Consider the following 57,671-nt stretch of genomic DNA (forward strand, 5'->3'; position numbering starts at 1 on the left):
CGGTAGTGTTCGGCCTCCTGGGCAATGCCTTTCACGCTGGTTTTCATGCGGATTTCGGCACCGGCCCATTCGCATTCGGTCAGCAGCATGGTGACTATGTCTTTTGCGCTGTCCTTGCAGAACAACTGGCCGGCTGCTTTCTCTTCGTGTTCTATGCCGTGACGCTCCACAAGATCCAGAAAATGCTGCGGGGTATAGCGTTTTAGCGCTGAGATGCAGAAACGTGGGTTGTCTGATAGAAAGTTGGCAGGCGTGCTGTTGAGATTGATGAAATTACAGCGCCCGCCACCGGACATGAGAATTTTTTTACCGGGTTTGTTGGCGTGATCGAGTACCAGCACCTTGCGACCACGATAGCCTGCTGTGGCTGCGCACATCAGGCCTGCGGCGCCGGCACCGATAATGATCACATCGTACTGGTTGCTGGAGCTTGCCGTCATTGCTGCCTGCCGGTTGGTTTATGTGGTGCGCAGTATACCAGCCTCAGGACAAGGTTACGGTTCAATCCATGTGAACAGTTCCTTCCATATAGAACGCGGCTTGCCCCGCGATAGCGACACGATCGCCCTTCAATTCACAGCGTAAAAAACCGCCACGAGCTGAGAGTTGCCTTGCCTCGAGAATGGTTTTGCCGAGCTTTTCTGCCCAGTAGGGCACCAGCACACTGTGAATCGAGCCGGTTACCGGGTCTTCATCAAGCCCCGCGCCGGGGGCGAAGTAACGGCTAACAAAGTCGGCAGTCTCGCCAGGTGCGGTGATGATCAAACCCAGATTGTCGAGTTCTTTTAGCATACGCATATCCGGTTGCGCTGCTTTCACGGCGGTCTCATTTTCCAGAACGACCATGTAGTTGGAGTCGCCGGGAACGTAGAAGGCAGTCGCGGGTGCGCCTTCAAGGGCGCCACTTATATTCGCCGGTGTTTCTCGCTCCTCGACAGGAAGGTTGGGAAAATCCAGAACCAGCCAGTCGTCCGGAGCTTTGTGGATACCCAGTGGACCGCTTTTGGAGTGAAAACGAATGTGCTCCGCAGGCCAATTCAACTTATTGAAAATAACCCAGGCGCTGGCCAGAGTGGCATGCCCGCAAAGAGGCACCTCGATACGGGGAGTGAACCAACGTATGTGAAAGTCCGAGTCATCGGCGCCGGGTTCGTGCACAAAAAACGCCGTCTCCGACAGGTTGTTCTCGGCGGCCAGTGCCTGAAGTGTCTCATCCGGAAGCCATGCTTTCAGTGGCATGACAGCGGCCGGATTACCCTTGAAAAGCTCGCTGGTAAAAGCGTCTATCTGATAGATGGGATAACTCATGTTCTGTTCTCCGGGAGCAAACGCTTAGCGTAGTGGTGGGCTTTGTAGCTGGCAAACTGTGCCAGCTCACGCTCACTGTATAAGTGCAGCTCGGGTAGCAGGTTATGGTGTGTAACTACCCAGTGCTTGTCTTCGATTTCAGACAAGTTCGAGTCCTGCTTGCGGCTGAACGGCGGCAACCCCTGGAGCGAGCGTATCTACCAGGCAATCGCCAGGCTTGGCGCGCTTGTCCATGAGGAGCAAGTCAACAAGATTGGTGTATAGTCTTTGCTTAATAGTACGTTAGTGTAATTTCTCGAAACGGCCCAATTTAATACTATCCCGACTAGACGAAAGTACAGTAACTCCAGCGATTTTTCCGAATAGGCCACAAGAATAACAGGCCTGCACAGAGGACCACCCAATGACCTCAATCTTCGATCAGGGCCTTGCCCCCGTTGATGCTAACTACGCCGTTCAATCCCCGATTGATTTTATTGAGCGTACCGCCAGTGTTTACCCCGAGTATCCCTCCATCATTCACGGGGCCATCCGATACAACTGGTCTCAGACTTATGATCGCTCACGGCGCTTGGCTTCGGCCTTGAAAGGTCGTGGCATTGGCCAAGGCGATACGGTAGCCGCCATGTTGCCCAATATTCCGGCCATGGTGGAGTGTCATTTCGGTGTGCCCATGATTGGCGCAGTCTTGAATGCATTGAATATACGCCTGGATGCAGAAGCCATTGCCTTCATGCTTGAGCACGGTGAGTCCAAGGCTGTGATCGCAGATCGTGAATTCGGTGCGGTGATTCGCGATGCTGTCAGCCGTATGGAAAACAAGCCGCTGATCATCGATGTGGACGACCCGGAATACGGCGAGGGTGTTCAGGTCAGCGACCTGGACTACGAAGCATTTCTGAAAGAAGGTGATCCGCAGTTTCAGTGGAGCTTCCCGGAAAGTGAGTGGGATGCCATATCGCTGAACTACACTTCCGGAACCACCGGCAACCCCAAAGGCGTGGTGTATCACCATCGCGGCGCTTATATCAACGCGCTGGGTAACCAGGCAGTGTGGTCGATGGGCATGCACCCTGTGTATCTGTGGACGTTGCCGATGTTCCACTGCAATGGCTGGTGCTTCCCCTGGACGATTACCGCCATGGCGGGCACCCACGTGTGTCTGCGCCGGGTAGACCCGGTAAAGATCCTTCAGCTGATCAAAGAACACCAGGTTACCCACATGTGTGGTGCGCCCATTGTGCTGAACGCACTGCTGAATGTGCCGCCTGAGGCCAAAGCAGGTATTGACCACGAAGTCCGCTCCATGACCGCGGGTGCGGCGCCTCCGGCTCAGGTGATTGGTGCCGTCGAGGAAATGGGCATTAAGGTGACTCACGTATACGGCCTGACGGAGGTCTATGGCCCGGTAACGGTTTGCGCGTGGAAGTCCGAATGGGACGAGTTGCCGCTGCATGACCGTGCGAAGATTAAAGCCCGCCAGGGCGTGCGTTACCATACGCTTGCCGGCACCATGGTGGGTGACATCAACACAATGGAAGCGGTTCCCAAAGATGGTAAAACCATCGGCGAGATCTTCCTGCGTGGTAATACAGTTATGAAAGGCTACCTGAAGAATCCGAAAGCCACTGAGGAGGCGTTCCGCGGCGGCTGGTTCCACACTGGTGATTTGGCTGTGTGGCACGAGGATGGCTACATGGAAATCAAAGATCGCCTGAAGGACATCATTATTTCCGGTGGCGAGAACATTTCCACCATTGAGGTTGAGGATGTGCTCTACCGGCATCCAGCCGTTCTGGAGGCTGCGGTGGTGGCGCGACCGGATGAAAAGTGGGGCGAAACGCCCTGTGCCTTTGTAACGCTGAAGCCAGAAGCGGGGGATGTGAGCGAAGAAGATATTATCAATTTCTGTCGCGGACACCTGGCGCGTTTCAAGGTGCCCAAGACCGTTGTTTTCTCTGAATTGCCCAAGACATCGACAGGCAAGATCCAGAAGTTTGTGCTCAGAGATCAGGCCAAAGCTCTGGAGTAACTTGCTGACAGAATGTCATTTCGTGACAATCTGTCCGATTGTGGTGTCAGGCCTCTTCCTTTATTTGGGAATTCAGGTTTAAACTGCCTGAAGTGATGAGTTTTTGTCCGATTGGGACGGCTGATCACACCATAATAAAAAAGGAGGCAGTCATGACTCTCAGCTCCACTCCCGAGGGGGTGTCCGTTCAGCCACGGCACCTGCACTTTGATGTCAGCGAAGATCTGAAAACGCTCTGGCACGGCGATGATGCGTTCCGGACAGCGTTCTTCAATGCGTTATCGCTTCAGTTCCCGGACGGTGAACAGCAGTTTATAAACGCGGTGCGGCTCTACCAGGGCAAGATTGAAGACCCGAAACTGAAAGCCGAGATTCGCGGCTTTATCGGCCAGGAAGCTTTGCACAGTCGTGAACATAAAGCCTACAACGAGGCCTTGAAAGCACGGGGTTATGACATCGTCGGGCTGGATCGCCGTTTTCGCAAGCACATGGAGTGGGTTGGAAAGCTGTCGCCCAGCCGGCAACTGGCGGGCACTTGCGGCGCCGAGCATTACACTGCAGTGCTGGCCAATGCCATTCTGAGCAACCCCGAATGGCTGGCTGGTGCCAAGCCTGTCATGGCAGAGCTCTGGCGCTGGCATGCTATCGAAGAAACCGAGCACAAATCGGTGGCGTTTGATGTTTACCGGGAGTGCGTTGGTAACGAGCGCCTGCGACGGATTATTTTTCTGTTTGTGACCTGGAACTTCTTCAAGTACACCTTCCTGAATACCTGCAGCCTGCTGAAAACTGACGGTAGGCTCTGGAGCCTTCGCACCTGGATGGGCGGGCTCAGCTTCTTGTGGGGTAAGCCCGGCATTCTGCGGAAGTGTCTGCCTGGGTTTCTGGCGTATTTTCGAAAGGACTTCCACCCCTGGCATCAGGACAACAGGGCGCTGCTGGAAAAAAATCTCCGGGAACTGGAGGCTGGCAGCCTGACCTGAACAGAAACTCAGGCTCAGCCCGAGGCGATCGAACTGGCCCGTGCGCAGCGAACCCAACGTAATTCTGGCAAACTTGCCTAGGCAGCCTCCATGTTAGCCTCGTCGTATCGCGTATAATTCCAATCGTTTTGCATCATATCGACAGGGCCGCCAATATCATGACCAGAGACAAGATCGATCCAGGCAGTCAACTGCTTGAACTGCATGTGAAGCATGAGGTTGCTTCGCTGAAAGGCGCAAAGCTTCGCAAGTTCCTTAAGCAGGAGGTCAGTGAGATTCTTGATCTCGCAGGTGAAGTCACACTGAACCGCATCGCCTCGGAAAACCAGGTGATGGATATCATTCAGCGTGTCGTTGTGAATATGGAACTGGACGCGGGAGTTCCGGAGCTGGCGGGTGAAATGGCCACTGAAGTGCTGAATGCACCGGTTCAGGAAAAGACAGCACTGGGAGACATTATCACCCGGGAGCAGGCCACCGGCTTCGTGGAAGAAATGCTTGAGTTGAGGCAGCAGCGCGAGCGGGTGATCAGTGAAATTATGGCGCACCCGGTCTATCAGGAACTGGTCTCAAATATGGTGTATCAGGGGGTAGTCAATTACCTCTATGAAGACAACCTGATTACAAAGTCGGTACCCGGTGTCGGTTCCATGATGAAGTTTGGCAAGCGTATGGCGAACAAGGCGGTACCCGGGCTGGACGAAACGTTTGAGCGCCGGCTAAAAGCCTGGCTTTCAGACAGCCTGCCAGGGCTGATTAACCGCAGTGAGCTGTTCCTGCAAAAGGCACTCTCCGATGATGAGGTGAGGGATACGGTTATGGCGGCCTGGGTTGCCATGGAGGACCGAACGCTTGCGGATTTGCATGAAGGGCTGGGCGACGTTCAGCTGCAGGAGTTTGTGGTGCTGGGCTATGAGTTCTGGCTGCAGTTCCGGAAAACTGCCTACTTTGAGGGTTGTACCCGGGCCGTGGTTGCGCACCTGTTCGTAAAATATGGCGATCGGCCGCTCACCGACCTGCTCGGCGACGTTGGGGTTACCCGTGAGGTAATCATGACAGAGGTAGACGCCTGGGCTATTCCGGTTATAGACGTGCTTCGGGAAGAGGGTTATGTTGAGGCGCTTGTGCGTCGGCGACTGTCAGCTTTCTACAGCTCCGCAGCGGCACGCAAAATTCTTGAGCAGGAGTCATAGCCTTCAGTCTTCTGCATTAAAAGATACGGAGGTCTGTTTGTTTACTGATCTGTTTTGGGCCTACCTGATTGCAATAAGTTTGCTGACCGTAACGCCGGGTGTGGATACACTTCTGGTTATGCGCAACGCCGGTCGCGGGGGCTTTCGGGATGGCTGTGTGACCAGCGCAGGTATTTGCAGTGGCCTGTTTATTCACGCCACTCTCTCGGCTCTGGGCATCTCCCTCCTTTTGCTAGAAACGGCTTGGGCATTCTCCGCGCTGAAGTGGGCCGGGGCCTGTTATCTGATCTGGCTTGGTCTTGGTTCGCTGAGGCAGGCTATAAATCGCGGGCCCGCTCTCAGCCCGGAATCGCCTTCGGTTGCGCGCCGCTGTGTTCCTTTAACGGTGTCGTTTCGTGAAGGCCTGCTCTCCAATGTGCTCAATCCGAAAACTGCTCTGTTTTATATGGCTCTGTTGCCTCAGTTTGTGGACCCTTCAGGGAGTGCTTTCCTGCAGTCGCTGATGCTGGCCGGCGTGCATTTTCTACTGGCGATGTTCTGGCAGTGCGGGTTGGCGTGGATGGTTGTGCGTTTCCGGGGCGTAGGTGTTGGTGTTCGGGTTAAGCGGCTGCTCAATGGGCTGACCGGAGGGTTCTTTATTGCAATGGGAGCCAAGCTCGCAGTCAATTGACCGGGGAGTCAGGGAGCATACAAATAAAAAGGGAAGCCGGTGTCGGCTTCCCTTTTTTTGATTCAGACGGTAGCGCTCAACCGCGCTGGACTCACTTCTCTAGATATTGAAGCTTGTTGGGCTTACCATCCCACTCTTCGGCTTCCGGTAGTGGATCTTTCTTCTCGGTGATGTTGGGCCACTTGCCCGCCAGATCGGCGTTGAGTTCTACAAACTGGGCCTGATCTGCAGGGAGTTCGTCTTCCGAGAAAATCGCTTCGGCCGGGCACTCTGGCTCACACAGCGCACAGTCGATACACTCGTCCGGATCGATTACCAGAAAGTTGGGCCCTTCGTAGAAGCAGTCTACCGGGCACACTTCCACGCAGTCTGTGTATTTGCACTTGATGCAGTTATCGGTAACGATAAACGCCATAATCAGATCCCTGGTCCAGTGGTCAATCTCATCCGGAGCTGGTTGTCAGCTCCATGGTTATATTTGATGGGCGATATTGTAGGGAGCAGCCCGCACAGCCGCAAGCGTTAGGCTGCTATAACCTTATTACCCAGATCAACTTCTCATCAGTTTTTCAGCAATTCCTTCAGTTCGTAAAGCCGGTTCATTGCTTCTCTGGGTGATAATCCGTCCAGATCAAGATCCTGCAGAGCTTCTTCCACGGCGCTGGGCTCTGCGTTTGCAAACATATCACCTTGGTAGACAGTCTGGCTGGCCGCCGGAGGTCTATGGCCAGCCTCAGCCACCGTGGGCTTGGTCGCTGCGGGCACTGCGCTACCTTCCAGCAGTTTTAGCTGTGCTTTAGCGTTGCCGATCACGCTCTGGGGTACGCCGGCCAGTTTGGCCACCTGCAGACCGTAGCTCTGGCTGGCCGGGCCTTCGTGCACGTTGTGCAGGAACACAATGCTGTCGTCGTGCTCGGTTGCGGTCAGGTGCACGTTGACCGCGTGCTCAAGGTCGTCCGCCAGTTGCGTGAGCTCAAAATAGTGCGTGGCAAACAGGGTATAGCAGCGAATCTCTTTTGCCAGATGCTCTGCCGTGGCCCAGGCGAGGGACAAACCATCGAACGTGCTGGTGCCGCGGCCCACTTCGTCCATCAGAACCAGGCTGAACTCGGTGGCGTTGTGCAGAATGTTGGCGGTCTCGGTCATTTCCACCATGAAGGTAGAGCGCCCACCGGCAATGTCATCTGACGAGCCCATGCGAGTGAAAATTCGATCCACCGGCCCCAGTACCGCGCGGTTGGCTGGCACGAAGCTTCCGGTGTAGGCCAACAGGGCAATAAGAGCTGCCTGGCGCATATAAGTGGACTTGCCGCCCATGTTCGGGCCAGTAATAACCAGCATCCGACGCTGGGTATCCATCAGCAGGTTGTTGGGCACGAAAGGTTCATCAAGAAGCTGCTCGACGACCGGGTGCCGGCCATCTTCAATTTCGAACCCCGGAGAATCACGGAACTCTGGTGCGGCAAAGCGCAACGTGGTGGCACGCTCGGCAAAGTTGCTGATGACATCCAGCTCTGCCAACGCCTGAGCGGCATCCTGCAACGGCGCGAGCTGTTCCGCCACGGTTTCCAGTACTTCATCGTAAAGCGCTTTCTCTCTGGCCAAGGCCCGGCTTTTGGCGCTCAGGGCCTTGTCTTCGAATACTTTCAGTTCCGGTGTGATAAACCGCTCTGCATTTTTCAGGGTCTGGCGGCGAATGTAATCCACCGGTGCCTGAGCGGACTGAGCACGGCTGATTTCAATGTAGTAGCCGTGCACCCGGTTGTAGCCCACTTTCAAGGTGCTGATGCCGGTGCGCTCACGTTCCCGGGTTTCCACGTCCAGCAGGTATTGGCCGGCGTTTTCACTGATGTTACGCAGTTCGTCCAGCTCTTCGTCGAAGCCCTCGCGGATTACGCCGCCTTCCCGGATCACAACCGGGGGGTTATCGATAACCGCGCGCTCCAGAATGTCTGCCAGTTCGGGGTATTCGCCAATCACCGTGGCCAGCTTGACAATGTGGTGGGAGTTAACCGGCTTCAGTGTTTCCTGCAGCTCCGGCAGGGCCAGAAAGGCATCTCGCAGACGAGCCAGATCTCTGGGGCGGGCCGAACGCAGTGCCACACGTGCCAGCACACGCTCAATGTCGCCCACGGCTTTGAGCAGGTTGTGTACTGGCTCGTAATAGAAGCCCTCAAGCAGTGCGGATACCGCTTGCTGTCGCAGCTGTACCACGTTCACGTCCCGCAGTGGCCGGTTCAGCCAGCGTCTTAGCTCCCGGCCGCCCATGGATGTTGCGGTTCTGTCCATCACCCAGGCTAGAGTGTGCTGGTGACCACCCATGAGGTTGACGTCAATTTCCAGGTTCCGACGACTGGTAGCGTCCAGAATGACCGCTTCGTCCCGGCGCTCCCGGGTCAGCTTGCGGATGTGGGGCAGGGCGGTACGCTGGGTTTCTTTTGCATACTGCAACAGGCAGCCGGCTGCACAAATAGCCAGGCTGAGATCTTCACAGCCAAAACCGGTGAGGTCGCGAACCTGTAGTTGCTGAGTAATGACACGGAGGGCTGTATCGGATTCAAACAGCCAGGGCCCCTGACGGCGAACGCCGGTAAGGCCTGCAAGCACCTCTTGAAACGGGAAGTCCTCACTGATGAGTATCTCCGCGGGGCGCAAGCGCTGAAGCTCTCCCTGCAGGGCTTCCAGGTTGTCCAGTTCTGAAACCACAAATCGACCGCTGGAGATGTCCAGTGATGCAAAGCCGAACTGCTCGCGGTGATGGAATATGGCGGCCAGCAGGTTGTCGCGGCGATCTTCCAGATAGGCGTCATCACTCAAGGTTCCGGGGGTAACGATTCTGACCACTTGGCGATCAACCGGCCCCTTGCTGGTTGCCGGGTCACCGATTTGTTCACAGATGGCGATGGATTGACCTGCTCTGACCAGCCGTGCAATGTACCCTTCGGATGCATGAAACGGTATGCCCGCCATGGGAATCGGGTTGCCGCCGGACTGGCCCCGGGCAGTGAGCGTTATGTCCATCAGCTCTGCCGCTTTTTTGGCGTCGTCATAGAACAGCTCGTAAAAATCACCCATGCGGTAGAACACCAGCTCATCCGGGTGCTGACCCTTGATTTTGAGGTATTGCTGCATCATCGGGGTGTGCTTGGATAATCCGCTGGAGGGCGCTTCATTACTGGTTTTCTGCATACTTCCTCAATCGCTTGGGGCAACGGTGGGGCAAACTGCACCTTTTATTTCTAACTCCTGCCAGATGAAATCCGACTCGTTTTCAGACTCCGAATCCATCCAGCAGGCATAGGTGTGTCGAGTGGGGTGAGTGTATCAGTTAGGTCTTGGGCACCTCCACGCCTTCCATTTCGGAGACCCAGAACCCCGCGCCATCAAAACCACTGCAAAAATTCCTGACCCTGGCCTGCTGAGGCGCGCTGTAACTTGAGCTAAGAACCGGGTAAACCGGCCCTCAGCCCAAAACGGGGTCTCAGGGTCTTAATGGAGCTTCAGGCCGTGCTCCAGATCATAATATTAACTTGGAGACCTGATCGGAAGGGACACTAACCAAGCCGTTAGTGTCAACAACCTGAATCGAAAAGTTCCAATCGCCTGAACCAAGCTCATTAAACTCGTAACTGGTGGCATCGCCGTCCAGCTGAACCTGATAAGTCAAGTCAGAGGGGTTCTGGCCGTAATTGACAAGGTAATGATCAATCGCGCTGAGCGACAGGGAGCTGCCATCGGTTCTCATCAAAGGAGCTGTCCAGGTCAGCGTAGCCAGCATAGCCGGGTCGGAGTCAGCCAGGCTTGTTTCCAGAGTTCTTGGGTCCAGATCTTTCTGATAGGCCTCAAAGTTGGTGACGTTGCCGGAATTCAGGATGTCATCGCCGTCTTGCACCCAGACATTGGTGCCATAGTTGAGCTCCCAGGTATTCGGTAAGCCGTCCTGGTCAGTATCCGTGGCATTGGACTCACTGGGATCAGGCACCCGGAATACGCTTCCGTAATCCACTAAAGCGCCGGTGGACGCCTCAACCACGATCAGTTGAGCGACTGCGTCTCCGCCCTTTTCATAATACTCCATGGCAACCGGTACCGACTCTCCCGGGGCCAGTGCGACCTCATGGGAATAGCTGGCGGCGGACTGATTCAGCCAGACGTCAATGACAGCCTGGCCAGCCAGAAAGAGCCGAACCCCGTCGTCGGTGCGCGTAGTGAAGCGATATACAACTTGGCCTTCGGCGTGGGGAGCAGTAAATTCGCCAACCCAGCGAGCGCTGAATTCATTCGATGGCAGATCGTCGGACGGTGAACCACCACCCCAGTCAAAATCAATCTTGGATTCGTTTCTAACGGCGACCAGCTGATTAAAATTTATGCCGCGAAAATACTGACCTACAAAGCCGGCAAGGTACTGTTGACTATCCTCGGGTACAGGCGTTTCGCTTGCTGAGTTCAGATCAGTGCCGGCTTGGTATTCTTTCAAGTTGCTATAACCGTCGCCATCCTTGTCCTGCTGGTCGTCCGCGCTATCGAGTGGGTCTAAGGAGCCGCTAACTTCAACGCCATCGGGAATGCCGTCGCCGTCGGTGTCAGCGTTGTTTTCCGTCGTACCCAGAAAGAATTCGTCATATGCGGTAAGAAGATCGCCGTCCGGATCGCTTTGAGCATCAGCAGGGTCTTTGGGATCGAGGCCATTGACCACTTCCCAGTTGTCATAAACACCGTCACCGTCCTCGTCCTGAGGCGGGAAGGATGAGTTGAAGCCGATGTTGGCACCGGCGTCCAGGAATCCAGCCCTGTAGCCCAGGTGGTAAGCTTCCTGAATGGACATGCCGGGCTCGGCTGCCGCCGGCGACCAAGAGTGCAATGCGCTTGAGGGCACAACGCTCCGGGCAAAGCCGGGACCTTCCCAGGCTACGGTAAAATGATCATTTCCGCCGCCCTCCTTGAAGCGGATCTCGAAATAATAGCGCTGGCCACTCTCAAGTGTTCTTAAATCGGAGCTCTGGGAGCTGTACTTATTAAATTCACCGACTTTGGTCCATCCGGGGACGCTGGCAACCAGTTCGCCGTTATCCGAACGTTCCGATGAACTTAAAAATAGCAGGGTTTCGTCGTCGCCGGTGATGTAAAAACGGTAATCACCATCCAAAGGTGGCTCAATATAACCTCTGACCAGAGCGCCGAAGTTATCGCCCCGGTTTCTGGGTGAGTCGAGACTGGTTATTTCAAGCACTTCGTGGGGGTTGTGGGGGTAATCCGGGTGTGCAGTGAGGTCGCTTACCTTGGTGCCTGAGATGTCATCCCAGTACAGGACGTCAACCAAGCCTGGTTGACTTTCACTTAACGCAAGGCCTGGAGTGATGCTCAGTGTTACAAGGATGCCTACAGCAATACTTCGAGTAATGGACATAGTAAAAATTAATTCCTGATAAACACTCCTATCCCTGGTGAGTATATGTATAGTTATTCAGCGAAATAATGGATCTGAATTATTAAGTTAAAGCACAAAAAGTCTTATGTGCTCTTGAGTGATTATTTAATTCGGGCCAAGTCTACAGTGTTGTTAATAAAAATAATGCATTGTGTTTGCAGGCTTCAGGTCTGATATTTTAAAATATTTAACTATGTTAAACAGGAGTTTAATAGGAGTTCAGGTCGGGTTTCAAAAGGTTTTATGGTGCCTTTAATTTGTAAATTATTATTGTGATTTATTGCAGATAGTTTAATCAGAGGTGTATTTGGTAATTAATGTAGCGTTTGGTGGGTTTATACTATGAAATCTGTATAAGATTTGTAGTTTTAATAATAAGAATTAATCGTGACTCCAATTGTAAATTCCGCCAGAAAGGCTGGCATTAGCCATCGCACCCATGAATACGACCATGGCTCGATGAGTGAGTCCTTCGGTCTGGAAACTCTGTAAAAGGCCCGAAAGGTGCCTTTTACAGAATTGAATTAAAGAGAACAGTGACTGTCGAGATGAGACCCCAAAACCCACCGGAGAAACAGTAAAGGTTGCCCATGGCAACAGGGCGTTAATCCTTAATTTTTATGCTCATAATAACTAAGTATTACTTTATAAAATGTCTGTTTAATGTTTCTATCTGACAATTTAAAAAGTGAGCCTCGCTGGTTATAATCAGGTTGTTTAATCGCTAAACCATTTTCCTGCAGTGCTATCTGGACTTGGACTTGGATCTTGAGTTTGCTCGTTATCTGTATCGGAGTATAAGCAAAAGAACCGGGAGCGTTGATCACCATCAGTTCGGATTAGAAGTGATAATCCCAGGTCAAATAATCTTTCAATATTTTCTGGTTGTTTTATTGATTCGTTTGCCAGTTGCGAGAGATTATTCATGATCTTGCCTCGTGACGTAAGGAATAATCTGGCATGCCCTTGTATGGAGGTTTCCATGGCATTGACGAGTCCGGATAATCTTGCTTTGAATGAAGCTACGGATTGTAAGAAAATAACGCCCGTGATGAAACGAAGGAGAACATTATGCCTGCCAGTGACCGCGAACTCGAACAAGCAGGAAGCCGGTTGGCCGAGCAGCTGTTGGCAGCGAACCTTACTCTGGTCACTGCCGAAAGCTGCACCGGCGGCTGGGTTGCCAAGGTACTGACCGATAAGGCGGGCTCTTCCGCTTATGTGGTGGGCGGCCTGGTGACATACAGCAACGACGCCAAACAGAAGCTGCTGGGAGTTTCTGATGTGTCCCTGGATAAGTATGGCGCCGTCAGCGAGCCGGTTGTCCGGGAGATGGTCGCAGGTGCACTGGCGACAACCGGAGCCGGTGTTGCGGTGGCTGTCAGCGGTGTAGCAGGACCTGGAGGCGGCAGTGAAGAAAAGCCCGTTGGAACTGTCTGGTTCGCCTGGGGTAGCAGTGTTGAAGCCACAGAGGCAGTAGTTCAGTATTTCAGCGGCGATCGCGATCAAGTGCGACGACAGGCCGTTTTCTTTGCGCTGCAAGGTGTTAGCGGGTTTTTGGGACAAGCGTGAATACTTTCACAATAACAGGGGTTGGTCTCGTCCTCGGGGTATGTTTTAATACTGTTCAAATATACAGGGAATTCACTGTTACCGCTGTACAGGTTCCCGCTTAACTATACCTCCCCCGGCTTGCCAGATCCTGCCGGGGGCGAAGGCAACAGAGGGTTTGCACTGATGGAAGACAACCGCAAAAAAGCATTGAGCGCAGCGCTGGGCCAGATTGAGCGCCAGTTTGGTAAAGGCGCAGTAATGAAAATGGGCGACCAGCCCCGCGAAGCCATGCCTGCGGTTTCCACCGGCTCTCTTGGCCTGGACGTTGCGCTGGGTATAGGCGGTCTGCCTTACGGACGGGTTGTTGAAGTTTACGGACCTGAAAGCTCCGGTAAAACAACACTGACTCTCCAGGTTATCGGGGAAGCACAGAAAGCGGGTAAAACTTGTGCTTTCATCGATGCCGAACACGCCCTGGATCCTATCTACGCAGAAAAAATCGGTGTTAACGTAGACGAACTTCTGGTTTCCCAGCCGGATACCGGGGAGCAGGCTCTGGAGATTGTCGACATGCTCGTGCGCTCCAACGCGGTAGACGTCATCGTTGTGGACTCCGTTGCCGCCCTGACACCGAAAGCTGAAATTGAAGGCGAAATGGGTGACAGTCACGTCGGCTTGCAGGCCCGCCTGATGTCCCAGGCTCTGCGTAAGCTCACGGGTAATGTGAAGCACTCCAACTGCCTGCTGGTCTTTATCAACCAGATCCGTATGAAGATCGGCGTGATGTTCGGCAGCCCCGAAACCACCACTGGTGGTAACGCCCTGAAATTCTACGCATCTGTACGCCTTGATATCCGCCGCATCGGCGCTGTGAAAGAAGGCGATGAAGTTGTTGGTAATGAAACCCGTGTCAAGGTCGTCAAGAACAAGGTAGCTCCGCCTTTCCGGCAGGCCGAGTTCCAGATTCTTTACGGCAAGGGCATTTACCAAATGGCTGAAGTGCTCGATATGGGCGTTAAAGAAGGCTTTGTGGACAAATCCGGAGCCTGGTATGCCTACAACGGCGATAAAATTGGCCAGGGTAAGGCCAATGCCTGCAAGTTCCTTGAAGAAAATATGGAAATTGCCAAGGAGATCGAAGCCAAGGTGCGTGACAGGCTGATGCCGAAGCCGGTTTCCAAGAAAGATGCTGCGGCAGCCGCTGAAGCGGCGGAAGAAGCGAGTAGTGAACTGCTTTAACACATCCCGGGAGGTGCGTTATGGATCGCAAAAAGAAATTGCTTGTTGTTTCCCATGCGCCTTCCCCGAACACCCTCACCCTGCGCAATGCAGTTGCTCAGGGTGCAGGCCATGAAGACATTGAAAACGTTGAAGTAACCGTGCTGGCACCATTTGATGCCGGCCCGGATGATGTTCTCGCCTGTGATGCCATTATCCTTGGCACCACCGAAAATCTCGGTTACATGAGCGGCGCTCTCAAAGATTTCTTTGATCGTAGCTACTACCCCTGCCTGGAGAAAACCCAGGGCCTGCCGTTCGGCTATTATATTCGTGCGGGTCACGACGGCACAGGAACACAGCGCGCTATCGAAAGCATCACCACCGGGCTGCGCTGGAAAGCCGTTCAGGAGCCACTGATCTGCCGTGGTGAATACCGGGATGAGTTCGAAGAGCAGTGTCGTGAACTGGGGATGTATGTTGCAGCCAGCTTGGATGCCGGGCTGTTCTGAGAGGTATGTCAGTTGGCGAAACGGTTATAAAAACCTTCGATACGTGATAGGGCATTGTCCACAGCCCTGGAATACCCTTTTTTGTTGAGGCAATAGCTGAACTGTACGCTTACCCTGTAGCCAGTCTGAAAGGGATGGCATTCTATAACCCGGGCACAAACTCTCGACTCACTGATGTATTTGCCTTCAAAATCCATAAGCAGGCGCGTGCCCGGTTCTAGCGGCCGTGGGCACAGCACCGCCATGCCGTAGCGGTTCAGGTCAAGGCAGGTGACCGGGGCCGGGTTTTTGCCGATCATAAGACTAAAGAACAATGGTCGGAAGAGTAAGTGTAGTTCTGCGATAAAGATCAGGATAATGAAGGGCGATAAAAACGTGAATCTGATTACAAAGCGACGCTTCCCGGGACGTTTACGACAATTCTTTTCCCTGAACGCGACAGACTGGTCTGCAGAACCTACAATGACCGGCCAATGAGTCAACCGTTACAGGACCCAACCTTGAAGTCACTGTCCCTGCACCAGCTTTACAAAGCCTGTGTTCTGAAAGATCTGCCGTTCAAATCCACCAGACAGCTGGAGCCTCTTGCTGAAATCGTAGGCCAGAACCGGGCCCAGGAAGCGGTGCGCTTTGCTCTGGCCATGCCCCATGGCGGTTATAACGTGTATGCCGTGGGCCGGAACGGTCTGGGTAAGCGCACAATGATGTTGCGCTACCTTGAACATCATCTGGATACCAAACAGCAAAGCCACGACTGGTGCTATGTCGCCGATTTTGAAGAGCCTCGGGTTCCCAAGCTGCTTCAGTTGCCAGCAGGCAAAGGTGTGCGGCTGAAGCAGGACATGGAAAAACTCATGAGCCGGCTGGTAAAGGTTATCCCGCAGACCTTCGACAGTGACAGCTTTCTGGAGCGCTCTGAGAAGCTCAAAGAGGAGTACGCGAAGAAGCAGGAAGACGAGCTTGAGAAAGTAGCTGCGCAGGCGCGCCGGAAAAAAGTCAGCCTCACTATTACAACGCCCGGTGGATACCGACTGGTGGCGATGAACGGTGATCAGCCCCATACCGCAGAGACGTTCAAGGCGCTGACAGACGTGCAGCGAGACAAGTTCGAGGATTCAGTCAACAAACTTGAGAAAAAACTCCGCCAGGCGCTGCGTAAGTTGGCTGACTGGGAGCAGGATTACGCCGATAAACAGCAAGCGTTGAACAGGGAAGCTCTGGAGGGTATCTCTGGCCATCAGATTGACGAGCTGATTGAAAACTACAAGAGCCTTCCGGATGTGGTTGCCTACTTTGAGGCTGTGCGGGCGGATCTGGTCGAGAATCTGGAGATCTTTCTCGAAGACAACGAAGAGCAGGCAGCCATTGCCTATGCGGCGCTGGATAAAAAGATGCCGCGCCGTTATCTCGTTAATGTGCTGGTGCATCAGAAAACCAACGAAGTTCCGATGGTGGTGGAAGACAACCCGACTTACCACAATCTGTTCGGGTACGTTGAGAATGTTACCTACAAGGGCACCGTGTTCACGGACTTTTCTCTGATTCGTTCGGGCAGCCTGCATCGGGCCAACGGAGGTTATCTGTTGATGGATGCCATCAAGATGCTCGAGCAGCCCTTTGTCTGGGACGGGCTGAAGAGGGCCCTGCGAGCCCGGTCCATTCAGATCAACTCCCTTGAGCGTGAACTTACCCTTTCGGGCACGATCTCGATTGAACCCCAAGGTGTGCCGCTGGATGTAAAACTCGTGCTTTTCGGCGATCGTGAAACCTGGATGTTGTTGCAGGACTACGACCCCGAGTTTGCGGAGCTGTTTCGGGTAACAGCGGACTTTGAGAATGAAATGTACCGCTCGGACGGCAGCCAGGTGACGTATGCGAAGTTTATTGCCAGCGTGGTAAAAGAAAAGAACCTTCTGCATTGCACAAACAAGGCGGTGGCACGGATCATAGAATACAGTGCACGTATGGCAGAGCATCAGGATCGACTTTCGTTGCACGCCGCAAATATCGCTAACCTGCTTCGGGAGTCAGATTTCTGGGCACGTCAGGCCGACGCTAAACTGATTCAGGATGTTCATGTAGAGCGGGCTTTGGAGAGCGCCAAATACCGCAGCAGTCGGATTCGTGATCAGTTCTATGATTCCATTCGCGACGGCTCCACGCTGGTATCAACCCAGGGCGCGATTGTCGGGCAGGTAAACGCGCTGTCTGTGCTGTCTACCGGCGGGTTCGAGTTCGGGCTGTCCAACCGTGTAACCGCCACCTGCTATTATGGGGATGGTGGGATCATGGATATTGAGCGGGACGTAAAGCTGGGCGGCAATATTCACTCCAAAGGCGTGATGATTCTCAGCTCCTGGCTGGCTTCCCATTTTGCCGTGACCGATCCGATGCACCTGTCTGCCAGCCTTACGTTTGAGCAGAATTATGGCGAGGTGGATGGTGATAGCGCTTCGCTGGCAGAGCTCTGTGCTCTGATATCCTCGCTGTCGGGTGTTCCGGTGCGTCAGGATTTGGCGATTACCGGCTCTGTTAATCAGTTTGGTGAGGTGCAGCCTATCGGTGGAGTTAATGAGAAAGTTGAGGGTTTCTTTGCTACCTGCCAGCTTAAGGGTGGGCTAACAGGCACCCAGGGCGCGATCGTACCTGCGAATAATGTGCAGAACCTCATGCTGGACAGCGAAGTGGTTCAGGCGGTTCGTGAAAGCCGGTTTGCCGTCTACGCTATTTCGAATGTTGAGGAAGCCGTTACTTTGCTGCTGGACAAGCCTGCCGGGAAGGTGGACAGCAAAGGCAACTATCCGAAACAGAGCGTTTTTGGCATTATCCAGCAGAGGCTTGAGAAAATGCGCGAGCACGAACGCCAGGAGCACGCCCGGGACGATCAGAAAGATCCGTCAATTCACTGAGCGGCTATCACAATAAAACAGACAGGAGAGAACACGCCCATGACTGATACTCAGCAGACTGTATACGTGGTAGAGGACGACGAAGCCGTCCGTGACTCACTGGAGCTGTTGCTGAAATCCGATGGCAAGCCGGTCAAAACCTATGAGAACGCGGCGGTGTTCCTGAAGGACTACTCCGAAAAGATGGCCGGGTGCATTGTGCTGGATATCCGCATGCCGGGTATGGACGGTATGGAGTTGCAGAAGAAGCTGAACGACAAACACTCCATTCTGCCAATCATTTTTGTGACCGGGCATGGCGATGTGCCCATGGCGGTCGATGCCATGAAAGAAGGCGCTGTAGACTTTATCCAGAAGCCCTACCGTGAAGAGGCACTGCTTGAGAAAATCGAAGCTGCGCTGGAGCAGGATCTGGAACAGCGCAAGACGCTTGGTGAGAAACAGGAGATTATTCGCCGGATCAAGAGCCTGACCCCTCGGGAACACGAAATCATGGATCGAATGATAGAAGGTCAAGCCAACAAGGTGATCGCTATTGAGCTGGAAATCAGTCAGCGCACAGTAGAGATTCACCGCTCCCGGGTAATGCACAAGATGGGCACCCATTCACTGGCACATCTGGTTCGTATGGTGCTGTCCGTAAAGAACCTTATCGACGCGCGGTAATACCGCCGGCATTATGCGGTTATGTTTTTGACCGGCCTTTTACTATATGACCGAAGTTGTCAGCGAAAATTCAGAGGTTACGGTTCTGCTTGTGGATGATAATCCACAGAACCTGAAAGTTCTCTATGAGACTTTGAAAGACAAAGGCTACCGGCTGCTGATTGCCAATGAGGGCGAAAAAGCACTGGATCTTGCTCAACGCCACCAGCCTGAAGTGGTTCTACTCGATATCATGATGCCTGAAATGGATGGTTATGAGGTCTGCCAGCGCCTCAAGGCCGATCCTGAAACGGCTGACTGTGCCGTGGTATTTCTCTCAGCCCTGGATGACTTGCAAGCCAAGGTAAAAGGCTTTTCTCTCGGTGGCGCAGACTATATCTCCAAGCCGTTCCAATCTCAGGAAGTCATTGCCAGGGTCAAGACCCACGCCCGTGTTATACGGCTAGAGCGTGAGCTGCAGGCTCGCAACCGAGAGCTTCAGGGTGACCAGACCCGCATCCTCAATTCCATCAGTGAAGGCATATATGGCCTTGATGAACACGGCACAATTGAGTTTGCCAACCCTGCCGCTGGTGTCATCATGCGGTGTCCAGCAGAGGACCTTGTAGGTCGTAATTTTTTTGCAGTTCATTTCTCAACGGCAGCTGAATGCCCGGCCAGCCTCCCGGTTCACTCTACCTGCAGTCAGGGTATCGCGGAGAATCAACGCGATATCCGGATGCTGCGCACGGATGAAACCGGGTTTTCTGCTGAATATCGCTCCACGCCCAAACACGATGGCGAGGAATTGCATGGGGCGGTTGTTGTATTCCGTGATATTACCGCTGAACTGGAGAGCGAGAGGGCACTTGATGAGGCGAGGGAGCTGGTTCAGGAGCAGCGCGACCAGCTGGCCCACACTTCCCGGTTAACCACCATGGGTGAGATGGCTGCCGGTGTGGCTCATGAGGTAAACCAGCCGTTGACGGCAATTACGAACTACGCTCGGGTTGCCCAGCGTGTTATGTCCAAAGAGAGCCCGAACCTGAGCTTGCTGCAGGAAACCCTCGACAAGATTGAGGCTCAGTCCCACCGCGCCAGCGAGATTATCCGCAGAATCCGACGATTTATGAAAAAGCCGGCAACCGGCAAGGAAGTGCTGTCCCTATCCGCATTACTGGAAGATACACGCCAGTTTGCAGAAGTAGACATGCGTAATAACGATGGCGCAATCGAGCTTGTTGTACCAGCCGACTTACCGGATATCCTGGCCGATCCGATTCAGGTGCAGCAGGTTGCCCTTAACCTGATACGAAACGCGCTTGAGGCCACGCGCAGTGCAGAGTCTGCATTGCCAGTGGAAGTGAGCGCGAGAGTGACGGGTGAAGGTTGTGTCCGGGTTGAGGTTCGCGACCATGGCGTCGGGCTTGCGGAAGATGCAGAAGAAAAGCTGTTTTTGCCTTTCTACACCACTAAAGATGAGGGTATGGGCATTGGCCTACCTACCTGTCGTTCCCTGATTCAGGCCCAGGGAGGTGATATAGGTTTTGAGCGCCCCGAAGATGGCGGCGCCCTTTTCTATTTTACGCTGCCTGTGGCTGGCGCAGCGGCATCATCTTGCCCGGCAGGCGCTGGGAGTTCTTCTGGCGCCGTTTAGATCCATTCGATGCGCCCACTGAGGTGCGGTGCATCGCCTCTTGCGTTCAGCAGTTGATAATCCCACCCGTTTTTTCCTGTCTGCCAGTTCAAAAGCGCGGTGCCCGGTAAAAACAGAGGTTTCTTGAACTGGCAACTCACTTTCACCGGGCCTGATTGCCACCCATCTTGTTCCTCCAAAATGGCCAGAGCGTGTGCTTTGCTCCACATGCCGTGCGCTATTGCCCTTGGAAAACCAAAAAACCTGGCGCTCAGAGCGTGCATGTGAATCGGGTTGCTGTCGCCGGAAATTTTCGCGTACTGCCGCCCGATGGATTCCGGCGCTTCGATCTCTGTTGTATTCGAATAATGCTCCAAAGGCGGTGGAGCCGATTTTGTGGCCGGATCCACGTGCTTTTCGGGTTGTCGGAAGAGCATGGTACTGGTCTCCTCCCATACCACTGTGCCTGCAGAACTGGCGTTCGTAATCAAGCCGAACTCTATGCCGCGGCTGGTGCGTTCCTGATGACCCAGGCAGACGTCCAGCTTCAGAGTTTCGCCCACCCCAATTGGCCTGTGTTGGGTTATGGTATTGCGCAGGTGCACCAGCCCCAGGAGTGGTAATGGAAAAGCCTTTTCGGTCAGCAGCTTGAGATGAAGCGGGAACGCAAGAATGTGGGGCCAGGTAATAGGTATATGATTACTCGGTCGGAATCCGCAGGCGCGTTCATATTGGCTCAGGTCATCGCTAGCGGTGTGAGCACAAAGCAGTTCAGCGGAGAGCCGTGGAAGTGTAATGGCTGCATCAGATATGCTTTTTTTCGGCAGAAGAGCCCTGCCGTAGAGTGGAAGCAGCGTCGGCGGGGTATCTCGATAAACAAGCGTGTCTGGCATGATTGTTCTCCCTGATAATCGATGTATTCATGGATAGAATATGAAGGATTGACCAGAGATGACGAATGCAGGTGCCCGCTGTGTCTGGGTTCTGGTGCAACTGTGAGTCTGTGGCCTGATATGCTCTAATATAAGACGATAGTATATGACAGTCTTTGAGCAAGCCTCGCAAAAACACAGCTCGCAGGGCTGGGTGACAAGCCTGCTGGCAGTCTGGCAAACCCGTCCAGGCGAAGCATTGACTTGGGGTGTTCTGGCGGGTGTCTGCCGGGCCAAAGTAGTATCCAATAAATACAAAGCGGGACTTTATGCAGGAACTACGTGACGCGGGCGTTATGTTGCGCCTCATTTACGAGGCGATGAAAGCGAAGGGTATTGACACCGATCTCATTTTTAGCCGGCTGGGTGTCAACGCGGATTATGTTTACACAGAACAGCTCCGCACTCCCCACAGTGCGCAGACGTTTTTCTGGCAGGCTGTAGAGGACGTCTCCGGAGACCCTGATATCGGGCTGCATCTTGGGCAGCTTCTTCCAGTCTGCAAAGGGCAGGTTCTGGAATACCTGTTTCTCAGCAGCTCCAACTTCGGCGAAGGTCTGCGGCGGGCACAGAATTACCAGCGCCTGCTCAGCGATGCGGCGAATACAGATTTTTTCATTGAAGGCGATAATGCCTGCATGGTGCTGGATGCTGCTTCGGATGATATCCGGCGCCTGCGACATTTTAATGAGTGTTTTGTGCTGGGTCTGATAACGTTTTTTCGTTCGATTACTGAAGGTCAGTTTCACCCTTCACGAATCGAGTTTGAGCATGAGCGTAACGAAGGGCGCGAGCACGTTAAGGAAGTGCTGGACTGCGACGTAATATTCGGTGCTGAAGAAAACCGGTTGTATTTTCCCGTCAGCCTGCTTTCTCATGCCTCGCCTCACGCAGAACCGGAACTTCTGGACCTGCACGAGCGTTTTGCCAGCGAACAGGTTGCCCGTCTGGAGAAAAAGGATATTGTCGGGCAGGTAGAGCGGATTATCGCCGAGTTGCTTGATAGCGGTGACGTCACGCTGGATGCTGTGGCTACGCGGCTAGGTATAAAGCCCCGCACCCTGCGTACCCGGCTTACCGAGGCAGAAACCAGTTTTAATCAGGTGCTTGCGGATTTCCGCTATCGTCTCGCGCGGCAGCTGCTGGCGACGACGGATGAGTCTGTTGATGAGATTGTTTATCTGACTGGATTCTCGGAGCCAAGCACTTTCTATCGGGCTTTTAAGCGCTGGTCTGGAAAGACGCCGATAGAGTACCGGAAAACAGCGCAAGGTAAAGATGCGATGGTTGATGCCATGTAAAATGCTGTTTTCCGGATTTTTTCAGGAAATGCGTTGACATCATCAGGCACCTCTTTATAATGCGCTCTCGTTGTTACCGAGCAATCAGGCCCATGATTGCAAAGCCTTTTAAAGCAATCGGTTGCAACTTTGCGGAGCGGTAGTTCAGTTGGTTAGAATACCGGCCTGTCACGCCGGGGGTCGCGGGTTCGAGTCCCGTCCGCTCCGCCACTTTCAAAAAGCCGTTAGCTATTATTTAGCTAACGGCTTTTTTCGTTTCAGTTTCCAGTAAACTGCGACGCCCCTCTTTTAAAACGAGCACCTTCAGTTCGGCTGAAACCATGGATCCTGAATGCTTTCACTTGGCCATGGTTCGAAATTGTTTCCGGTGCTCTCCAGGACTGAGTTCAAACCAGCGGCGATAGGCTTTGTGTAGTGCTGCGGGGTTGGAAAAACCGAGAAGCCAGGCTATTTCGGATAATGACGTTTCAGTTTCCCGGATATAATCCCTTGCCAGCTGTTTTCTGGTGTCATCCATCAGTTCACGAAACCCGGTTTTCTCGGCGGAAAGCTGTCGCTGCAAGGTCCACGGCGTAATGCCCAGCTTCGAGGCAATCGTCTCAAGGCTTGGGGTTTCTCCTCTAAACAGAGGCGTGAGCAGGCCTCTTACCCGGTCTCCCGTTGTCCAGCCCCGCTGAATTTCCTGCATTTCCGTGTCACAAATCTGCACCAGCTTTTCGTGCATGGCTTGTTGCGCCTGTATTGTTCCCTGGTTCCATATGTCCTGTCTGACGGTCACGCTGTTCGTGGCTGCTCCGAATTGAACCGGGCAGCGAAACCAGGCCTCAAACAGTTCGTCCATGCCGATGGATGGATATTCTATGGTTACTCTTTCCAGCACATCCCATTGCCCGGTAACCGTGCGTAAAAACTGTGTCCATGCTCCGAGGACCGAGTCCACAACGAAATAATTAAAGGGGTTGTAGGGGCGGATGGAGTAGAACTGCAGCCTCCTTTTTTCCGGCTCTGCCTTTGGGATTCCACGACTATTTCGGCTGGTCAGCAAAGAATAGCGGATAAGTGTTTGTAAGGCGGCGCCGGCGGTGCCGGCTGATTCGCCCGCAAGTCCTGCAATACCAGCGTCAATAGGCCGGGACAAGGCCCCCGTGCGCAACCCAAGGGCAGTATTGCCGCAGGCTTCGATGGCAGCGTGGCCCAGCCTCATGAAGCGTGGAATGCTGATTCGGGCGGCAGGCGACGTGAGCGTCTGCTCGCTGAGTTGAAAGCGATGTGTCAGATCCTGCACGTTTACGCCCTCCGCTTCAGCGGCCCGGAGCAGTACGCAGACATAGAGAGCGCTGATGTCGCCGAGAGGATTGCGATTAGGGAAGGACTGAAGATCGGATGGATCCATGGCGGTTCGCTTCGGGTCTGTTGCCTGGGGATAATAGAATGTAATTCAGGGATATTGTTGAAGGCAACCCGCATCGGTAATTTAGGCATCATCAAAAGAAGTGGGGCGGTTAAGACCCCGCCAATGATCATTATGAGGAGCTCAGTTATGACCACCAACGCGACACCAGGCCTTGCCAAATATCCGCATTTGCTTGAGCCACTTGATCTGGGTTTCACCAAGCTGCGTAATCGAACGCTGATGGGGTCCATGCATACCGGGCTGGAAGAGGCAAAAAATGGCTTTGAGCGGCTGGCTGAGTTTTACGCTGAGCGCGCCCGGGGCGGCGTTGGCCTGATTGTCACAGGTGGTATTGGGCCCAACCCGGAAGGCGGCGTTTTTCAGGGCGCGGCCAAAATGACCAATGACGAAGAAGTGGAAAAGCACAAAGTCATCACCAGTGCCGTGCACAAAGCTGACGGCAAGATCTGTATGCAGATTCTTCATGCTGGTCGCTATGCCTATTCTCCAGCGCTGGTCGCACCCTCTGCTATTCAGGCACCCATCAATCCGTTCAAGCCCAAAGAGCTGGATGAAGCCGGCATTGAAAAGCAGATAGAAGATTACGCGGCATGTGCGCAGCTTGCTCAAAAGGCCGGTTATGACGGCGTCGAGATCATGGGTTCTGAAGGCTACTTCATTAACCAGTTTATTGTTGCTCACACCAACCACCGCACAGATCAGTGGGGCGGCAGCTATGAGAATCGCATCCGTCTGCCAATCGAAATTGTGCGTCGCGTTCGGGAGCGGGTCGGAGAAAACTTCATTCTGATTTACCGCCTTTCTATGCTTGATCTTATTGAGGACGGCAGTACCTGGGAAGAAGTGGTGCACCTGGCCAAGAAAATTGAAAAAGCAGGTGCCACCATTATCAATACCGGTATCGGCTGGCATGAAGCACGTGTGCCCACCATTGCAACCTCTGTTCCCCGTGGTGCTTTCACCAAGGTAACCGCGCGCCTCAAAGGTGAAGTCAGCATTCCATTGGTCACCACAAACCGGATCAACATGCCGGGTGTTGCCGAAAAGATTCTCGCGGAAGGTGATGCGGATATGGTGTCCATGGCTCGCCCATTCCTGGCGGATGCGGATCTGGTGCTGAAAGCCGCTGAAGATCGGGCCGAAGAGATCAACACCTGCATCGGTTGTAATCAGGCGTGCCTGGATCACACCTTTGGTGGCAAGCTGACTTCGTGCCTGGTAAACCCGCGCGCCTGCCACGAAACCGAGCTCACCTATGTAAAAACCACATCGCCCAAGTCAATTGCTGTCGTGGGTGCCGGGCCTGCAGGGATGGCTTTTGCATCGGTTGCGGCAGAGCGAGGTCATAAAGTGACGCTGTTTGATTCGGGCAAAGAGATCGGTGGCCAGTTCAACATCGCCAAACTGATCCCGGGCAAAGAGGAGTTTTACGAAACTTTGCGCTACTACCGTGTGATGCTGGACAAGCACGGCGTAGATGTGAGGCTCGAAACCCGCGTGAGTGTCGACGACCTGAAAGCCGGCAGCTTCGATGAAGTTGTGCTGGCAACCGGCGTTGCGCCCCGGATACCGGATATTGATGGTATTGATCACCCGAAAGTGATCGGCTATCTCGACGCTCTGCTGGAGCGCAAGCCCGTGGGTCAGAAGGTTGCGGTTGTGGGTGCCGGTGGTATCGGTTTTGATGTGTCCGAATTCATCGTGCATAAGGGCACCTCTGCAGCACTGGATACTGATCACTTCATGCGAGAGTGGGGTGTGGATCTTACTGTTGAGCACCGAGGTGGTATTCAGGGCGTTAAGGCGGAAGTCCCCGAACCTGCCCGCGAAGTTTACCTGCTGCAGCGGAAGGCCTCGAAAGTTGGCAAAAACCTGGGCAAAACCACCGGGTGGATTCACCGGACGTCACTCAAAAACCGCAAAGTCCAGATGATGCCCGGTGTGACCTACCGCAAAATTGACGATGAGGGGCTGCACATCACGGTTACGCCCAAGGGCGCGGAGCAGGGCGAGGATCGGGTACTGCCGGTAGACACCATCATTCTCTGTGCGGGTCAGGAACCATTGCGTGAACTGCAAAGCGGCCTTGAAGCGGCCGGATTGCCCGTGCACCTGATTGGTGGGTCGGATGTGGCAGCAGAACTGGACGCGAAGCGCGCTATTGATCAGGGTAGCCGACTTGCCGCCAGTATCTAACCAAAGAGGCTGATCACAAAACGTTGCAGTTTTTCTCTTTGCACCGGAAACTCTCTGGCTAGACTATAAACTTTGAGTCTGCCAGAGCGTTTTTGGATTTTAGGGAGTCTGCAATGGTTTCTGCCGGCCAGGCAACGGACGATTATTCGGCGGTATTCTTTATCGAAGGCAACGAGGTGGCTCGCCAGATGCGTGCCAGCGAGTTTGGAGCCTTCCTTGATGGATATGTCGGCTTGTCGGATCTAGCTGAAACCGATGTAAAGGCTGTATTGGTGGATCTGAGCAGCGATCTTCTGGTGCGTGCTCTTGTATTTTTCCGTATCTGGTTTGATGAGGAAGGCAGAGCCGACAGCGGCTGGAACGTTCCCATTGAAGAGCTTGCTGCCGTCGGTGCCAAAGGCCCGAATATGGGTGGTGGAGCTATTCGTCTTGTGTGTCGCAGCCAATGCCCGAATCCCCAGTACGCCTCCGAGTTATGGGATCCGGATATGACGCCGGGCAATAACCATTTCCAAGTGATCCGCAAAGCCGTTAACGCGAATACCCTCAAGTTTCGTCGTGTTCAGCCTGAAGAAGAGGAAAACATCCCTGTGCTTCGTTCGGGGGAGGACGATTCCGCTTTAGCTGAAGAGTCTCGTACCGGTGCAGATCGTGCGCGTCTGGCACAGCTGATCCGCGAGCAGCGCCTGCGTATCAAGACTCTGCAAAGCGTCAACCGGGATATGCTTTCCGAAGTGCAGCGTGAACACCGGCTTGAGATGAACGCCCAGCGCAACGAGATCGCTGATATCAGTCAGAGGTACGAGCGCCAGCGCCTCAGCAACGAACAGCTGAAACACCGCCTGGCTGAGCGTAATCAGCAGTATCTGACCATGCAGGAGCAGATGGCTTCCGGTGGCGCAGGAAAAGATCGTGATGATGCCAATGTGAATGCTGAACTGGTATTGCTCAGGGAGCAGCTCGATCGTAAACGGCGCGAACTGGAGCTCAGGGATGAGAAAATTGGCGTCCTCGAGCAAGAAGCATATGAAATCCGGCACCGTGAGCCGCCTGAAAACTCGGTTATGAGTTATCTCAAGGGGCATTCTGTTTTCCTTGTGGCCTATCACCCGGGGGTTGGTCACCTGACCCTGCCTTACGATGATATCGAAGCCTACTTCCGTAACCCCACCGCCTATGCGTCAGAACGCCTTGGTATGAACGAGCCTTCGTACCTTCAATGGCTTGAACACTATGAGAATCCGGTGTGTCAGCACTCTGCCGAGAACGGAGACCTTTGTGGCGAACCTCTATTGCGGGTAAGCCAGCCGGGAGAATTCCGGCCTGGTCTTGATGACCGCTGCGAGAACCATCAGCCCTGAAAAAAGCGGCCTTTTCAGAGGCTCCGAAGAACTTTTTTCAGTATCGGGGTGACTTTCGTTAAACTGTAAGTCAGATTGATACGGGCGTCGGCGGGCTTGTCCGCTCTCGTCGTATTCCGACACCACAGGAAGCTTCATGGATCAGTTCAGGAACATAGGCGTTATCGGCCGGATGGGCAGCGTTAAAGTGGTTGAATCACTGCGCCAGCTCAAACAATACCTGGTCGCTAACCATTACCACGTTATCCTTGAGGAAGACACGGCCAGTATGTTGCCTGGCCATGGCTTGCAGGTTGCCAGCAAGAAATTGCTCGGCGAGATTTGTGATCTGGTTATTGTGGTAGGGGGCGACGGAAGCTTATTGGGCGCGGCCCGGGAACTGGCGAAATCAAAGATTCCGCTGCTCGGGGTAAACCGTGGGCGGCTAGGGTTCCTTACGGATATTTCTCCCTCAGACCTGGAGGAGCGCCTGGGCAAGGTGCTTGAGGGCGAATATATTGAAGAAACCCGCTTTCTGCTAGACGGGAACGTCGAACGCAATGGGCGGCCACTTGGTTTTGGTACCGCCCTGAACGACGTGGTGCTGCACCCGGGCAAGTCGACTCGAATGATCGGTTTTGATTTGTATATCGACGGCCACTTTGTATATAGCCAGCGTTCAGATGGATTGATTGTTTCTACGCCTACGGGCTCAACGGCCTACTCGCTTTCAGCGGGAGGGCCGATTATGCATCCGAAGCTGGATGCCATTGTACTGGTACCCATGTTCCCTCACATGCTTAGTAGTCGGCCGATTGTCGTTGATGGCAAGAGCGAGATAAAGCTGGTTATCGGGGAAACCAACGAGACCTATCCGCAGATCAGTTTCGATGGTCAGATGAACATTGCCTGTGCCCCGGGTGATATCATTCGCATTGCTAAGAAGCCCTTCAAAATTCGCCTGATTCATCCCAAGGATCATAATTTCTATGCCACCTGCCGCGATAAACTTGGCTGGGCAAGCGAAATAGCAGCGGGTTGATCATGGCTGGAAACAAACCTACCGCAAGCCGCGGTTATGACATTATTGGCGATATTCACGGTTGTGCGAACACGCTTGCGCGACTGCTTGAGCAGATGGGTTACAACAAAGTTAACGGGGTGTACCAACACCGCCGCCGTCAGGCCGTCTTTATTGGGGATATCATTGATCGCGGCCCGAGAATCCGGGAAGCCCTTCACCTCGTAAGGAATATGGTGGAGCGGGGTTCTGCGAGAATCGTAATGGGTAATCATGAGTACAACGCCCTTGGCTATTGCACTCGGGCCCGGGCGGGCAGCGGCAAAACATGGCTGCGTGAGCACAATTCCCGTCACGACCGACTGATCCGGGAAACCCTTGATCAGTTTGAAGCCCACCCATATGAATGGAATGACTTTCTTGAGTGGTTTTATACAATTCCACTGTTCATTGAGGAAGATGATTTTCGGGCGGTACACGCGTGCTGGGACAGTGAGCTCATTGAGAAATTCAAACAGTTGCAGGGCGGCGCCTTCATCGACGAAGACTTCCTTCACGCATCTGCTGCAATCGACTCTTTCGCAGGGCAGGTCATGGATACGCTGTTGCGGGGCACAGATTTGCGCCTTCCTCAGGGTATGAAAATCACCGGGCGTGATGGCTACGTTCGAGAGTTTTTCCGCACCAAATTCTGGGCGGATGACCCGAGCACCTATGCGGATGTTGTGTTTCAGCCCGATCCATTACCCGCAGAGGTGGCCAGCAGGGTTTTGGCTGAGCACGAACGTAAACAACTTATCAGCTATCCGTTGGACGCGCCTCCGGTGTTCGTTGGTCATTACTGGATGGAGAGCGAGCCGGCTCCGTTGAAATCCAACGTCGCCTGCATTGATTTCAGTGCAGTGAAATACGGCAGGTTGGTGGCCTACCGGATGGATGGTGAACGAGAGCTTTCCCGCGACAAGTTTGTCTGGGTTAATGTGGCTCGGGATCATCGCGATTCCCCGGATTATCCCACCAGTGAAGACAGCGTCGCCCGCTAGTGCGACTGTGTGAACGTCAGTTTGAACGCCCCACAAGGCAAGGTAGATTGTGTACCGAGTAAAGCAGTTGGATACCAGTGTAGATCTTGGCGGGTTCAGCCAGTGGCTGAAAGGCCAGGGAGTTCCTCATCGGATCAGTGAGGAGGGCGGTTTCCAGGTGCTATGGCTGGAAAACCCGGACCACGCAGAGCCTGTTCTGGAGGCTTTGGATCGATTTCTTGCCGAGCCGGAAGTTCGACAGGCGGTAGAGCATCATAATCGCTCGCCGGTGTTTGTAGCAGGGCGCTGGCAACCATCCCCGCGACACGCGCCTCTGGTATTGGCTATCATTGTGCTCGGTGTGTTGATGGCGTGGTTCACCGGTCTGGGCAGTAATCAGTTCACCGCCACTCTGATGTTTGTTGACCCCCGGGCTTATGACTGGGGCAGCATGGCAGAGCGCCTTGACGCGCTATCGGCCACGCTTGCTAGCGGCCAGGTCTGGAGGCTGTTCACGCCGGATTTCCTGCATTTTAGCTGGACTCACATCATTTTTAATTCTGTGATGCTGTGGTTTCTGGGCAGCCAGGTTGAATGGTTTGACGGCCGTGGCCGGCTGGTTGTGCTCTTTATCATAACCAGCCTTTTGTCCAACGGGCTGCAATATCTGATTTCCGGGCCTTTGTTTGGCGGCCTTTCCGGGGTTGTCTATGGCATCCTCGGCTATTGCTGGCTGAGCCAACGAACGCTCCCCAGGTTCCAGTTCCCACCGGCGCTGGTAACCTTTGCGGTGGTATGGATGGTGATCGGGTTTACACCCTTCCCTGAAATGCTGGGCCTGGGAAGTATGGCAAACGAAGCACATCTTGGCGGATTCGTTGCTGGCCTGGGGCTGGCGGCCATATTGCCTACCCGGAAAAAACAGCAGACATAAAAAAACCCCACCAGAAGTGGGGTATGAAAGAAGCAAATTGCTCCTGATGAGAGAGACCAAATGATACGACCGTCGTCACTTGGTATATTAATGATAATCATTATCGTTTGAGTCTGTCAAACGATTCCTCTATTTTTTAAAGAAGGTTTTTTCAGGAGAACCGGATGACCTACGAAGAACTTATCGAACGGCTCGATCCCAATGTTTATCAGAGCCTGCGCCAGTCCATTGCGCTCGGCAAATGGCCTGATGGCCGGAAGCTTACGCCGCAGCAGCGTGAGATCAGCCTGGAAGCCATTATTTACTATGAAAACCTGCATAACATTCCGGAGCAGGGGCGGGTTGGGTATCTCGACCGGGGCAGCAAAGCGGGCACGGAGTGTGATCCCTCGGTGCGTCGCAACCAGTCAGGCAATAATGACGTTGATCCCGATCAGTTTGTTGAGGTCAAGTCTTGACCAACCTTGTTGATGTAACCGGTCGGCTCAGGAAAATGCCTGCAGACGCGGGCAGACCCGTGTCTTATGTCCTGGCTGTGGGTGATGCCCGCGTGCCACTGAACGAGCTCATTGGCCAACCTTTACGCTTTGATTTCGAGGGTGTGATCCGCTGTATTCACTGCGACCGGGCAACAAAAAAGAGCTTTAACCAGGGCTTCTGTTATCCCTGTTTCCGCAAGCTGGCGGCTTGTGACAGCTGCATCATGAGTCCTGAGAAGTGTCATTATCATCTGGGCACCTGCCGCGAACCGGAATGGGGCGAGACCCACTGCATGATTGAGCATGTCGTTTATCTGGCCAACTCTTCAGGCCTGAAGGTAGGTATTACCCGTAGTTCTCAGGTGCCAACTCGCTGGATTGATCAGGGCGCGGTCGATGCGATTCCGATGTTCAGGGTGGCGACTCGTTATCTTTCCGGCCTGGTTGAAGTGGCCTGTAAAGCTCATGTTGCTGACCGCACGAACTGGCGCGCCATGCTCAAAGGTGATGTTCCCGAGCTGGATCTTGTGCATGAGCGCCAGAGGATACTGGCACTGATTAAAGACGATATTGCCGCGTTGCGGGAAGAGCATGGTCAGGATTCCATCCGTGAAGTGGATGAGCAGGGGCTTGATCTGAGTTACCCCGTGCAGACCTGGCCGGAGAAAATCAAAACCCATAATCTGGACAAAACGCCGGAAGTGGAGGGGGTTCTTGAGGGCATTAAAGGCCAGTACCTGATCCTCGACACCGGTGTGATCAATATCCGCAAGTTCACCGGTTATGAAGTCCGTTTCCGGGTAATGAGTGCTTAAAGCATCCTTTGCTCGCCCGTTCTGACAATGCCTGCCTGGTCTGTTTTGGACCGGCCGCAGGCTGAGAAATCTGGAGACAACCAATGCGCACCGATCAGCCAAAAACCATCTACCTGAGCGAATACAAAGTGCCCGCGCACCTTGTGGATACTGTCGACCTTCGCTTCGAACTCTTTGAAGATGGCGCAAGGGTGCACAGCACTCTGTCCGTGCGCCGCAACCCGGAATCCGCTGAAGTGTCTGCACCGCTGACGCTGGACGGAGACAGCTTGAAGCTGGAGCATGTTGCACTCAATGGCGAAGAGCTCGCGGCGAGCGACTACGAAGAAACCGAAGATCAGCTGGTGATTGCAAAAGTGCCGGCTCAGTTCGAATTGACGGTCGTGACCTGGATTGAGCCTCAGAACAACACCCGCCTCGAAGGGCTGTATAAATCGTCCGGTATGTTCTGTACCCAGTGTGAAGCTGAAAGCTTCCGATGCATCACCTATTTCCCGGATCGGCCCGATGTGATGGCTCGTTACCGCACCCGGATCGAAGCGGATAAAAGCAGCTGCCCGGTGTTGCTGTCCAATGGCAATGATGTGGAGAAAGGCGATCTTGAGAATGGTCGCCACTTTGTCACCTGGGAAGACCCGTTTCCCAAACCCAGCTACCTGTTTGCCCTGGTGGCGGGCGATTTGGTCGAAAAAAAGGATACCTTCACAACCTGTTCCGGCCGGGGTATCGATTTGCGCATCTTTGTTGAACCCCGCAATGCAGCAAAGTGTGAGCATGCTATGGATTCCCTCAAGCGCTCCATGCGCTGGGATGAGGAGACCTACGGTCGCGAATACGACCTCGATATATTCATGATCGTCGCCGTGGACGATTTCAACATGGGGGCCATGGAAAACAAGGGCCTGAATATCTTTAACTCCTCATGCGTACTGGCCAGCCAGGAGACCGCGACCGACCTGGCCTTCCAGCAAATTGAGGCCATTGTTGCCCATGAGTATTTCCATAACTGGTCTGGCAACCGGGTAACCTGCCGTGACTGGTTCCAGTTGAGCCTGAAAGAAGGGTTCACCGTGTTCCGGGATGCTACCTTCTCGGCAGATGTGGGCTCACCAACGGTGAAGCGCATTGAAGACGTAACACTGCTCCGCACTGCGCAGTTTGCTGAAGATGCCGGTCCCATGGCTCACCCGGTACGCCCGGCTTCCTATATGGAGATTACCAACTTCTACACTCTGACCATCTACGAGAAAGGTGCAGAAGTTGTACGCATGATTCACACGCTGCTTGGGCCTGACTTGTTTCGCAAAGGCAGCGATTTGTACTTTGAGCGCCATGATGGCCAGGCGGTAACCACCGACGATTTTGTAAAAGCGATGGAAGATGCGTCCGGTCGGAATCTCACACAATTCCGGTTGTGGTATGAGCAGGCGGGCACGCCGATGCTGACGGTGTCAGATGACTATGATGCAAAGCAGGGTATTTATCGCCTGACCATTCAACAGTCCGTTCCGGATACCCCGGGCCAGACTGGCAAGCAACCTCAGCATATTCCTTTTGCCCTGGGCCTGTTGGGCGCCAGTGGAGAGGCTTTGCCCCTTAGGCTTGAAAGCGCTCAGGGTGCCGCGAATGCGCCAGAAGAGAGTGTTCTTGAGTTGACCGAAGCGAGTCATACCTTTGAATTCCACGGGCTGGCGCAGAAGCCAGTGCCCTCGCTGCTGCGCCACTTCTCGGCGCCCGTGCGAGTGGTTTATCCCTGGAGCCGCGAACAGCTCGTGTTTTTGATGAGCCACGACCCTGATGGCTTCAATCGCTGGGATGCCGGTCAGCGTCTTGCCGTTGATGTAATTCAGTCGTTGGTTAGTTCCCCCGACGTTTCGGAGATTGAGCCACGACTGGTGGAGGCCTGCCGCGCTTTGCTCGGTGATTCGGCGCTTGATCAGGCGCTTGTGGCAAAAATGCTGCAGCTGCCTTCTGAGGCCTATCTGATTGAGCTGGCGGACAGTCCTGATGTTGCGGCTATTCACCGTGCCCGCGAACAGGTATTGAGTCACCTCGCAACCTCGTTGCGTGATGAGCTGGTTGCCTGCTATCACCGGAATGCCGGGGTTGGCACTTATGAGATTACACCTGAGTCCATTGCCCGCCGAAGCCTGAGAAACACCGCGTTGGCGTGGCTGCTGATGATCAATGACGATGCCGGACGCGAGCTGGCCCTGCAGCAGCTTAGTGATGCCGACAACATGACGGATCGGATGGGTGCACTGCGCGCCTTGGTCAATTCCGATTATGCGGATGAACGAAGCACGGCTCTGGCTGACTTCTATGAGCGATTCCAGGATGACCCTCAAGTAGTGGAGCAGTGGTTCTCGGTTCAGTCGTCCAGCGATCGCGCAGGCCAGCTGCCACAGATCCAGGCTCTGCTTCAGCATCCTGCATTTGACTGGAAAAATCCCAATAAGATACGTTCCGTTGTTGGTGTTTTTGCCGGTCAGAACCTGTCGGCCTTTCATAATCCGGACGGGTCAGGCTATTCGTTCCTGGCTGATCAGGTGTGTCGCCTCGATGACAGCAATCCGCAGATCGCGGCACGCTTGGTGACGCCGCTCACGCGCTGGCAAAAGTTTGCCCCGGCTTACAGCTCGCTGATGCGCTCGGCTCTGGAGCGAATCCGGGACAAGCCAGGGCTGTCCGCTGACCTTTACGAGGTGGTGCATAAGAGTCTCGAAGCCTGAGAATGGGCAAGGGAGATCCGGCTGTAATTATAAGCCCTTGATTGCAGCCGGATACAAAATCGCACTTTCGGTCGATAGACAACTTTGAGGGATCCGTTAACCTGTCGCAAAGCCTGCTTTTTCATCAGGTAACAATAAAAAGCCTTCTTAGGGGGTTCCAGTCGAATTCAGGGTTATATAATGAATTATAAAAAGAGTGCGATACTCGGGGGCCTGCTCGCCCTCTCGATAGCATCCTCTCCATCTTGGGCAGCGGTGTCTTCAGGTGAAGCTTCACGGCTCGGTCAAGACCTCACGCCGTTTGGTTCGATCAAGGCTGGAAACGACGCAGGTACTATACCAGCCTGGACCGGAGGCCTGACAGAGCCTCCCGCGGGCTATCAGGGGGCGGGGCAGCATCATATTGATCCGTTCCCGACTGACGAAGTGCTGTTCAGCATCAACGCGTCTAACAAGGATCGGTATGCCGAGCACCTCTCTGATGGTGTTCTTGCAATGCTTGAAACCTATCCCACCAGCTTCCGTGTGCCGGTGTACAAATCCCGTCGTACTCACGCGGTACCTGATTGGGTTGCAGAGAACACCAAGAAAAATGCGGTAAACGCAGAAGTTGTTGGCAAGGGCGAAGGCCTGAAAGGTGCCTATGGAGGCTACCCTTTCCCGATTATTCAGGGGAATAATGAGCAGAAAGCCTGGCAGGTGATCTGGAACCATCTGGTGCGGTGGCGCGGTGTCTCAGGCACTCGTAGATCAAGTGAAGTAGCTGTGCAGAGCGATGGCGACTATGCGTTGGTTACTTCCCAGCAAGAAGTCTTTTTTAATTTTTACAACCCCGAGGGCAGTGAAGATGAGCTGGACAACATCATTTTCTACTATCTCTCGTTTACCCAGTCTCCGCCCCGTCTTGCTGGTGGTGCGATTCTTATCCATGAAACCCTGAATCAGATCATCAACCCCAGGAATGGCTGGGGCTATAATGCCGGGCAGCGCCGTGTGCGCAGGGCTCCGAACCTGGGTTACGATTCCCCGATTGCGGCTGCAGATAATCTTCGGACTGCCGATGACACCGATATCTTCAATGGTGCACTGGATCGCTATAACTGGTCTTATGAAGGCCTGAAAGAAATCTACATCCCCTATAACAATTATCGACTCGGCGAAAAAGGCACTCCCTATTCCGAAATACTTGGTATTTCTCACCTGAACCCGGAGCTTACTCGCTGGGAACTTCATCGAGTGCATGTGGTTGAAGCCACATTGAAAGAGGGTGCGCGTCATATCTATCACAAGCGCCGTTTTTACGTAGATGAAGATAGCTGGAACACAGTTTTGCTTGATCAGTATGACGGGCGTGGCGCGTTATGGCGGGTTACTATGGGTTTTGCCAAAAATTATTATGAACTTCCAGGTGTGTGGACCGTGTTGGACGTCTATCATGATCTACAGGCCCGCCGTTATCACGTGCTTGGCCTGGATACGGAAGAGCCCAATACCCGGGTCTTCACAGAGGATGTTCCGAACAAACGCTATTTTTCTCCGTCCTCCCTGCGCCGCAGGAGTGTCCGTTAAGGCGGGCATCTTTCAGCAACGGGCTTATAGCAATTGCCCGGCTGCTGAAAGCGGCGCTCTGACATACTGGTAACTGTTGGAGCCGGTATGCTTACGGTTATTGCCGGTAGTGCCGGCCAGAGATATACAGTTAAAACAACATTATAGGCAATCTGAATGGCTAAAAGGTTGACGTGCAAGACTCTGGGGGCGGCCTGCCTCGGGCTTTCCATGGTTTGGTCCGCACCCGCGGCGTTTGCGCTTGCGGATATCATCGAAACACCGGCCCGGCAAACCGACCTGGCTCCCGTTAATCTCCTTAATGACGTAGTGCGTGCGGGTGACCGCATAGTCTCTGTCGGGGAGAGAGGGCACATCATTTACTCCGATGATGACGGGCAAACCTGGATGCAGAGCAGTGTTCCTGTCTCTGTAACGCTGACTGCCGTGTCCTTTGGATCTGAAACCCACGGCTGGGCCGTTGGTCACAGCGGTGTGGTGCTTCATACCGAGGACGCCGGGGAGAGCTGGAGTTTGCAGTTAACCGGCATTGATGCTGCCAAGCTGGCTATCGCCAGTAAGGAAGATCAGATTGCAGCGATGGAAGAGCGTATTGAAGAGGCACCTGAATCGGAAAAAAGCGATTTGGAGTGGGCGCTGGATGATTTGGTTTTCACCATGGAAAACATGCATTCAGATCTTGATATTGGCCCTGTAAATCCTCTGCTGGGCGTTTGGTTTGAAGATGACCAGCACGGATTTGTGGTGGGTGCCTACGGTATGATCCTGCGCACGGAAGACGGCGGTGAAAACTGGCGCGACTGGGCGCCGAAAATTGAAAATGATCGGAATTTTCATCTTAACAGCATTGCGCGTATAGCCGGCGGTGCACTTGTGATTGTTGGCGAGGCCGGGCAAATCCATGTTTCTGTGGACGGCGGGGACACTTGGGAACGGCGGGAAAGCCCTTACGAGGGTTCGCTATTCGGCGTAATCGGAACGGGTCAGGTCAACGAGATCTTAGCCTTTGGCTTGCGCGGAAACATGCTGTTTTCTACCGATCTGGGAATGAGTTGGCGCTTGGTTCCGAACAGTGCAGGTGCGACGCTTAACGATGGTGTCGTGGCTGATGACGGGCGGATAACTCTGGTCGGAAATGGCGGCACGGTGCTTATGAGTGGCAATGGCGCAGATTCATTCCGGGAGTATTTCCGTGGTGACCGGGCTGGCGTCATGGGCGTGGTTCCGGTTGCGGGAACCAACCTTCTTATCGTAGGTGAAGGCGGCGTAAAAATCACAGACGCTCGCGGAAAGAACCTTCAATAACGCCCTGATGTGGCACCAACTGAAAAAATAATAGAGGGGCTTTTGAATGTCCAACCCGAACCATGACAGGGGTGATCACTACCTGACAACGCCCAAAGCAGAGCCGTTTCTGGAGCGTCTGATTTTTAACAATCGGGCAGTTATTCTGATCGGCTTTTTGCTGTTGACGGTGTTTCTGGGCTACAACGCTGTAAAAATCCAGCCGGATGCCAGCTTTGAGCGGATGATCCCGCTTGAGCATCCGTATGTTATCAATATGCTGGACCACCGGAATGATCTGGAAAACCTCGGCAACTTCGTGCGCATCGCCGTGGAAACCAAAACCGGCGACATTTTCTCCGCAGAGTACATGGAAACGCTGAAGCAGATCACCGATGAGGTGTTCTATCTTGATGGGGTTGATCGCTCTGGCCTGAAAACCCTTTGGACATCAAACGTTCGCTGGGTGGAGGTAACCGAGCAGGGCTTCCAGGGTGGTACCGTCATTCCGGATGGCTATGACGGGTCGCCCGCAAGTCTGGAGCAGTTGCGCCAGAACATTCTTCGTTCCAACGAAGTAGGGCGGCTGGTTTCTGACAACTTCCAGTCCACAATTGTGTATGCTCCGTTGTATGAAAAAAATCCGGAGACAGGCGAGCCGCTGGACTATGCAACGTTTTCCCGCCAGCTCGAAGAAAAAATCCGGGATAAGTACAAAGAACAGAACCCCAATATCGATATTCATATTGTGGGTTTTGCCAAAAAAGTCGGTGATCTGATTGAGGGTATTGGCTCCATTGCCTGGTTTGCGGGCATCACGATCCTGCTGACGACCCTGCTGCTGTTCTGGTACTCCCGGAGTATTACCGGCACGCTGGTGCCTGTGTTTACCTCCATTGTTGCGGTGTTCCTGCAGCTGGGCGCACTAAGACTTCTGGGCTACGGTCTGGACCCATACTCGGTACTGGTGCCTTTCCTGGTCTTTGCTATTGGCATCAGTCACGGCGTACAGATTGTAAACGCCATGGCGGTCGAAGCCGCGAAAGGTTTCGATGCCGAGACCGCTGCCCGCCTCGCGTTCCGCGCGCTTTATATTCCCGGCATGCTGGCGCTGGTTTCCGATGCCTTCGGTTTCCTTACCCTGTTTTTTATCGAGATCGATGTTATCCGTGATCTGGCCATAGCGGCTGGTCTGGGTGTGGCTTTCGTTATCATCACCAACCTGGTGCTTCATGTTCTCATCATGTCCTACCTTGGTATTTCCAAAGGTGGTATTCGCCATGTGCAGAATCAGGGCGAAAAGCAGGATCGCAAATGGCGTTTGATGTCGTACTTCGCCCATCCCGGGGTTGCACCGATTTCGCTGCTCATTGCCGTGATTGGGTTAGGGCTTGGTCTTTACTACAAGCAGGGCCTGAAGGTAGGGGATCTTGATCAGGGTGCGCCTGAGCTTCGTGCCGACTCGCGCTACAATCTGGATAACGCTTACATCATCGATAACTATTCCACCAGTGCAGATGTGCTGGTCGTGATGGTCAAAACGCCAGAAGAGCAATGCACCCAGTACAATGTTTTGCGGGCCATGGATTCACTGCAGTGGGAACTGCAGAACACGCCGGGCGTGCAGTCCTCTGTCTCGCTTGCGGACGTTTCCAAGATCGTAACCAAGGCTCTGAATGAGGGTAACTGGAAGTGGTATGAGATTTCCCGCAACCAGACCATCATCAACGCGTCCATCCGTGAGGCACCATCCGGTCTTATCAACACCAACTGCAGTCTGACTCCGGTCCTGGTGTTCCTGGAAGATCACAAAGCAGAAACGCTTGAAACCGTGGTTGAGAGAGTTGAGGTGTTCGCCGAGGCAAACAGCGATGAAGATCACACCTTCCTGCTGGCAGCAGGTAACGCAGGCGTTGAAGCGGCGACCAACGAGGTTATTGCCAATGCCAAGGATATGATGCTTATCCTGGTTTATAGCGTGGTGAGCCTGATGTGCTTGGTTACCTTCCGCTCCATACGGGCTGTGCTGTGTATTGTGGTTCCGCTGGGGCTGACGTCGGTTCTCTGTGAGGCAATCATGTCTGTGTCGGGTATCGGTATCAAGGTGGCAACTCTGCCGGTTATTGCACTTGGTGTAGGTATTGGTGTGGACTACGGCATCTATATCTACAGCAAGCTGGAAAAATATTTGCTGGAAGGTAAAACGCTTCAGGATGCCTATTTCGAGACCCTGCGTTCAACTGGTAAGGCTGTCATATTTACCGGTATAACGCTCGGGCTTGGCGTAGTAACCTGGATCTTCTCGCCGATCAAGTTCCAGGCGGACATGGGTTTCCTGCTGTTCTTCATGTTCCTCTGGAATATGGTTGGAGCAATCTGGTTGCTGCCCGCGCTCGCGCGCTTCCTGCTGCGGCCGGATCAAATGATCGCGAAAGCACGCGCTGCAAAATAGAAATTGAAGCCAGTTACAAAAAGCCCGCATTGCGGGCTTTTTGTTGTTTGCTCAATTGGTTAGCGTCCTAATCCATACTTTATTTATCGTATAAATTGGTCTATGTTCTATGATGAGCGTGATACTTGCCCGCTTGCTCAGGCGGGCAGTTGATGACAACGATGAAAATAAGGAATGATCCACATGACACTGAAACTTAAAGCCTCCGCATTTGCAGTTGCTGCGGCTGTCAGCCTGGGAGCTGCCTCTACCGCAGTTTCCGCGCAGGAACAACGCTTTGTAACTATCGGAACCGGTGGCGTCACCGGTGTTTATTATCCGGCAGGTGGTGCTATTTGCCGTTTGGTCAATATGGACCGTAAAGAGCACGGTATCCGTTGCTCTGTAGAGAGTACGGGCGGCTCCGTATACAACCTGAATGCTATCCGACAGGGCGAACTTGATCTCGCGGTTGCCCAGTCTGACTGGCAATACCACGCATATAACGGCACTAGCCAGTTCAAGGACGATGGTCCTAACACAAAGCTGCGGGCCGTATTCTCCCTGCATCCCGAGCCGTTCACCGTAGTGGCCAGTAAAGGTTCCGGTATCAAGAGCTTTGAGGATCTCGCCGGCAAGCGGGTCTCCGTCGGCAATCCGGGTTCTGGTCAGCGCGCTACAGCCGAGGTGCTGATGGATGAAATGGGCTGGACCATGGACAAGTTCTCTCTGGCAGCCGAGCTCAAGGCCGCTGAGCAGTCCCAAGCCCTGTGCGATGGTAATATAGATGCCTTCTTCTACACCGTGGGCCATCCATCCGGTGCTATCAAGGAAGCAACTACTTCGTGTGACAGTGTTCTGGTGAACGTGGATAATAAAGCATCCAGAAAGCTGATTGATGACAATCCATACTATCGGAAAGCGATCATTCCCGGTGGCATGTATCGTGGTTCTGATGACGACGTGACCACCTTTGGTGTGGCAGCGACGTTTGTATCGTCTACTGATGTGCCCGACGAAGTGGTATACGAAGTGGTTAAGGCAGTGTTTGAAAACTTTGACAGCTTCAAGCGCCTGCATCCGGCCTTTAATAACCTGAATAAAGAAGAAATGGTATCCGACGCGCTGAGTGCACCCCTGCACCCGGGCGCCGTTAAGTACTACAAAGAAGCTGGCCTGATCCAGTAAGTCTGACCCCTGCCGCCGGAGCACCGCATGAGTGCCCGGCGGTCATTCCGCTTACCCGATTACTCATTAACAGGACCCTGCTATGACCGATAGCGAGCCGAAATCCGGGGGTGCCATCAACCAACAGGGCGTGGAACAGTTCCTTCAAACCGAAACCGGGGGAAGGGCGGCCACCGGGCCTGCTGCCATTGTTCTGTTCACGGTGCCTTTGCTGTGGTCTCTTTTTCAGCTATGGATAGCCTCGCCACTGCCCTTTATTCTGGAATTCGGTGTATTTAACTCCACCGAAGCCCGCTCTATCCACCTGGCGTTCGCTTCGTTTCTGGCGTTTGCTGCCTTTCCCATGTTCAAAGGCAGGCACACCAACCACGTGCCCTTTTACGACTGGTTTCTGGCGTTTGGCGCGGCGTTTACCGCCTCTTATCTTTACGTTTTCTATGACCAACTCTCTAGTCGTCCTGGCGCACCTGAAACTCAGGACCTGGTTGTTGCCCTGACCGGTCTGGTATTCCTGCTGGAAGCTACCCGCCGCTCACTGGGCCTACCGCTTGCAGTGGTTGCTACTGTGTTTATTATTTACGCCCTGGGCGGGCCTTTCATGCCCGATGTTATTGCTCACAAGGGCGCCAGCCTGAGTAAGTTGGCTTCGCACATGTGGCTGGGCACCGAAGGCGTATTTGGCGTGGCACTGGGCGTGTCCACCAGTTTCGTTTTCCTGTTTGTGCTGTTTGGTGCACTACTGGAGCGTGCCGGCGCCGGTAATTACTTTATAAAAGTTGCTTACGCCATGCTTGGTCACATGCGCGGTGGTCCTGCCAAAGCGGCGGTGGTGGCCAGTGGCCTTAGCGGTATTATTTCCGGTTCATCCATCGCCAACGTTGTCACCACCGGCACCTTCACCATCCCGCTGATGAAGAAAGTGGGTTTTCCGGCAACAAAAGCCGGCGCTGTGGAAGTGGCCGCCTCGACCAACGGTCAGCTGACGCCGCCGATCATGGGCGCCGCCGCGTTCTTGATGGTCGAATACGTGGGTATTTCTTACCTTGAAGTGATCAAGCACGCCATTCTGCCGGCGATGATTTCCTATGTGGCGCTGATTTATATCGTGCACCTGGAAGCCTGCAAGATGAACATGAAGGGCGTTGAGCGGCTCAACAAGCCGACTCTGGCCCAGCGCATGCTGATGTGGGTGATGATTCTGTTGGGGCTGAGCGTGCTTACCCTGGTGGTGTATTACGGCGTTGGCTGGACGAAAGATGTGTTCGGCAGCGCTGCTATGTGGGTGCTTACGCCGCTAATGGTAGCAATCTACATTGCGCTTGTGGGTTATGGAGCGCGCTTCCCTGATCTGGAAGAAGATGACCCGGATTCACTGATGGACAAGTTGCCACCGGTAGGGGATACGGTAAAAACCGGTTTGTACTTCCTGTTACCGGTCGTGGTGCTGGTATGGTGCCTGACGGTAGAACGTTTCTCGCCGCAGCTGTCGGCCTTCTGGGCCACGGTGTTCATGGTATTTATCATCGTTACCCAGCGCCCGCTGAAAGCGTTCTTCACCAGCCGTGACCAACCGGGCGGTGCCCATTACCTGGGCGGCCTGAAGCAAGGCGGTGCTGACCTGACGCACTCGCTGGTCACCGGCGCACGCAACATGGTGGGTATTGGTGTCGCCACCGCCACCGCTGGCATCGTGGTAGGTACGGTCACGCTAACCGGTATTGGCCTGGTGATGACCCAGTTTGTGGAATTCATCTCCGGCGGTAACCTGCTGTTGATGCTGGGCTTCACCGCCATTATCAGCCTGATACTGGGCATGGGCTTGCCAACCACGGCCAACTACATTGTGGTGTCTACCCTGATGGCCCCGGTTATTGTCACCCTGGGCGCGGAAAATGGCCTGCTGGTGCCATTGATTGCGGTGCACCTGTTCGTGTTTTACTTCGGTATTCTTGCCGACGATACGCCGCCGGTGGGCCTTGCCGCCTACGCCGCGGCCGCCATATCGGGGGCAGACCCGATACGAACGGGTATACAGGGCTTTACCTACGACATACGAACCGCCATCCTGCCGTTCATGTTCATCTTCAACACCCAGTTGTTGCTGATCGGGCTGACAGGCTGGTTCGACCTGCTGGTAACAATATTCAGCGCGGTCACCGCCATGCTGGTGTTCTCTGCAGCCACCCAGGGGTTCTGGTTCACCAAAACCCGCTGGTGGGAAACTATTGGCCTGCTGCTGATTACGTTCACCCTGTTCCGCCCCGGCTTCTGGTGGGATGAAATCTACCCGCCAACCAACGACCGTCCCGGCGTGGAGCTGCTTCAGCATGTAAATGAAGTAGCGCCGGGTCAGCCGATCATCCTGCGGGCCTCGGGTATGTCCCTATCTGGCGATGAAACCTCGAAGTATCTTCAGTTACCACTGCCAGCGGCGGATACGCCTGAACAGCGGTTGGCGGCAGCCGGGCTGGAAGTATCCCCGTCGGGCGAGGTAATGAACGTGGAGTTCGTCAGCTTTAGCAGCGATGCGGGAAAAGCCGGGCTCAGTTTCGGCTGGACCATCGACACCGTGCAGGTGGAAAACCCGCGACCGCCAAAAGAGCTGATGTTCATCCCCGCACTGATGTTGCTGGGCCTGCTGGCCTTTACACAATTGCGACGCAGGGCCGGTGAAGGTGAACGTCCAGCGTTCGTGCCATCGCGCTAAGCCAGCGGGCACGGCAAACAGGGCTCTAGGCAAAACCCGGCATTAACCTGCCGGGTTTTTTTCTGCTAGACTTGCTGCCATTCTTGGCACCGCGGTTTGTATCGTGGCGGCCATTCACACAAGTGGTCTTTGGTATAGATCACCGCTGAGCACCTCTCAGGAGCGTACCATGCCCGTAGTAACTCTGCCTGATGGCAGCCATCGCAGTTTTGCCGAACCCGTCAGCGTACACGACGTGGCCGCCGATATCGGTGCAGGCCTGGCCAAGGCCGCATTGGCTGGTAAAGTCGACGGCAGTCTGGTGGATACCAGTTACCTGATCGAAAACGACACCGATCTGGCCATTATCACCGAGCGTGACGCAGACGGCCTTGAGGTAATTCGCCACTCTACCGCCCACCTGCTAGCTATGGCGGTGAAGGAGCTTTTCCCGGAAGCCCAGGTCACCATTGGCCCGGTTGTGGATGACGGTTTTTACTACGATTTCAAATACGATCGCCCGTTTATCAACGAAGACTTGGCGCGTATTGAAAAGCGCATGACGGAACTGGCCAAGCAGGATCTGCCGGTTTCCCGTTCGGTGATGTCCCGCAGCGACGCTGTTGCACTGTTCACCGATATGGGTGAAGAGTACAAAGTTCGCATTATTGAAGATATTCCCGGTGAAGAAGACCTGTCGTTCTACCGCCAGGGCGATTTCATCGACCTGTGCCGCGGCCCTCACGTGCCCAGCACCGGCAAAATGAAAGCCTTCAAGTTGACCAAAGTGGCCGGCGCGTACTGGCGTGGCGATACCAGCAACGAGCAACTGCAGCGCGTGTATGGCACCGCTTGGGCCAACAAGAAAGATCTGAAAGCTTACCTGCACCGCATTGAAGAAGCCGAAAAGCGTGACCACCGCAAAGTGGGCAAAAAACTGGGCCTGTTTCACATGCAGGAAGAAGCCCCGGGCATGGTGTTCTGGCATCCGGACGGCTGGACCATTTATCAGAAAATGGAACAGTACATGCGCGATATTCTGCGTCGCCACGGCTACCAGGAAATAAAAACACCGCAGATTGTGTCCCGTACACTGTGGGAAAAATCCGGCCACTGGGATAAGTTCAAAGAAGGCATGTTCACCACTGAGTCGGAAAAACACGACTTCGCTATCAAGCCCATGAACTGTCCGTGCCACATTCAGGTGTTCAACCAGGGCCTGAAAAGTTACAAAGATCTGCCCCTGCGCCTGGCGGAATTTGGCTCTTGCCACCGCAACGAAGCTTCCGGCGCGTTGCACGGCCTGATGCGGGTGCGTGGCTTTACGCAAGACGACGCTCACATCTTCTGTGAAGAAGACGCCATCCAGCACGAAGTGTCGAAGTTTATCGACCTGTTGCACGAAGTGTACAAAGACTTCGGCTTCACCGAGATTCTGTACAAGCTGTCCACGCGCCCGGAAAAACGCGTGGGTTCTGACGAAGTGTGGGACAAATCCGAAGCCGCACTGGAAGAATCCCTGAACCGCGAAGGCGTTGAGTGGGAGCTTTTACCGGGTGAGGGCGCCTTTTACGGGCCAAAAATCGAGTTCTCCCTGAAAGACTGTATCGGGCGGGTATGGCAATGCGGCACCATTCAGGTAGACTTCAGCATGCCGGGCCGCTTGGGTGCGCAATATGTAGCGGATAATTCCGAGCGTAAAACACCGGTTATGCTGCACCGTGCCGTACTTGGCTCGTTCGAGCGGTTTATCGGTATCCTGATTGAGGAGTACGAGGGCGCGTTCCCGACATGGCTGGCTCCAACTCAGGTGGCAATTCTCAATATTACCGATAATCAGCGTGATTATTGTCAGAATCTGGCGGAAAAGTTGGATTCTTTGGGCTTTAGGGTTAATGCTGACTTGAGAAACGAGAAGATCGGCTTTAAAATCCGCGAGCATACTATTAACAAAGTTCCCTACCTTGTCGTTGTCGGCGATAAAGAAGTCGAGAGCAACGCCGTTGCGGTGAGAACCCGCAAAGGTGAAGATTTGGGAACCCTATCGCTCGAAGCGTTCGAGCAGCTTCTGAAAGAAGATGTTGAGCGCAAGGGCAGAATCAAGACGGAGATTTGACTATTAAACAGCGAACGAATCGGGGTGGGCGTACTCCAAAGGCGCCGATCAATGAGAATATTGATGCAACTGAAGTCCGCCTGATCGATGCCGAAGGCAATCAGGTAGGTGTAGTTCCGATCGAAGACGCCCTCAAGATGGCAGAGGAGGCGACCCTGGATCTGGTACAGGTTACAGATTCCGATCCGATCGTCTGTAAAATAATGGACTATGGCAAAAAAGTCTTCGACGAGAAAAAGGCGAAGGCTGCTGCCAAGAAAAAGCAGAAACAGACGCAAGTCAAAGAGCTTAAGTTCCGACCAGGAACTGAAGAAGGGGATTATCAGGTAAAACTACGCAACCTGGTACGTTTCCTTGAAGGCGGGGACCGCGGCAAAATCACTATCCGCTTCCGTGGCCGTGAGATGGCACACCAGGAAATTGGTATGAAGCTCATGGAACGCATCGAAGCAGATATTGATTCGCTGGCTCAGGTCGAAATGCGGCCGAAAATGGAAGGCCGGCAGATGACCATGATTGTGGCTCCCCGCAAAAAGAAGTGAATCTGACTCAATGATTCATCCCCTGCACCAAGCGGGGGATTTGTCGTTCAGGTTCACATTGATGTATCTAAAAACAGAATGCGGAGTTTTAAAAAATGTCTAAGATGAAAACCAAAAGTGGAGCGGCCAAGCGGTTCAAGAAAACTGCTACCGGCTTCAAGCACAAGTCGTCCTTCACCAGTCATATCTTGACCAAGAAGAGCCCGAAGCGTAAGCGTCAGCTCCGCGGTACCAAGCTGATTGCCAGGTCTGATGTGGCTGCAGTCAAGCGTATGCTCGCGTCATAAACGCTCACCGTACCTGAAAAGGTCAAGAAGGTAGAAGGAATTAAGTATGGCTCGTGTTAAGCGTGGCGTGGTTGCACGTCGTCGTCACAAGAAGATTTTAAAGCAGGCCAAGGGTTACTACGGTGCCCGTAGCCGTGTGTTCCGCGTTGCCAAGCAAGCGGTTATCAAAGCCGGTCAGTATGCGTATCGCGACCGTCGTAACCGTAAGCGTTCATTCCGCGCACTGTGGATTGCTCGTATCAACGCTGGCGCTCGTGTCAACGGCCTGTCATACAGCCGTTTGATCGCTGGCCTGAAAAAGGCGAACGTTGAGATTGATCGTAAGGTTCTGGCTGATCTGGCCATGAACGAGCAGCAGGCATTTGCTGCTGTAGTTGAGAAAGCAAAAGCATCTCTTTGATCGCTTAGCTCTTTCATCGATTACGAATCGAACCGGTGTCAGGCGCTGATTTATCAGCCCAACAGGCACCGTTTAATAGGGGAAGGGCACGCTCTTCCCCTATTTTTGTTTCAAGATTTCAAATTTTGAAATCCTCACTTCTGGTTTGGAGCAGGGTCAATGGAAAACCTGGAGCAATTGGTTCAGGGCGGTTTGACGGCAGTAGAGAAAGCCGAAAGCTTGCAGGCGCTTGATCAAATTCGTGTTGAATACCTCGGCAAGAAAGGCGTTATTACTCAGCAAGCCAAAACGCTGGGCAAACTCTCTGCAGAAGAGCGTCCCGCAGCCGGCCAGAAGATTAATGAGGCAAAAGGACAGGTTGAGCAAGCGATTAATGCCCGGCGCAGTGACCTTGAGCGAATCGCCATTGAGCATAAGCTCGCCGATGAATCCATAGATGTTAGCTTGCCTGGACGTGGCCAGGATCTTGGTGGATTGCACCCGGTTACCCGAACGCTCCAGCGTATTGAGGATTTCTTTTCTCGTGCCGGTTACACCGTGGAGCAGGGGCCGGAAATCGAAGATGACTACCACAACTTCGAAGCCCTCAACATTCCGGGCCACCATCCCGCCCGGGCAATGCACGATACCTTCTATTTTAATCCTGGCACCTTGCTGCGCACCCACACTTCTCCGGTGCAGATCCGCACCATGGAAGCCGGGAAGCCCCCATTTCGCATGATCTGCCCGGGGCGGGTTTATCGCTGTGATTCGGATATGACCCATACCCCTATGTTTCATCAGGTCGAAGGGTTGCTGGTCGAGAAAAATGTCAGTTTTGCCGATCTGAAAAGTACGGTTGAAGAGTTCCTACGGGTGTTTTTTGAACGCGATCTTCAGGTGCGCTTCCGTCCATCCTACTTCCCGTTCACTGAGCCCTCCGCGGAGGTGGATATTGAGTGGGGCCGGGAAGCCGATGGCAGTATAAAGTGGCTGGAGATCATGGGTTGCGGCATGGTGCATCCGAAGGTATTCGGTTACTGCGGTATCGATGCCGAGGAGTATCGGGGCTTTGCGTTCGGTATGGGTGTAGAGCGTCTGGCTATGCTCCGTTATGGCGTAAATGACTTGCGTATGTTCTTCGAGAACGATCTTCGGTTTCTGCGCCAGTTCCGTTAATACGTCGCTTTACGGCACCCAAATCAACAGGCGAAACAGCATCAGGATAAGGCAATAACCATGAAATTCAGTGAGCAGTGGCTGCGCGAGTGGGTTAATCCGGAGATCAGCTCTCAGGAGTTGATGGATCAGATTACGATGGCAGGTCTGGAAGTCGATGGCTTCGAGCCAGTAGCCGGCAAGTTTCAGGACGTTGTGGTTGGAGAGGTTCAGTCTGTTGAGCCCCACCCGGACGCCGACAAACTGCGTCTATGCCAAGTAAATGACGGCAGCCAGACGGTTCAGGTTGTGTGTGGTGCCCCCAATGTTCGCCAGGGCATGAAAGTACCTTTTGCAGTGGTTGGTGCTGTTCTGCCGGGTGACTTCAAAATCCGCAAAGCGAAACTGCGTGGCCAGCCTTCTGAGGGCATGTTGTGCTCCGAAGCTGAGTTGGGTTTGTCGGAAAACCATGAAGGCCTCATGGAATTGCCCTCCGATGCTCCGGTCGGCGCAGCGCTGAGTGATTATCTCAAACTCAATGACGTAGCCATCGACGTGGATCTGACGCCTAACCGCAGTGATTGTCTCTCTATCAAAGGCATTGCCCGCGAAGTCGGCGTGCTGAACAGCCTGGTCCCGCAGTCACCGCGGATTGATCCGGTTGAAGCTGTGCACTCTGAGGTGCCTGATATACGCGTTGACGCACCTGAGGGCTGTCCAAGGTATCTGGGCCGTATTCTTCGTAACGTGAACCTGCAAGCTGAGACGCCCTTGTGGATGCAGGAAAAACTTCGCCGGTCCGGCGTTCGGTCGATTGATGCCGCGGTGGATGTGACCAACTATGTGATGTTGGAGCAGGGTCAGCCCCTGCACGCATTTGATCGTGATGAGATCAGCTCAGGCATTGTTGTTCGCATGGCGCTTCCTGCGGAGAAACTGGTGCTGCTGGATGGTCAGGAAGTTGAGCTGACGGATCAGACGCTTGTTATTGCTGATCACGAAAAACCCATTGCTATCGCTGGCATTATGGGTGGCGAGCACTCCGGTGTGAGTCCCAAAACCCGTGATCTGGTGCTTGAGGCGGCCTATTTCGATCCGATCACTCTCGCAGGCAAAGCCCGTCATTATGGCTTGCACACGGATGCCTCGCACCGCTTCGAGCGTGGTGTGGACTATGAACTTGCCCGTGATGCTATGGAGCGTGCAACCCGGCTTTTGATGGATATTGTCGGCGGTGAGCCTGGCGAAATTGTTGAGGTGGCCAGTGCAGAACACCTGCCACAAGCTCGCACCATTGATTTTCGCTCAAAGCGCCTTGCCGACGTACTGGGCCTCGAAATCGACCGCACCACGGTTGAGGAAATCCTGATCAGGCTGGGTCTGGGCATTGATAAATTGCTGAAGAACGGTTGGCGCATCACGGTACCCAGCTTTCGTCCCGATATTTCGATCGAAGAAGATCTGATTGAAGAAGTGGGTCGCATCTATGGCTACAACAATCTCCCTGTTACCGAACCGACTGGCGCCTTTGGCCTGAGAGTAAACGACGAAGCAACCCGCCCAGTATCGGCTATACGTGACTATTTTGTTTCCCATGGTTACCAGGAGGCGATCACTTATAGCTTTGTGGATCCGAAAGTGCAGGCGCAGATAGATCCCGGGCATGAGAGCATCGCCCTGGCAAACCCGATTTCGTCGGACTTGTCTGTCATGCGGACAAGCCTTTGGAGCGGCCTGTTAAAAACCGTCGCTCACAACCAGAACCGACAGCAATCGCGCATCCGCCTGTTCGAGACAGGTTTACGTTTTCTGCAGGATGATCAGCGTATCGATCAGCAACCCATGCTTGCAGGTGTGGTTGTTGGTTCACAGTACCCTGAAAATTGGGCAAACGGTCGCAGAACTGCCGATTTCTTTGATGTAAAAGGAGAGTTGGAGGGACTGTTCAGTTTGCTGGGTATTGAAATCGGGTTTGCTGGTAGCAGGCATCCGGCTTTGCACCCGGGCCAGACGGCTGAACTCCTGCGGGATGGTGTACATGTCGGGTGGCTGGGCACATTGCACCCACAAGTTCAGAAAAATCTTGAACTTAATGGCACGATTCTGATGTTTGAGCTATCCTTGAATTCGATCGTTACCGGATATGTGCCTAATTTCAAAGAAATTTCAAAATTCCCGGAAGTTCGCCGGGATTTGGCTATTATTATCGGTGGTGAGGTCGCGTTTGCCGATGTTGAGCGTTTAACCCGAAAACATGCCGGCGAGCGCCTGACGGCGTTGCGTGCGTTTGATGTCTACGAAGGAGAGAGCCTGGGCGAGGGCAACCGGAGCCTGGCATTGAGCCTGTTCTGGCAGCATCCTGAGCGTACGTTGAATGAAGATGAGGTGCATTCGCTCTTCAACGGTGTCATCGACGCATTGAAGGAAGAGTTGGGCGCAATACTGAGGAGTTGAGAGATGGCGGCTTTGACGAAAGCGGAAATGGCAGAGCGCTTGTATGAGGAGTTGGGCCTGAACAAACGCGAAGCCAAAGAAATGGTGGAAGCTTTCTTCGATGAGATCAGAGGCGCGCTCAGCCACAACGAACAGGTAAAACTGTCGGGTTTCGGTAACTTCGACCTGCGCGATAAAAAGCAGCGCCCTGGGCGAAACCCGAAAACCGGTGAAGAGATTCCGATTAGCGCACGACGTGTTGTTACGTTTCGCCCGGGACAGAAACTGAAACAGAAAGTAGAAGCGTATGTTGGAACCCAGTCATAACAACGAACTCCCCGCTATTCCCGGGAAGCGTTACTTTACAATCGGTGAGGTGGCGGATCTGTGCGCTGTGAAAGCCCACGTTCTGCGCTATTGGGAACAGGAGTTCCCGCAGCTATCACCCGTAAAGCGCCGGGGTAATCGCCGGTATTATCAACGTGCGGATGTTATTACTATCCGGCAGATACGAAGCTTGCTGTATGAGCAGGGTTACACGATAGGTGGTGCCAAGCAGAAGCTTGGCAGCAACGAAGTGAAAGACGATACCACTCAGTACAAGCAGATTATTCGTCAGATGATATCTGAATTGGAAGAGGTGCTGGACGTACTTAACGCGCCAGTTAAATAGCCAAGCTCTTCGTACTAAAAAGCCGAAGTGATTCCTGTCGCTTCGGCTTTTTAGTATCTGAATTAATTTACTGCTTTTTACAGGTTTTTATACCCAGCAGTGAATACGCAGGGCAGATGCCCATCAGTGCAGTTGCCAGCGGCACAATGCCGATCCAACCCCAGGGTGTTTGCGGCCCGACAAACACCAGCGCCAGAAGTACAATGCCGACAAGGGCACGAATAATCCGGTCTGCAGAACCCATATTAACGCTCATGATCCATTCTCCTGTGTTGGTATGAGGCTACGGTTTTTACTTTAGCGCTCATCGCGAACCAGTTCAGTGATATAGTCACATTAGAGCTGTCCATATTAAAAAATCAAGGAAGATTCATGTTACACCACAGTATTCTGGAAACCCTGCCCCGGGAGCTTCAGAAGGAAGCTCTTGAATGTATTCAGGTTATGCGCTTTCCTCCGGGCAGGGTTCTGTTCCGGGCGGGCGAGCACTGCCAAGGCCTGCCTCTGATGCTCAGTGGTGCGGTTAAAGTCCAGATGACGGGCGTATCCGGAAACAGCATTGTTCTTTACCGCATGGGTGCAGATGATATTTGTACGCTTTCCATTGGTTGCTTGATGACCGGTTACGGGTATCGGGCAGAGGCCTTTGTAGAAGAAGAATCCGAAGCGGCCATTGTTCCGCGGGGGCTGTTCGACCGGCTGATGGATCAGTCTGCTGCCTTTCGCCTGGGTATTATGGAGTCGTATGGGCGCCGACTTGATGACCTGATGCTGCTCGTGGAAGAAGTGGCTTTTCGCCGCATGGATGAGCGTCTAGAAGAATGGCTGGCCGCCCGGTGCAGCCCTATCCGCATCACCCATCAAGAGCTGGCCGTTGAGCTGGGGACTGCCAGAGAGGTTGTCAGCCGGTTGCTGAAAGAGCTTGAGCGCAAGGGGAGGGTGCAATTGTCACGTGGCAGGATTGACGTGGCTGGCCTGTGAGGCTGACGCCCCGGAGTATCCCTCGATGGAACCCCAGAGGCGCGCGTTCAGTCTTATACTAATCGCAGTATCGAGTTACCAGTCAGTCACGGATTTAACTTCCAGGAACTCTTCCAGGCCCCAGACGCCGCCTTCGCGGCTGCCATTGCCGGACTGTTTCATACCGCCGAATGGGAAGCCAGCCGATCCCGACTTGCCGTTAACTTCCACCATCCCGGATCTGACCTGCCTGGCGAGCCTGCGGGCTTTCTCTTTATCGGAGGTCTGGATGTAGTTGGTAAGCCCGTAGAGAGTATCGTTAGCCAGCTCTATAGCTTCATCTTCTGTTTCAAAAGGCGTGATGGCCAGAACCGGACCGAAGATTTCTTCGCTCCAGATGGTCATGCCGGGTGTAACATCCGCGAAAACCGTTGGTTTCACGAAATAACCCTTTTCAAAACCTTCTGGCCGTCCTTCACCGCCGGCCACCAGCGTGGCACCTTCCTCGATACCCTGTTTGATCAACGCCTGAACCTTCAGGAACTGTTGCTTGGAGACTACCGGCCCAATATGACGGCCTTCGCTACCTGCGTGGCCCACGTCGGTTTTACCGGCGATCATCGCAGCGGTTTCAACGGCCTGCTTGTAAACTGACTTTTCCACCAGCATTCGCGTGGGTGCGTTGCAGGACTGACCTGAGTTAGCGAAGCAGTGGCGTACGCCACGGGTTACTGCCTTTTCATCGGCATCAGCAAAGATGATATTAGCGCCTTTGCCGCCCAGCTCCAGACCGACTCGCTTCAGGGTGTCCGCTGCTGCAATGGTGATTGCTTTGCCTGCGCGGGTTGAGCCGGTAAAGCTGACCAGATCAATATCCGGATGCTTGGAGAGTTGCGAACCAACGCCTGCACCATCGCCATTGACCAGGTTGAAAACGCCGTCCGGGAAGCCCGCGCTATCAATCATTTCTGCCAAAAGCATCGCCGACAGGGGCGAGATCTCAGACGGCTTGAGAACCACCGTGCAGCCTGCGGCAAGTGCCGGAGCTACTTTAAGCATCACTTGGTTCATCGGCCAGTTCCAGGGTGTGATCAGCGCACAGACACCTACCGCCTCGTGCAGGATGATGTTGTCTGGTGCGTGGTCACCAAGGGGGTGTTCGAAGTTGAAAGACTTCAGGGCCCGGATGGTGTTTTTCAGATGGGCCGCACCGGCGCCAACCTGTGCGCTTCTCGCAAGATCAATGGGTGCGCCCATTTCCTGGCTGATGGTTTGAGCCATCTCTTCCGCACGCGCCTTGTAGGTTTCGAATAAGCGCTCGAGCAGCTCAACACGTTGCTCTTTGGTAGACGCCGACCAGGCCGGAAATGCTCTTTTTGCAGCAGTGACAGCGTTATCCGTATCAGCCTGTGAGCCCAGAGTGATCGTGGAAAATCCTTTCTCATCAGAAGGGTTGATGACTTCCAGGTGCTGGGTTCCCTCTGGTTTGACCCACTTCCCATTAATGTAAAACTTGGTTGCATCCATCATGGTTCAGCTCTTTGTTGGAAATTTGAATTATGGTAACAGATTCGCGGCTTGTGCAGCTTGAACCGGAAAGGTTAGATAAACGCTTACACCCTCTCGTAAAGTATTTTGACCGGGAAATAACAGAGTTCAGCTACAGATGTTTTGTCTGTTCCAGCCCCGAGGCCTATGCCCTGAAATCCGGTGCCGCGGTGAGGGCTGATGGTCGTGCTGCAAGTGCTTAGGCATTATTTTATGTAAAGCGGGAGGGCACGGGTTGAATTGAGCGTGTGTTGCACTGATCTAAAGACTGTAACCATTAGAAATAGCCAATCAGGAGACTCGTCATGCATGTGTTCATTGCAGGAGCCAACGGACAGATAGGGCAACACCTGTTGCGGGAAATGGCCAACAGCGATCACGAGGCACGGGCCATGGTCCGGCACCCGGATCAGGGCCCGGAATTGCAGCAACTGGGCGCCACTGAAACCGTGCTGGGTGATCTGGAAAAAGATTGCAGCGAGGCTATGAAGGGCTGCGACGCTGTCATCTTTGCCGCTGGCTCAGGCCCTCATACCGGGCCGGATAAAACCACAGATGTGGATCAGGATGGTGCCATCCGTCTGATCGATACTGCTGCGGCCATGGGCATAAAGCGCTTTATCATCGTGAGCAGTATGGGTGCCGAGAAGCCGGATAACGGGCCTGAAAAGCTTCGTCATTACCTGCGAGCCAAGCACAATGCCGATGAGCATCTGAAAAGCAGCGGCCTGAACTACACCATTATTCGCCCGGGTCAGCTTACCAATGACGAGGGTACTGGCAAGGTTGCGGTCAGTGCGGGGAAGGAGAACTTCGGTAAGATTCCACGGCAGGATGTTGCCCGCGTTCTGCTGGCGGCGCTGGATGCGGATACGACCGCCGACCAGGTTTTTTATGTGGTGTCTGGTGATACGCCAGTAGCTGACGCACTGGCAAAACTGTAAAGCTCACAAGTTCCGTGACCGTCATTACGCCAAACCACATCATTGCGAACCAGGCGATGCCGAAAATTATGTGCAACACTTGACTGGTTATAGCGCAAACGCTGAGGTCAGTTATTGTTGACGGTTGGCGCGAAGGCTCTCGGGCTCGTCCGATGTGCGGCCAGCGGAGACCCGATTGCGCCCCTGAAGCTTGGCCTGGTAGAGTTCCTCGTCGGCCCTGGTAATAGCTTGATCCAGGGTGACATCTTCAGAGTGGCGGCTGGCGACACCGATGCTGATGGTGCATCGGATCGCCCTGCCGCGGTCATTGACCACCAGCTGCTCGATATTTTGGCGGAAACGCTCGGCCACTTTGAGGGCTTCCGCCTCGTCCGTTTCCGGCAGCAAAAGAGTGAATTCCTCACCTCCCCAGCGGGCCAGGAGATCGCCGAGGCGCCGGGATTTATCAAGCTCGTCGGCAATTATCTTCAACATCCTGTCGCCGACGGCATGGCCATATTGGTCATTGATGTCCTTGAAATGGTCAATATCGATCATAGCCACACAGATGTTTCTGTTCTTGCGCGTGACCAGACTCCATAGTGATTCAGCGACAGGCAGAAAACCGCGCCGATTGTTCAGGCCGGTCAGCAGATCAGTCTGGGCCTTTTGCTCTGCTGCTATTCTGGCCTCTTCGTTTTTACGAGCCAGATCGGCCAACGCCAACATCAACAGTATGGCATCCACTACCATACCGATGTCCACGGCGTAGTAGCCCAGCTGGGTATAAGGAATCATGCCGATGACCGTCAAGGCCGTCGTCGAAGCACCAGCAGCGGAGGCCAGTGTGCCCAACATGAAATAGCGTGCGGACTTGTTACCACTCACCCAGCTCGACACTCCCATGTACAGCATCAGTACACTGAACAGAGGCACAACCAGGAATGCCAGGCGCAGCGCCAGGCCCTGTTCGTCTAAGGCGAAACAGGCAACTAAGAGCGCGAAATAAGCCACGCCGATTGTCTGGATGATTCTGTGGAGCCATGGTCGGTGGCGTTGGGTGTTCAGAAAATTCGTCGCAAACGCCAGGCCGGAGCTGGCGAAACACAACATCAGCAGAGGTGGCGCCCACTGTTGCCAGCCCACCGCTTCGGGCCAGAGCAGGGCCATTCCGATACCGTTGTAGGACGCCGTCGTGGCCACAAAGCTGCCTGTGTAAAGCGAGTAGAACAGATAACGCCGCTGCCGAAGGCCGGCGAACAGCATCAGATTATAGGCAGCAAGGGCAAACATGACGCCGTAGACGAAGCTGTAGAGCGCCGTCTCTGACAGCTCTCGACTATGGCTGTCGGCAATACTGGAAAAATAGAGTGGCACCACCATTGGGTCCGCTGTCTCAATCCGCAGCAACAGCAGTGTCTCGCCGGACGGAAACGGGTAATCGGCACTGGGTATGCGTTTGGCGAGGGAGCGCTCATCCAGCGGGACACGATCGCCGCCGATAAAGTGCTGTGTCTGCCGGTCTTCTGTGATGAAAAAGAAGTCGACCTTTTCCAGCCAGCCTGTTCTGACGGACACGCGCCGCAAAATGGTGTCATCGGTCGGATTGAGAACATTCGCTACCAGCCAGATCGCACCGGAATTGATGCCATTAACTAATACGCTGGTCTCCGGGCGCTTCAGGACAGCGGGATTCCTGCGAATCAGGGACTGAACCTCGTCAACGGAGAGCACCTCTCCTTGTTCAGCGAGAAATGCCACCTGATCGACCATTGTGCTCTGGTAGACGGTTCGAACGTCAATGAGCGGCACTGATCCGTCGTCATGAGTTGATTCGGCCAGAGCGTACGCTGTCAGGTTCGCAATGGTCAGAAGGAAAATGAGGGGCCAATGCCGTCGCACTTAACTGTTCATCCGTTAATGTCGTTCTGTTTAGGTTGTAGGCAAATCTGCGACCTGCAATACCCAGTCATTTTTATCCGTTCACAGCGAAAGCAGCGTCACCCGAACCTCACCACGCAGCCGATCGACCGTTTCTTTATCGAACAACTCGGTCCCCGGCTGCATCACCGTCGCCGCACTGCAGGCAATGCCCTCACGTAACGCGTCCTGGTCCGACGCGCCCTGCGCCAATAGCCCCACCATGCCAGCCACCATCGAATCACCGGCGCCGACCGTGGAGATTACGGGGACGGAAGGCGCTTCCCCCTTCAGAACACTTGACGACGTCACCAGTAACGCACCCTCAGCTCCCATGGAGACGCAGACGCAGGTCACGCCCCGCTCCTGCAACCGGCGAGCTTCCCGAACGATAGCCCGCTGATTCGTCAGAGGCTGCCCGACCAGGGCTTCCAATTCGAAACGGTTGGGCTTGATCAGGAAAGGTTGGGCTTCGATCGCATGCCGCAGCAGCTCATCATGAGAGTCGACGACCGCGCGCCCCCCGGCTGCCCGCACCCGACTTACCGCTTCGGCGTAAAGGTCCTTCGGCAAGCCCCGTTGTAACGAGCCGGTAATAACCCCCAGCCCCTCACTGCAATGGGTCACGAATTGGTCGAGCAAATGTTCCCATTGTGCGGTCGACACCACAGGGCCGACACCACTGACCTCAAACTGGGCACCTGTCAGGCTCTCGAGAATGGTGCCATTGATCCGCGTTTCGCCATCCACTTCCTGATAACTGACCTGATCCAGCTGTGCATCCAGCTGATGGCGCAGGAATCGACCGATTTCGCCGGCGACAACACAGAAGGTGCAGGCTTGCACCCCAAGTCGTTTGAGGCCGCGACCGACATTGATCCCGTTACCGCCGGGATCGTAACGGGAATTCAGAGCATGAACCTTCTGGTCAGCAATCAGCTTGGGGATTTCATAGGTGATATCAACAGCCGGATTCAGGCTTAAAACGGCCACGGGCAGTTGTGTGAAAGCGTCGACCATCAAGTGCTCCTGGGTGGCGACGGTCTGCCGACGCCAATCAGCGGGAGGATGTAATGGCATCATAATACCGCTGACGCCCCTTTAACATTGCCCGGTCCCAGGTATTACCCAATGCTTGACCCTAATCAATACGCATCCCGCCCACCAGGCGCTGGCCAGATTAATCCAGCCTCCAAGCCTTGGGGTCCATGCTGACCATTTTCCTTTGGTGTTCTCGCCAGTCAGTCGGATAGCGTTTTGCGTATCTGTTTTAGTTCGCGCCGGCGTTCGGGGGTGA

Annotated in this window: 48 protein-coding genes and 1 tRNA gene (2 of these 49 cut by a window edge); 35 read left to right on the plus strand and 14 right to left on the minus strand. The window is 54.0% G+C overall.

The window, feature by feature from the left end; translation table 11 throughout:
* From BUA49_RS15615 to BUA49_RS17825, 3 genes are all read right to left on the minus strand, one after another.
* Nucleotides 1-440: the beginning of a BaiN/RdsA family NAD(P)/FAD-dependent oxidoreductase gene (locus tag BUA49_RS15615; protein WP_072799284.1), read on the minus strand. It extends 754 nt beyond the left edge of the window; only the first 440 of its 1,194 coding nucleotides appear in the window; it begins with the start codon at nt 438-440; the stop codon falls past the left edge of the window.
* 61 nt (nt 441-501) lie between these two features.
* Nucleotides 502-1,308 (minus strand): PhzF family phenazine biosynthesis protein, encoded by an 807-nt coding sequence (locus BUA49_RS15620; protein ID WP_072799286.1) that lies wholly within the window; start codon nt 1,306-1,308, stop codon nt 502-504.
* Nucleotides 1,305-1,454 (minus strand): hypothetical protein, encoded by a 150-nt coding sequence (locus tag BUA49_RS17825; RefSeq protein WP_175547602.1) that lies wholly within the window; start codon nt 1,452-1,454, stop codon nt 1,305-1,307. Before BUA49_RS17825 ends, BUA49_RS15620 begins: the two co-directional genes overlap by 4 nt.
* A 257-nt stretch (nt 1,455-1,711) precedes the next feature.
* Here BUA49_RS17825 and BUA49_RS15625 point away from each other — a divergent pair, with 257 nt between their 5' ends.
* The 4 genes from BUA49_RS15625 (at nt 1,712) to BUA49_RS15640 (ending at nt 6,186) form a co-directional block, all read left to right on the plus strand.
* Nucleotides 1,712-3,340, plus strand: coding sequence for an acyl-CoA synthetase (locus BUA49_RS15625; RefSeq protein WP_072799287.1), 1,629 nt, complete (start codon nt 1,712-1,714; stop codon nt 3,338-3,340).
* A 152-nt stretch (nt 3,341-3,492) separates the two neighbouring features.
* Nucleotides 3,493-4,323, plus strand: coding sequence for a metal-dependent hydrolase (locus BUA49_RS15630; RefSeq protein ID WP_072799289.1), 831 nt, complete (start codon nt 3,493-3,495; stop codon nt 4,321-4,323).
* A gap of 158 nt (nt 4,324-4,481) precedes the next feature.
* The gene (locus BUA49_RS15635; protein WP_072799291.1) at nt 4,482-5,516 is read left to right on the plus strand and encodes a hypothetical protein; all 1,035 of its coding nucleotides are present in this window, start codon (nt 4,482-4,484) and stop codon (nt 5,514-5,516) included.
* Between the two features lie 37 nt (nt 5,517-5,553).
* The gene (locus BUA49_RS15640) at nt 5,554-6,186 is read left to right on the plus strand and encodes a LysE family translocator (protein ID WP_072799293.1); all 633 of its coding nucleotides are present in this window, start codon (nt 5,554-5,556) and stop codon (nt 6,184-6,186) included.
* 91 nt (nt 6,187-6,277) lie between these two features.
* Here the strand turns inward: BUA49_RS15640 and fdxA are convergent, their stop codons facing one another.
* From fdxA to BUA49_RS15655, 3 genes are all read right to left on the minus strand, one after another.
* Nucleotides 6,278-6,601 (minus strand): ferredoxin FdxA, encoded by a 324-nt coding sequence (fdxA, locus tag BUA49_RS15645; RefSeq protein WP_072799295.1) that lies wholly within the window; start codon nt 6,599-6,601, stop codon nt 6,278-6,280.
* Between the two features lie 146 nt (nt 6,602-6,747).
* Complete coding sequence (gene mutS, locus BUA49_RS15650; RefSeq protein WP_072799296.1) at nt 6,748-9,375, minus strand: DNA mismatch repair protein MutS; 2,628 nt, start codon at nt 9,373-9,375, stop codon at nt 6,748-6,750.
* A 328-nt stretch (nt 9,376-9,703) separates the two neighbouring features.
* Complete coding sequence (locus BUA49_RS15655; protein WP_072799298.1) at nt 9,704-11,596, minus strand: PA14 domain-containing protein; 1,893 nt, start codon at nt 11,594-11,596, stop codon at nt 9,704-9,706.
* Between the two features lie 1,092 nt (nt 11,597-12,688).
* On the opposite strand from BUA49_RS15655, the gene BUA49_RS15660 reads away from it, so the two are divergent.
* From BUA49_RS15660 to BUA49_RS15670, 3 genes are all read left to right on the plus strand, one after another.
* Nucleotides 12,689-13,189 (plus strand): CinA family protein, encoded by a 501-nt coding sequence (locus BUA49_RS15660; protein ID WP_072799300.1) that lies wholly within the window; start codon nt 12,689-12,691, stop codon nt 13,187-13,189.
* Between the two features lie 165 nt (nt 13,190-13,354).
* Nucleotides 13,355-14,410, plus strand: a complete 1,056-nt coding sequence (gene recA / locus BUA49_RS15665) for a recombinase RecA (RefSeq protein ID WP_072799302.1) — start codon at nt 13,355-13,357, stop codon at nt 14,408-14,410.
* A gap of 20 nt (nt 14,411-14,430) precedes the next feature.
* Nucleotides 14,431-14,901 carry a flavodoxin family protein gene (locus BUA49_RS15670; RefSeq protein ID WP_072799304.1) on the plus strand — a complete coding sequence of 157 codons (471 nt, stop codon included), beginning with the start codon at nt 14,431-14,433 and terminating at the stop codon, nt 14,899-14,901.
* Between the two features lie 8 nt (nt 14,902-14,909).
* Here the strand turns inward: BUA49_RS15670 and BUA49_RS15675 are convergent, their stop codons facing one another.
* Nucleotides 14,910-15,200 carry a PilZ domain-containing protein gene (locus BUA49_RS15675; protein ID WP_139248805.1) on the minus strand — a complete coding sequence of 97 codons (291 nt, stop codon included), beginning with the start codon at nt 15,198-15,200 and terminating at the stop codon, nt 14,910-14,912.
* 201 nt (nt 15,201-15,401) lie between these two features.
* Here BUA49_RS15675 and BUA49_RS15680 point away from each other — a divergent pair, with 201 nt between their 5' ends.
* Genes BUA49_RS15680 through BUA49_RS15690 form a run of 3 tightly spaced genes read left to right on the plus strand, consistent with a single transcriptional unit; the run spans nt 15,402 to nt 20,112 of the window.
* On the plus strand, nt 15,402-17,810 hold the full coding sequence (locus tag BUA49_RS15680) for a Lon protease family protein (protein ID WP_072799305.1): 2,409 nt from the start codon (nt 15,402-15,404) through the stop codon (nt 17,808-17,810).
* A 39-nt stretch (nt 17,811-17,849) separates the two neighbouring features.
* A complete protein-coding gene (gene fixJ / locus BUA49_RS15685) occupies nt 17,850-18,476 on the plus strand; it encodes a response regulator FixJ (RefSeq protein ID WP_072799307.1) in 627 nt (208 codons plus the stop codon).
* Nucleotides 18,477-18,522: 46 nt separating this feature from the next.
* The gene (locus BUA49_RS15690; protein WP_072799309.1) at nt 18,523-20,112 is read left to right on the plus strand and encodes an ATP-binding response regulator; all 1,590 of its coding nucleotides are present in this window, start codon (nt 18,523-18,525) and stop codon (nt 20,110-20,112) included.
* Here the strand turns inward: BUA49_RS15690 and BUA49_RS15695 are convergent.
* On the minus strand, nt 20,109-20,984 hold the full coding sequence (locus BUA49_RS15695) for a MaoC/PaaZ C-terminal domain-containing protein (RefSeq protein ID WP_072799310.1): 876 nt from the start codon (nt 20,982-20,984) through the stop codon (nt 20,109-20,111). The genes BUA49_RS15690 and BUA49_RS15695 overlap by 4 nt on opposite strands.
* A gap of 308 nt (nt 20,985-21,292) precedes the next feature.
* Between BUA49_RS15695 and BUA49_RS15700 the strand changes: the two genes are divergently transcribed.
* On the plus strand, nt 21,293-22,324 hold the full coding sequence (locus BUA49_RS15700; protein WP_072799312.1) for an AraC family transcriptional regulator: 1,032 nt from the start codon (nt 21,293-21,295) through the stop codon (nt 22,322-22,324).
* Between the two features lie 133 nt (nt 22,325-22,457).
* Nucleotides 22,458-22,534 (plus strand) — tRNA-Asp (locus tag BUA49_RS15705).
* 127 nt (nt 22,535-22,661) lie between these two features.
* On the opposite strand, the gene BUA49_RS15710 is transcribed toward BUA49_RS15705, so the two are convergent.
* Nucleotides 22,662-23,717 (minus strand): AraC family transcriptional regulator, encoded by a 1,056-nt coding sequence (locus tag BUA49_RS15710; protein ID WP_072799314.1) that lies wholly within the window; start codon nt 23,715-23,717, stop codon nt 22,662-22,664.
* Nucleotides 23,718-23,864: 147 nt separating this feature from the next.
* On the opposite strand from BUA49_RS15710, the gene BUA49_RS15715 reads away from it, so the two are divergent.
* From BUA49_RS15715 to BUA49_RS15815, 21 genes are all read left to right on the plus strand, one after another.
* Nucleotides 23,865-25,934, plus strand: a complete 2,070-nt coding sequence (locus BUA49_RS15715) for an NADPH-dependent 2,4-dienoyl-CoA reductase (protein WP_072799315.1) — start codon at nt 23,865-23,867, stop codon at nt 25,932-25,934.
* 113 nt (nt 25,935-26,047) lie between these two features.
* Nucleotides 26,048-27,295, plus strand: a complete 1,248-nt coding sequence (locus tag BUA49_RS15720; protein WP_072799317.1) for a DNA repair protein — start codon at nt 26,048-26,050, stop codon at nt 27,293-27,295.
* A gap of 136 nt (nt 27,296-27,431) precedes the next feature.
* The gene (locus tag BUA49_RS15725; RefSeq protein ID WP_072799318.1) at nt 27,432-28,316 is read left to right on the plus strand and encodes an NAD(+) kinase; all 885 of its coding nucleotides are present in this window, start codon (nt 27,432-27,434) and stop codon (nt 28,314-28,316) included.
* 2 nt (nt 28,317-28,318) lie between these two features.
* Complete coding sequence (locus BUA49_RS15730) at nt 28,319-29,338, plus strand: metallophosphoesterase (RefSeq protein ID WP_072799320.1); 1,020 nt, start codon at nt 28,319-28,321, stop codon at nt 29,336-29,338.
* 49 nt (nt 29,339-29,387) lie between these two features.
* Nucleotides 29,388-30,251, plus strand: coding sequence for a rhomboid family intramembrane serine protease (locus BUA49_RS15735; RefSeq protein ID WP_072799322.1), 864 nt, complete (start codon nt 29,388-29,390; stop codon nt 30,249-30,251).
* A 164-nt stretch (nt 30,252-30,415) separates the two neighbouring features.
* Entirely contained in the window at nt 30,416-30,709 is a 294-nt protein-coding gene (locus tag BUA49_RS15740; RefSeq protein WP_072799323.1) for a YeaC family protein, read from the plus strand.
* A gap of 35 nt (nt 30,710-30,744) precedes the next feature.
* The gene (locus tag BUA49_RS15745; protein WP_407656718.1) at nt 30,745-31,545 is read left to right on the plus strand and encodes a DUF2797 domain-containing protein; all 801 of its coding nucleotides are present in this window, start codon (nt 30,745-30,747) and stop codon (nt 31,543-31,545) included.
* A gap of 83 nt (nt 31,546-31,628) precedes the next feature.
* Nucleotides 31,629-34,277 carry an aminopeptidase N gene (gene pepN / locus BUA49_RS15750; RefSeq protein ID WP_072799327.1) on the plus strand — a complete coding sequence of 883 codons (2,649 nt, stop codon included), beginning with the start codon at nt 31,629-31,631 and terminating at the stop codon, nt 34,275-34,277.
* Nucleotides 34,278-34,457: 180 nt separating this feature from the next.
* A complete protein-coding gene (locus tag BUA49_RS15755) occupies nt 34,458-35,846 on the plus strand; it encodes a DUF1329 domain-containing protein (protein WP_072799328.1) in 1,389 nt (462 codons plus the stop codon).
* Nucleotides 35,847-36,002: 156 nt separating this feature from the next.
* Entirely contained in the window at nt 36,003-37,151 is a 1,149-nt protein-coding gene (locus BUA49_RS15760) for a WD40/YVTN/BNR-like repeat-containing protein (protein WP_072799330.1), read from the plus strand.
* A 46-nt stretch (nt 37,152-37,197) separates the two neighbouring features.
* Nucleotides 37,198-39,582, plus strand: coding sequence for an efflux RND transporter permease subunit (locus tag BUA49_RS15765; RefSeq protein WP_072799332.1), 2,385 nt, complete (start codon nt 37,198-37,200; stop codon nt 39,580-39,582).
* A gap of 183 nt (nt 39,583-39,765) precedes the next feature.
* The gene (locus tag BUA49_RS15770; protein WP_072799333.1) at nt 39,766-40,749 is read left to right on the plus strand and encodes a TAXI family TRAP transporter solute-binding subunit; all 984 of its coding nucleotides are present in this window, start codon (nt 39,766-39,768) and stop codon (nt 40,747-40,749) included.
* A gap of 82 nt (nt 40,750-40,831) precedes the next feature.
* Entirely contained in the window at nt 40,832-43,456 is a 2,625-nt protein-coding gene (locus tag BUA49_RS15775) for a TRAP transporter permease (protein WP_072799334.1), read from the plus strand.
* 169 nt (nt 43,457-43,625) lie between these two features.
* The gene (gene thrS, locus BUA49_RS15780; protein WP_072799335.1) at nt 43,626-45,551 is read left to right on the plus strand and encodes a threonine--tRNA ligase; all 1,926 of its coding nucleotides are present in this window, start codon (nt 43,626-43,628) and stop codon (nt 45,549-45,551) included.
* On the plus strand, nt 45,548-46,093 hold the full coding sequence (gene infC / locus BUA49_RS15785) for a translation initiation factor IF-3 (RefSeq protein ID WP_072799336.1): 546 nt from the start codon (nt 45,548-45,550) through the stop codon (nt 46,091-46,093). Before thrS ends, infC begins: the two co-directional genes overlap by 4 nt.
* A 95-nt stretch (nt 46,094-46,188) precedes the next feature.
* Nucleotides 46,189-46,380 (plus strand): 50S ribosomal protein L35, encoded by a 192-nt coding sequence (gene rpmI, locus BUA49_RS15790; RefSeq protein WP_072799338.1) that lies wholly within the window; start codon nt 46,189-46,191, stop codon nt 46,378-46,380.
* Nucleotides 46,381-46,426: 46 nt separating this feature from the next.
* Complete coding sequence (rplT, locus tag BUA49_RS15795; RefSeq protein WP_072799340.1) at nt 46,427-46,780, plus strand: 50S ribosomal protein L20; 354 nt, start codon at nt 46,427-46,429, stop codon at nt 46,778-46,780.
* Between the two features lie 159 nt (nt 46,781-46,939).
* Nucleotides 46,940-47,938, plus strand: a complete 999-nt coding sequence (gene pheS, locus BUA49_RS15800; protein WP_072799341.1) for a phenylalanine--tRNA ligase subunit alpha — start codon at nt 46,940-46,942, stop codon at nt 47,936-47,938.
* Nucleotides 47,939-47,998: 60 nt separating this feature from the next.
* Nucleotides 47,999-50,371 carry a phenylalanine--tRNA ligase subunit beta gene (gene pheT, locus BUA49_RS15805; protein ID WP_072799343.1) on the plus strand — a complete coding sequence of 791 codons (2,373 nt, stop codon included), beginning with the start codon at nt 47,999-48,001 and terminating at the stop codon, nt 50,369-50,371.
* 3 nt (nt 50,372-50,374) lie between these two features.
* Nucleotides 50,375-50,677 (plus strand): integration host factor subunit alpha, encoded by a 303-nt coding sequence (gene ihfA / locus BUA49_RS15810; RefSeq protein ID WP_071264800.1) that lies wholly within the window; start codon nt 50,375-50,377, stop codon nt 50,675-50,677.
* Complete coding sequence (locus BUA49_RS15815) at nt 50,658-51,023, plus strand: MerR family transcriptional regulator (protein ID WP_072799345.1); 366 nt, start codon at nt 50,658-50,660, stop codon at nt 51,021-51,023. The genes ihfA and BUA49_RS15815 overlap by 20 nt, the downstream gene beginning before the upstream one ends.
* 67 nt (nt 51,024-51,090) lie before the next feature.
* On the opposite strand, the gene BUA49_RS15820 is transcribed toward BUA49_RS15815, so the two are convergent.
* The gene (locus tag BUA49_RS15820) at nt 51,091-51,279 is read right to left on the minus strand and encodes a YgaP family membrane protein (protein ID WP_072799346.1); all 189 of its coding nucleotides are present in this window, start codon (nt 51,277-51,279) and stop codon (nt 51,091-51,093) included.
* Between the two features lie 116 nt (nt 51,280-51,395).
* On the opposite strand from BUA49_RS15820, the gene BUA49_RS15825 reads away from it, so the two are divergent.
* Nucleotides 51,396-52,004, plus strand: coding sequence for a Crp/Fnr family transcriptional regulator (locus BUA49_RS15825; RefSeq protein ID WP_072799348.1), 609 nt, complete (start codon nt 51,396-51,398; stop codon nt 52,002-52,004).
* Nucleotides 52,005-52,079: 75 nt separating this feature from the next.
* On the opposite strand, the gene BUA49_RS15830 is transcribed toward BUA49_RS15825, so the two are convergent.
* On the minus strand, nt 52,080-53,513 hold the full coding sequence (locus BUA49_RS15830) for an aldehyde dehydrogenase family protein (RefSeq protein WP_072799350.1): 1,434 nt from the start codon (nt 53,511-53,513) through the stop codon (nt 52,080-52,082).
* Nucleotides 53,514-53,836: 323 nt separating this feature from the next.
* Here BUA49_RS15830 and BUA49_RS15835 point away from each other — a divergent pair, with 323 nt between their 5' ends.
* A complete protein-coding gene (locus tag BUA49_RS15835) occupies nt 53,837-54,475 on the plus strand; it encodes an SDR family oxidoreductase (protein ID WP_072799352.1) in 639 nt (212 codons plus the stop codon).
* A 111-nt stretch (nt 54,476-54,586) separates the two neighbouring features.
* On the opposite strand, the gene BUA49_RS15840 is transcribed toward BUA49_RS15835, so the two are convergent.
* The 3 genes from BUA49_RS15840 to BUA49_RS15850 form a co-directional block, all read right to left on the minus strand.
* Complete coding sequence (locus BUA49_RS15840) at nt 54,587-56,356, minus strand: diguanylate cyclase (RefSeq protein ID WP_072799354.1); 1,770 nt, start codon at nt 56,354-56,356, stop codon at nt 54,587-54,589.
* An 81-nt stretch (nt 56,357-56,437) separates the two neighbouring features.
* Nucleotides 56,438-57,394: a 1-phosphofructokinase family hexose kinase gene (locus tag BUA49_RS15845; protein WP_072799356.1), complete on the minus strand. Its 957-nt coding sequence runs from the start codon at nt 57,392-57,394 to the stop codon at nt 56,438-56,440.
* A gap of 221 nt (nt 57,395-57,615) precedes the next feature.
* Nucleotides 57,616-57,671, minus strand: the final stretch of a protein-coding gene (locus tag BUA49_RS15850; RefSeq protein WP_228704521.1) for a PPK2 family polyphosphate kinase. It continues 688 nt past the right edge of the window; only the last 56 of its 744 coding nucleotides appear in the window; its start codon lies beyond the right edge, outside the window; its stop codon occupies nt 57,616-57,618.

This window comes from Marinobacter antarcticus, from assembly GCF_900142385.1.
Taxonomy (GTDB): Bacteria; Pseudomonadota; Gammaproteobacteria; order Pseudomonadales; family Oleiphilaceae; genus Marinobacter; species Marinobacter antarcticus.

Excerpts from the sequence above, each read along its gene's own strand:
- BUA49_RS15620 (WP_072799286.1), bottom strand. The coding sequence starts at position 1,308 with ATGAGTTATCCCATCTATCAGATAGACGCTTTTACCAGCGAGCTTTTC.
- BUA49_RS15625 (WP_072799287.1), top strand. The coding sequence starts at position 1,712 with ATGACCTCAATCTTCGATCAGGGCCTTGCCCCCGTTGATGCTAACTAC.
- BUA49_RS15630 (WP_072799289.1), top strand. The coding sequence starts at position 3,493 with ATGACTCTCAGCTCCACTCCCGAGGGGGTGTCCGTTCAGCCACGGCAC.
- BUA49_RS15635 (WP_072799291.1), top strand. The coding sequence starts at position 4,482 with ATGACCAGAGACAAGATCGATCCAGGCAGTCAACTGCTTGAACTGCAT.
- fdxA (WP_072799295.1), bottom strand. The coding sequence starts at position 6,601 with ATGGCGTTTATCGTTACCGATAACTGCATCAAGTGCAAATACACAGAC.
- mutS (WP_072799296.1), bottom strand. The coding sequence starts at position 9,375 with ATGCAGAAAACCAGTAATGAAGCGCCCTCCAGCGGATTATCCAAGCAC.
- BUA49_RS15655 (WP_072799298.1), bottom strand. The coding sequence starts at position 11,596 with ATGTCCATTACTCGAAGTATTGCTGTAGGCATCCTTGTAACACTGAGC.
- BUA49_RS15660 (WP_072799300.1), top strand. The coding sequence starts at position 12,689 with ATGCCTGCCAGTGACCGCGAACTCGAACAAGCAGGAAGCCGGTTGGCC.
- recA (WP_072799302.1), top strand. The coding sequence starts at position 13,355 with ATGGAAGACAACCGCAAAAAAGCATTGAGCGCAGCGCTGGGCCAGATT.
- BUA49_RS15670 (WP_072799304.1), top strand. The coding sequence starts at position 14,431 with ATGGATCGCAAAAAGAAATTGCTTGTTGTTTCCCATGCGCCTTCCCCG.
- BUA49_RS15675 (WP_139248805.1), bottom strand. The coding sequence starts at position 15,200 with ATGATCGGCAAAAACCCGGCCCCGGTCACCTGCCTTGACCTGAACCGC.
- fixJ (WP_072799307.1), top strand. The coding sequence starts at position 17,850 with ATGACTGATACTCAGCAGACTGTATACGTGGTAGAGGACGACGAAGCC.
- BUA49_RS15690 (WP_072799309.1), top strand. The coding sequence starts at position 18,523 with ATGACCGAAGTTGTCAGCGAAAATTCAGAGGTTACGGTTCTGCTTGTG.
- BUA49_RS15695 (WP_072799310.1), bottom strand. The coding sequence starts at position 20,984 with ATGCCAGACACGCTTGTTTATCGAGATACCCCGCCGACGCTGCTTCCA.
- BUA49_RS15700 (WP_072799312.1), top strand. The coding sequence starts at position 21,293 with ATGCAGGAACTACGTGACGCGGGCGTTATGTTGCGCCTCATTTACGAG.
- BUA49_RS15710 (WP_072799314.1), bottom strand. The coding sequence starts at position 23,717 with ATGGATCCATCCGATCTTCAGTCCTTCCCTAATCGCAATCCTCTCGGC.
- BUA49_RS15715 (WP_072799315.1), top strand. The coding sequence starts at position 23,865 with ATGACCACCAACGCGACACCAGGCCTTGCCAAATATCCGCATTTGCTT.
- BUA49_RS15720 (WP_072799317.1), top strand. The coding sequence starts at position 26,048 with ATGGTTTCTGCCGGCCAGGCAACGGACGATTATTCGGCGGTATTCTTT.
- BUA49_RS15725 (WP_072799318.1), top strand. The coding sequence starts at position 27,432 with ATGGATCAGTTCAGGAACATAGGCGTTATCGGCCGGATGGGCAGCGTT.
- BUA49_RS15730 (WP_072799320.1), top strand. The coding sequence starts at position 28,319 with ATGGCTGGAAACAAACCTACCGCAAGCCGCGGTTATGACATTATTGGC.
- BUA49_RS15740 (WP_072799323.1), top strand. The coding sequence starts at position 30,416 with ATGACCTACGAAGAACTTATCGAACGGCTCGATCCCAATGTTTATCAG.
- BUA49_RS15745 (WP_407656718.1), top strand. The coding sequence starts at position 30,745 with ATGCCTGCAGACGCGGGCAGACCCGTGTCTTATGTCCTGGCTGTGGGT.
- pepN (WP_072799327.1), top strand. The coding sequence starts at position 31,629 with ATGCGCACCGATCAGCCAAAAACCATCTACCTGAGCGAATACAAAGTG.
- BUA49_RS15755 (WP_072799328.1), top strand. The coding sequence starts at position 34,458 with ATGAATTATAAAAAGAGTGCGATACTCGGGGGCCTGCTCGCCCTCTCG.
- BUA49_RS15760 (WP_072799330.1), top strand. The coding sequence starts at position 36,003 with ATGGCTAAAAGGTTGACGTGCAAGACTCTGGGGGCGGCCTGCCTCGGG.
- BUA49_RS15765 (WP_072799332.1), top strand. The coding sequence starts at position 37,198 with ATGTCCAACCCGAACCATGACAGGGGTGATCACTACCTGACAACGCCC.
- BUA49_RS15770 (WP_072799333.1), top strand. The coding sequence starts at position 39,766 with ATGACACTGAAACTTAAAGCCTCCGCATTTGCAGTTGCTGCGGCTGTC.
- BUA49_RS15775 (WP_072799334.1), top strand. The coding sequence starts at position 40,832 with ATGACCGATAGCGAGCCGAAATCCGGGGGTGCCATCAACCAACAGGGC.
- thrS (WP_072799335.1), top strand. The coding sequence starts at position 43,626 with ATGCCCGTAGTAACTCTGCCTGATGGCAGCCATCGCAGTTTTGCCGAA.
- rpmI (WP_072799338.1), top strand. The coding sequence starts at position 46,189 with ATGTCTAAGATGAAAACCAAAAGTGGAGCGGCCAAGCGGTTCAAGAAA.
- rplT (WP_072799340.1), top strand. The coding sequence starts at position 46,427 with ATGGCTCGTGTTAAGCGTGGCGTGGTTGCACGTCGTCGTCACAAGAAG.
- pheS (WP_072799341.1), top strand. The coding sequence starts at position 46,940 with ATGGAAAACCTGGAGCAATTGGTTCAGGGCGGTTTGACGGCAGTAGAG.
- pheT (WP_072799343.1), top strand. The coding sequence starts at position 47,999 with ATGAAATTCAGTGAGCAGTGGCTGCGCGAGTGGGTTAATCCGGAGATC.
- ihfA (WP_071264800.1), top strand. The coding sequence starts at position 50,375 with ATGGCGGCTTTGACGAAAGCGGAAATGGCAGAGCGCTTGTATGAGGAG.
- BUA49_RS15815 (WP_072799345.1), top strand. The coding sequence starts at position 50,658 with ATGTTGGAACCCAGTCATAACAACGAACTCCCCGCTATTCCCGGGAAG.
- BUA49_RS15820 (WP_072799346.1), bottom strand. The coding sequence starts at position 51,279 with ATGAGCGTTAATATGGGTTCTGCAGACCGGATTATTCGTGCCCTTGTC.
- BUA49_RS15825 (WP_072799348.1), top strand. The coding sequence starts at position 51,396 with ATGTTACACCACAGTATTCTGGAAACCCTGCCCCGGGAGCTTCAGAAG.
- BUA49_RS15830 (WP_072799350.1), bottom strand. The coding sequence starts at position 53,513 with ATGATGGATGCAACCAAGTTTTACATTAATGGGAAGTGGGTCAAACCA.
- BUA49_RS15835 (WP_072799352.1), top strand. The coding sequence starts at position 53,837 with ATGCATGTGTTCATTGCAGGAGCCAACGGACAGATAGGGCAACACCTG.
- BUA49_RS15845 (WP_072799356.1), bottom strand. The coding sequence starts at position 57,394 with ATGGTCGACGCTTTCACACAACTGCCCGTGGCCGTTTTAAGCCTGAAT.